Annotated in this window: 57 protein-coding genes and 1 other RNA gene (2 of these 58 running past the window's edge); 9 read left to right on the top strand and 49 right to left on the bottom strand. The window is 39.4% G+C overall.

Annotated features, from left to right (window positions below; all coding sequences use genetic code 11):
* Both MLE13_RS02525 and MLE13_RS02520 read right to left on the bottom strand, forming a co-directional pair.
* Window positions 1-1,874: the 5' portion of a glycoside hydrolase domain-containing protein gene (locus MLE13_RS02525; RefSeq protein ID WP_240747862.1), read on the bottom strand. It extends 466 nt beyond the left edge of the window; 1,874 of the gene's 2,340 nt are visible here — the first part of the coding sequence; it begins with the start codon at window positions 1,872-1,874; its stop codon lies off the left edge, out of view.
* Between the two features lie 124 nt (window positions 1,875-1,998).
* Window positions 1,999-2,874, bottom strand: coding sequence for an N-acetylmuramoyl-L-alanine amidase (locus tag MLE13_RS02520; RefSeq protein WP_240747861.1), 876 nt, complete (start codon window positions 2,872-2,874; stop codon window positions 1,999-2,001).
* Between the two features lie 962 nt (window positions 2,875-3,836).
* Here MLE13_RS02520 and MLE13_RS02515 point away from each other — a divergent pair.
* The 3 genes from MLE13_RS02515 to MLE13_RS02505 all read left to right on the top strand — a co-directional run bounded on the left by MLE13_RS02515 (window position 3,837) and on the right by MLE13_RS02505 (window position 5,863).
* Complete coding sequence (locus MLE13_RS02515; RefSeq protein ID WP_240747860.1) at window positions 3,837-4,388, top strand: hypothetical protein; 552 nt, start codon at window positions 3,837-3,839, stop codon at window positions 4,386-4,388.
* A 362-nt stretch (window positions 4,389-4,750) separates the two neighbouring features.
* A complete protein-coding gene (locus MLE13_RS02510; RefSeq protein ID WP_240747859.1) occupies window positions 4,751-5,347 on the top strand; it encodes a sigma-70 family RNA polymerase sigma factor in 597 nt (198 codons plus the stop codon).
* A gap of 174 nt (window positions 5,348-5,521) precedes the next feature.
* Window positions 5,522-5,863 carry a hypothetical protein gene (locus tag MLE13_RS02505; RefSeq protein ID WP_240747858.1) on the top strand — a complete coding sequence of 114 codons (342 nt, stop codon included), beginning with the start codon at window positions 5,522-5,524 and terminating at the stop codon, window positions 5,861-5,863.
* Window positions 5,864-5,935: 72 nt separating this feature from the next.
* On the opposite strand, the gene MLE13_RS02500 is transcribed toward MLE13_RS02505, so the two are convergent.
* A complete protein-coding gene (locus MLE13_RS02500) occupies window positions 5,936-6,160 on the bottom strand; it encodes a phage holin family protein (RefSeq protein ID WP_240747857.1) in 225 nt (74 codons plus the stop codon).
* 443 nt (window positions 6,161-6,603) lie between these two features.
* Here MLE13_RS02500 and MLE13_RS02495 point away from each other — a divergent pair, with 443 nt between their 5' ends.
* Together MLE13_RS02495 and MLE13_RS18045 are read left to right on the top strand one after the other, a co-directional pair.
* The gene (locus MLE13_RS02495) at window positions 6,604-6,759 is read left to right on the top strand and encodes a hypothetical protein (protein WP_240747856.1); all 156 of its coding nucleotides are present in this window, start codon (window positions 6,604-6,606) and stop codon (window positions 6,757-6,759) included.
* 33 nt (window positions 6,760-6,792) lie between these two features.
* Entirely contained in the window at window positions 6,793-6,882 is a 90-nt protein-coding gene (locus MLE13_RS18045; protein WP_430905197.1) for a transposase, read from the top strand.
* Between the two features lie 433 nt (window positions 6,883-7,315).
* Here MLE13_RS18045 and MLE13_RS02490 read toward each other — a convergent pair whose 3' ends face one another.
* From MLE13_RS02490 to MLE13_RS02460, 7 genes are all read right to left on the bottom strand, one after another.
* The gene (locus tag MLE13_RS02490) at window positions 7,316-7,819 is read right to left on the bottom strand and encodes a hypothetical protein (protein ID WP_240747855.1); all 504 of its coding nucleotides are present in this window, start codon (window positions 7,817-7,819) and stop codon (window positions 7,316-7,318) included.
* Between the two features lie 13 nt (window positions 7,820-7,832).
* Complete coding sequence (locus MLE13_RS02485; protein ID WP_240747854.1) at window positions 7,833-8,636, bottom strand: hypothetical protein; 804 nt, start codon at window positions 8,634-8,636, stop codon at window positions 7,833-7,835.
* Entirely contained in the window at window positions 8,626-9,177 is a 552-nt protein-coding gene (locus tag MLE13_RS02480; RefSeq protein WP_240747853.1) for a sigma-70 family RNA polymerase sigma factor, read from the bottom strand. The genes MLE13_RS02485 and MLE13_RS02480 overlap by 11 nt, the downstream gene beginning before the upstream one ends.
* A gap of 281 nt (window positions 9,178-9,458) precedes the next feature.
* Window positions 9,459-9,905 carry a GNAT family N-acetyltransferase gene (locus MLE13_RS02475; protein ID WP_240747852.1) on the bottom strand — a complete coding sequence of 149 codons (447 nt, stop codon included), beginning with the start codon at window positions 9,903-9,905 and terminating at the stop codon, window positions 9,459-9,461.
* Window positions 9,906-10,141: 236 nt separating this feature from the next.
* Window positions 10,142-10,360 (bottom strand): hypothetical protein, encoded by a 219-nt coding sequence (locus MLE13_RS02470; RefSeq protein WP_240747851.1) that lies wholly within the window; start codon window positions 10,358-10,360, stop codon window positions 10,142-10,144.
* Window positions 10,357-11,094, bottom strand: coding sequence for an SDR family NAD(P)-dependent oxidoreductase (locus MLE13_RS02465; RefSeq protein WP_240747850.1), 738 nt, complete (start codon window positions 11,092-11,094; stop codon window positions 10,357-10,359). The genes MLE13_RS02470 and MLE13_RS02465 overlap by 4 nt, the downstream gene beginning before the upstream one ends.
* A gap of 2 nt (window positions 11,095-11,096) precedes the next feature.
* Complete coding sequence (locus tag MLE13_RS02460) at window positions 11,097-12,671, bottom strand: amidohydrolase (protein ID WP_240747849.1); 1,575 nt, start codon at window positions 12,669-12,671, stop codon at window positions 11,097-11,099.
* Window positions 12,672-12,840: 169 nt separating this feature from the next.
* Between MLE13_RS02460 and MLE13_RS02455 the strand changes: the two genes are divergently transcribed.
* Entirely contained in the window at window positions 12,841-14,151 is a 1,311-nt protein-coding gene (locus tag MLE13_RS02455; RefSeq protein WP_240747848.1) for a hemolysin family protein, read from the top strand.
* A gap of 37 nt (window positions 14,152-14,188) precedes the next feature.
* Here MLE13_RS02455 and MLE13_RS02450 read toward each other — a convergent pair whose 3' ends face one another.
* The 11 genes from MLE13_RS02450 to MLE13_RS02400 form a co-directional block, all read right to left on the bottom strand.
* Complete coding sequence (locus MLE13_RS02450; protein ID WP_240747847.1) at window positions 14,189-15,118, bottom strand: sulfurtransferase; 930 nt, start codon at window positions 15,116-15,118, stop codon at window positions 14,189-14,191.
* A gap of 3 nt (window positions 15,119-15,121) precedes the next feature.
* Entirely contained in the window at window positions 15,122-18,703 is a 3,582-nt protein-coding gene (locus MLE13_RS02445) for a dynamin family protein (protein WP_240747846.1), read from the bottom strand.
* A gap of 97 nt (window positions 18,704-18,800) precedes the next feature.
* Window positions 18,801-19,559, bottom strand: a complete 759-nt coding sequence (locus tag MLE13_RS02440; protein WP_240747845.1) for an SDR family NAD(P)-dependent oxidoreductase — start codon at window positions 19,557-19,559, stop codon at window positions 18,801-18,803.
* A gap of 547 nt (window positions 19,560-20,106) precedes the next feature.
* Window positions 20,107-21,612, bottom strand: coding sequence for a carboxypeptidase M32 (locus MLE13_RS02435; RefSeq protein ID WP_240747844.1), 1,506 nt, complete (start codon window positions 21,610-21,612; stop codon window positions 20,107-20,109).
* A 53-nt stretch (window positions 21,613-21,665) separates the two neighbouring features.
* A complete protein-coding gene (locus tag MLE13_RS02430) occupies window positions 21,666-23,573 on the bottom strand; it encodes an ATP-dependent DNA helicase (RefSeq protein ID WP_240747843.1) in 1,908 nt (635 codons plus the stop codon).
* Between the two features lie 54 nt (window positions 23,574-23,627).
* Entirely contained in the window at window positions 23,628-24,761 is a 1,134-nt protein-coding gene (locus tag MLE13_RS02425) for a THUMP domain-containing class I SAM-dependent RNA methyltransferase (protein ID WP_240747842.1), read from the bottom strand.
* A 378-nt stretch (window positions 24,762-25,139) separates the two neighbouring features.
* An RNA gene (gene rnpB, locus MLE13_RS02420) (RNase P RNA component class B) lies at window positions 25,140-25,519 on the bottom strand.
* A 48-nt stretch (window positions 25,520-25,567) separates the two neighbouring features.
* Window positions 25,568-25,861, bottom strand: a complete 294-nt coding sequence (gpsB, locus tag MLE13_RS02415; RefSeq protein ID WP_008431066.1) for a cell division regulator GpsB — start codon at window positions 25,859-25,861, stop codon at window positions 25,568-25,570.
* A gap of 64 nt (window positions 25,862-25,925) precedes the next feature.
* Complete coding sequence (locus MLE13_RS02410; RefSeq protein ID WP_240747841.1) at window positions 25,926-27,173, bottom strand: ribonuclease H-like domain-containing protein; 1,248 nt, start codon at window positions 27,171-27,173, stop codon at window positions 25,926-25,928.
* Between the two features lie 6 nt (window positions 27,174-27,179).
* On the bottom strand, window positions 27,180-29,450 hold the full coding sequence (locus tag MLE13_RS02405; RefSeq protein WP_276323774.1) for a DEAD/DEAH box helicase: 2,271 nt from the start codon (window positions 29,448-29,450) through the stop codon (window positions 27,180-27,182).
* Complete coding sequence (locus MLE13_RS02400; RefSeq protein ID WP_008497759.1) at window positions 29,443-29,811, bottom strand: YppE family protein; 369 nt, start codon at window positions 29,809-29,811, stop codon at window positions 29,443-29,445. Before MLE13_RS02400 ends, MLE13_RS02405 begins: the two co-directional genes overlap by 8 nt.
* 235 nt (window positions 29,812-30,046) lie before the next feature.
* Between MLE13_RS02400 and recU the strand changes: the two genes are divergently transcribed.
* Both recU and MLE13_RS02390 read left to right on the top strand, forming a co-directional pair.
* Window positions 30,047-30,658 (top strand): Holliday junction resolvase RecU, encoded by a 612-nt coding sequence (recU, locus tag MLE13_RS02395; RefSeq protein ID WP_240747840.1) that lies wholly within the window; start codon window positions 30,047-30,049, stop codon window positions 30,656-30,658.
* A 34-nt stretch (window positions 30,659-30,692) separates the two neighbouring features.
* Window positions 30,693-33,395: a PBP1A family penicillin-binding protein gene (locus MLE13_RS02390; RefSeq protein ID WP_240747839.1), complete on the top strand. Its 2,703-nt coding sequence runs from the start codon at window positions 30,693-30,695 to the stop codon at window positions 33,393-33,395.
* Between the two features lie 38 nt (window positions 33,396-33,433).
* On the opposite strand, the gene MLE13_RS02385 is transcribed toward MLE13_RS02390, so the two are convergent.
* The 16 genes from MLE13_RS02385 to MLE13_RS02310 form a co-directional block, all read right to left on the bottom strand.
* Entirely contained in the window at window positions 33,434-33,775 is a 342-nt protein-coding gene (locus MLE13_RS02385) for a YpoC family protein (protein ID WP_240747838.1), read from the bottom strand.
* Complete coding sequence (nth, locus tag MLE13_RS02380; protein WP_240747837.1) at window positions 33,750-34,430, bottom strand: endonuclease III; 681 nt, start codon at window positions 34,428-34,430, stop codon at window positions 33,750-33,752. The genes MLE13_RS02385 and nth overlap by 26 nt, the downstream gene beginning before the upstream one ends.
* A 12-nt stretch (window positions 34,431-34,442) precedes the next feature.
* Entirely contained in the window at window positions 34,443-35,144 is a 702-nt protein-coding gene (locus MLE13_RS02375; RefSeq protein ID WP_240747836.1) for a DnaD domain-containing protein, read from the bottom strand.
* 29 nt (window positions 35,145-35,173) lie between these two features.
* Window positions 35,174-36,469, bottom strand: a complete 1,296-nt coding sequence (asnS, locus tag MLE13_RS02370) for an asparagine--tRNA ligase (protein ID WP_240747956.1) — start codon at window positions 36,467-36,469, stop codon at window positions 35,174-35,176.
* Window positions 36,470-36,500: 31 nt separating this feature from the next.
* Window positions 36,501-37,691 carry a pyridoxal phosphate-dependent aminotransferase gene (locus tag MLE13_RS02365; protein WP_276323773.1) on the bottom strand — a complete coding sequence of 397 codons (1,191 nt, stop codon included), beginning with the start codon at window positions 37,689-37,691 and terminating at the stop codon, window positions 36,501-36,503.
* A gap of 15 nt (window positions 37,692-37,706) precedes the next feature.
* Window positions 37,707-38,183: a DUF5590 domain-containing protein gene (locus MLE13_RS02360; protein WP_240747835.1), complete on the bottom strand. Its 477-nt coding sequence runs from the start codon at window positions 38,181-38,183 to the stop codon at window positions 37,707-37,709.
* A gap of 8 nt (window positions 38,184-38,191) precedes the next feature.
* Window positions 38,192-38,362: a YpmA family protein gene (locus MLE13_RS02355; RefSeq protein ID WP_008431046.1), complete on the bottom strand. Its 171-nt coding sequence runs from the start codon at window positions 38,360-38,362 to the stop codon at window positions 38,192-38,194.
* A 23-nt stretch (window positions 38,363-38,385) separates the two neighbouring features.
* Window positions 38,386-41,148, bottom strand: a complete 2,763-nt coding sequence (gene dinG, locus MLE13_RS02350) for an ATP-dependent DNA helicase DinG (RefSeq protein WP_240747834.1) — start codon at window positions 41,146-41,148, stop codon at window positions 38,386-38,388.
* Between the two features lie 139 nt (window positions 41,149-41,287).
* Entirely contained in the window at window positions 41,288-41,671 is a 384-nt protein-coding gene (gene panD, locus MLE13_RS02345) for an aspartate 1-decarboxylase (RefSeq protein WP_008431043.1), read from the bottom strand.
* Between the two features lie 3 nt (window positions 41,672-41,674).
* The gene (gene panC, locus MLE13_RS02340) at window positions 41,675-42,511 is read right to left on the bottom strand and encodes a pantoate--beta-alanine ligase (protein WP_240747833.1); all 837 of its coding nucleotides are present in this window, start codon (window positions 42,509-42,511) and stop codon (window positions 41,675-41,677) included.
* 269 nt (window positions 42,512-42,780) lie between these two features.
* Window positions 42,781-43,767 (bottom strand): biotin--[acetyl-CoA-carboxylase] ligase, encoded by a 987-nt coding sequence (locus tag MLE13_RS02335; protein WP_240747832.1) that lies wholly within the window; start codon window positions 43,765-43,767, stop codon window positions 42,781-42,783.
* The gene (locus MLE13_RS02330) at window positions 43,745-44,878 is read right to left on the bottom strand and encodes a CCA tRNA nucleotidyltransferase (protein ID WP_240747831.1); all 1,134 of its coding nucleotides are present in this window, start codon (window positions 44,876-44,878) and stop codon (window positions 43,745-43,747) included. Before MLE13_RS02330 ends, MLE13_RS02335 begins: the two co-directional genes overlap by 23 nt.
* Window positions 44,875-46,017: an N-acetyl-alpha-D-glucosaminyl L-malate synthase BshA gene (gene bshA / locus MLE13_RS02325; RefSeq protein ID WP_240747830.1), complete on the bottom strand. Its 1,143-nt coding sequence runs from the start codon at window positions 46,015-46,017 to the stop codon at window positions 44,875-44,877. The genes MLE13_RS02330 and bshA overlap by 4 nt, the downstream gene beginning before the upstream one ends.
* Before the next feature lie 11 nt (window positions 46,018-46,028).
* On the bottom strand, window positions 46,029-46,433 hold the full coding sequence (gene mgsA / locus MLE13_RS02320) for a methylglyoxal synthase (protein ID WP_240747829.1): 405 nt from the start codon (window positions 46,431-46,433) through the stop codon (window positions 46,029-46,031).
* A 13-nt stretch (window positions 46,434-46,446) separates the two neighbouring features.
* On the bottom strand, window positions 46,447-47,247 hold the full coding sequence (dapB, locus tag MLE13_RS02315; RefSeq protein ID WP_240747828.1) for a 4-hydroxy-tetrahydrodipicolinate reductase: 801 nt from the start codon (window positions 47,245-47,247) through the stop codon (window positions 46,447-46,449).
* Window positions 47,244-47,582 carry a nucleotide pyrophosphohydrolase gene (locus MLE13_RS02310; protein ID WP_065528057.1) on the bottom strand — a complete coding sequence of 113 codons (339 nt, stop codon included), beginning with the start codon at window positions 47,580-47,582 and terminating at the stop codon, window positions 47,244-47,246. Before MLE13_RS02310 ends, dapB begins: the two co-directional genes overlap by 4 nt.
* Window positions 47,583-47,689: 107 nt before the next feature.
* Here MLE13_RS02310 and MLE13_RS02305 point away from each other — a divergent pair, with 107 nt between their 5' ends.
* Window positions 47,690-48,556 (top strand): YitT family protein, encoded by an 867-nt coding sequence (locus tag MLE13_RS02305; protein ID WP_240747827.1) that lies wholly within the window; start codon window positions 47,690-47,692, stop codon window positions 48,554-48,556.
* Window positions 48,557-48,604: 48 nt separating this feature from the next.
* Here MLE13_RS02305 and MLE13_RS02300 read toward each other — a convergent pair whose 3' ends face one another.
* From MLE13_RS02300 to aroB, 12 genes are all read right to left on the bottom strand, one after another.
* Complete coding sequence (locus MLE13_RS02300) at window positions 48,605-49,288, bottom strand: zinc metallopeptidase (RefSeq protein ID WP_240747826.1); 684 nt, start codon at window positions 49,286-49,288, stop codon at window positions 48,605-48,607.
* 51 nt (window positions 49,289-49,339) lie between these two features.
* Window positions 49,340-49,951, bottom strand: a complete 612-nt coding sequence (locus MLE13_RS02295) for a DUF1405 domain-containing protein (protein WP_430905191.1) — start codon at window positions 49,949-49,951, stop codon at window positions 49,340-49,342.
* A gap of 62 nt (window positions 49,952-50,013) precedes the next feature.
* Window positions 50,014-50,796, bottom strand: a complete 783-nt coding sequence (locus tag MLE13_RS02290; RefSeq protein WP_240747824.1) for a menaquinol-cytochrome c reductase cytochrome b/c subunit — start codon at window positions 50,794-50,796, stop codon at window positions 50,014-50,016.
* A gap of 39 nt (window positions 50,797-50,835) precedes the next feature.
* Window positions 50,836-51,510 (bottom strand): menaquinol-cytochrome c reductase cytochrome b subunit, encoded by a 675-nt coding sequence (gene qcrB, locus MLE13_RS02285; protein WP_240747823.1) that lies wholly within the window; start codon window positions 51,508-51,510, stop codon window positions 50,836-50,838.
* Window positions 51,511-51,532: 22 nt separating this feature from the next.
* On the bottom strand, window positions 51,533-52,036 hold the full coding sequence (locus tag MLE13_RS02280; RefSeq protein ID WP_240747822.1) for a ubiquinol-cytochrome c reductase iron-sulfur subunit: 504 nt from the start codon (window positions 52,034-52,036) through the stop codon (window positions 51,533-51,535).
* A 140-nt stretch (window positions 52,037-52,176) separates the two neighbouring features.
* Entirely contained in the window at window positions 52,177-52,629 is a 453-nt protein-coding gene (locus MLE13_RS02275) for a DUF2487 family protein (protein WP_240747821.1), read from the bottom strand.
* 9 nt (window positions 52,630-52,638) lie between these two features.
* Complete coding sequence (locus MLE13_RS02270; RefSeq protein WP_240747820.1) at window positions 52,639-53,199, bottom strand: ReoY family proteolytic degradation factor; 561 nt, start codon at window positions 53,197-53,199, stop codon at window positions 52,639-52,641.
* A 14-nt stretch (window positions 53,200-53,213) separates the two neighbouring features.
* The gene (locus MLE13_RS02265) at window positions 53,214-54,467 is read right to left on the bottom strand and encodes a tetratricopeptide repeat protein (RefSeq protein ID WP_240747819.1); all 1,254 of its coding nucleotides are present in this window, start codon (window positions 54,465-54,467) and stop codon (window positions 53,214-53,216) included.
* A gap of 86 nt (window positions 54,468-54,553) precedes the next feature.
* Window positions 54,554-55,837 (bottom strand): 3-phosphoshikimate 1-carboxyvinyltransferase, encoded by a 1,284-nt coding sequence (gene aroA / locus MLE13_RS02260; RefSeq protein ID WP_240747818.1) that lies wholly within the window; start codon window positions 55,835-55,837, stop codon window positions 54,554-54,556.
* A gap of 16 nt (window positions 55,838-55,853) precedes the next feature.
* Window positions 55,854-56,942, bottom strand: a complete 1,089-nt coding sequence (locus MLE13_RS02255) for a prephenate dehydrogenase (RefSeq protein WP_240747817.1) — start codon at window positions 56,940-56,942, stop codon at window positions 55,854-55,856.
* Complete coding sequence (gene aroH / locus MLE13_RS02250) at window positions 56,939-57,322, bottom strand: chorismate mutase (protein WP_240747816.1); 384 nt, start codon at window positions 57,320-57,322, stop codon at window positions 56,939-56,941. Before aroH ends, MLE13_RS02255 begins: the two co-directional genes overlap by 4 nt.
* On the bottom strand, window positions 57,322-57,671 hold the 3' end of the coding sequence (gene aroB, locus MLE13_RS02245) for a 3-dehydroquinate synthase (RefSeq protein ID WP_240747815.1). It continues 724 nt past the right edge of the window; only the last 350 of its 1,074 coding nucleotides appear in the window; its start codon lies off the right edge, out of view; the stop codon is at window positions 57,322-57,324. The genes aroH and aroB overlap by 1 nt, the downstream gene beginning before the upstream one ends.

The raw sequence follows: 57,671 nt of genomic DNA, 5'->3' as shown, positions 1-57,671 counted from the left end.
AGTGTAACCAAATCGCCAGCCCAGCCCGCAAAGTCTTCGAAAGTTGCATTAACAATGAGCCTCCCATACTGGAGAGCAGATAGCGTGGCCATTAAATGTTGCACATCGATTTCTTCTTGAGTGACAGGGTCTACTGGCCACAAAAAGCTTGTTGGTCCATAAGTGCTATGAACAAATTCTTCGAATGTTTGATCAAATTCCCCGGAAATAATATCCCATCCAAGATTATCATAATTAACTCTCCGGTAATAGTTTGTCACGAGTTCATTAGCAGTCTTATCTGTGTCGTAGAGTTCTTTGTATCTAACTGCCACTTCATAAATACTGTTTAGTTGACTCATAAAGCTCTCGTTCAAACTTCCATCTGGCAAGCTCTCTACAGAAGATTCCCCGTTATATTTACCAGACTTAATATTATTATCAATATTGATTAGTCCAGCTCCATAGCCTAGAATTATTGTTGAGATTTGATCAAATGCCCAGTTCTCTGGCAGAGGATAGCCCAAGTTTCCACTAAATCCAGTGGACATGCCACTTACAAAGCTTGTATCAGCATATCCCGCGTTTGAGACTCGTATACAAACATTTCGAGATCCATAAACACCAATTTTATAAAAATTTTTAACATACCCCATTTGTTCATTTATCCCTTTGAAGTATGGGAGCATAAAGGCATCGATTTCCCCATCCTGAGCATCATAGTCTACAGCAAAATAGATAGTCGTTCCTTCTTTAAAACCATACTTTCGTGCTGCTGTATATGCATCTGCCGCCGCACGTCTTCCTTTTTCAATAGAAAAGTCATCAGTAGATCTTCCATCCATTTGAAAAATAGGGAAAACTGTTAATCCAGCGTTAAAAATATTTTTCAGTTCTCCAGGTTGAATCTTTTTGTTTAGGCTGTTGGGTAACTTGGAATTTGCAATGTATCTTCCAACAGTTTCATATCCAGCATCTACTAGTGTTTGTGCTCTTTCAGGAGTTATCTCTGTAATGCAATCTAAAGCAGTTCCTTTTCGAGAAGAATCTCCAGTACTGACTAGAGCTGATAACCATGTTTGCTTTCCTACATATCCATCCGGAGTCAACTTAACAAAGGCTTGAAACTCTTTTACTACACTTTCAGTTCCTCTTCCAAAAATTCCATCGAACGATCCAGTATCATAATTATTTACATATAAAGCATACTGAAAGAGTTTTACGAACACCCCAGACCTGCCATATTGCAAAAGTGGTAGTCGATCACGAGTCGTAGGGCCAGGTGATCCAGTTTGTTGTGATGCAGGTATTCCTTGCTCGGTCTGAATTCCATAAATAAGAGCTCTATTAGTTCCTCTTTGATAGTGACCATCGGTAGGTTGTACACCAGCAGTGCTAAAGTAATGGTAGTTCAAATCTCTTTGCATTTCTCTAATTTTTGGATCTCCATCGGTAGTTTGCACATAAGCATCCATAGACAGTAAAGCTTTGAAAATATAGCCATAAACTTTTCCATCCTTAATCGGTAAATTTACATCCGTCTGCAAATCAATAATAGCTGATTTAGTGCCTGCTCCAAAAGTTCCTGAAAAACCGCCTGGATTATAACCTTTGCACCAGCAAGCTCCTTGAATAATCATAACAATTCTTAGACCTTTTAGTGTATTTGGAACATACCCCATGGAAACTTCCCCCCAAGCTTCATAAGCTGCTTGAGTAGAGGGCCCGAAACTTTCAATCACAGGAGATATACCAAGCTCATGCTGCAAGGCCATCGTAAGTGAGTACATTGTCGACCATCCAGTCTTTCCATTTTCAGGAGCTGGAATATAACCGGGAACTTCCAAGTAATTAAGGTTTACCCATTGCTGAACTTCAAATACCATTGAATCCATATAAATTCCTCCTCTTTATTGACAACTCTTAATTGTCATTATGTTGCATAGTATTTATATCTTGAAATTCAGGAATGTAAATCATGGACACAAAATATTTAATTAAGCAGAAACATTTTAAGAACTATGAATTAATTACATTGGTAAGAGCTTCTCTTGTTTTAGGTCCAAATATACCATCCACTTCTTGGGGAGTATGGATACTTTGAAAGCGTATAAGAGCTTGCAAAGTATCTGGACCAAAAATTCCGTCTGCCTGTTCGCGAAGTTTGAAATTTGCAATATTTAAATCGGTTTGAAGCTCTTTAACTTCTATCCCAGTATCTCCAAAGCGCAGAATTTTTAATGAAGATATATATTCTTTACGATTATTTTCTTCAATAGAGCCAATATTGCTATCTATGCCATCATTTTTATTCAAGGCTGGTTCTTTCTGTTTTTTGAGCTTCTCTAATCTAACGATTACTTGAGCGACAGCAATACCAACTTTACTTAACACCGCATCATCTCGTAGTTTTTTAATGTCAATTAAGGAGTCCATAAACCCGCCTTCAATAAGAATTGCTGGCATATTTGTCTCTCTGAGAACTTGAAAGTTCGCACTCTTCACCCCTCTGGCTTTTAGGTTATATGCAGTAACGAGAGCACGTTGAATGTCGTGAGCTATAGAGTGAGTTCTTGCACTTGAATTGGGGTGCACAAAAATTTCTGTACCTGTCCATGTCCCCCAAACACCCGTATTGGCATTATGATGAAAAGAGAGATAAATATCTGCTCCCCAATGGTTGGCATCCGCTGCTCTTTTTTTTAGTGGTACATCTGTTTTTCCAGAAGCATCATCCACACGAAGTATTTCTACGTTTACATATTTTTTAATTTCTTTAGTGAAAGAGAGAAGAACATTATTATTGAAATTCCACTCATATTCCCCATCAGGAGATCTTTTTCCAGGTGTAGAGTTTTTGCCTCCATGACCAGCATCAAGTGCGATTTTTAGCATAATTTCTCCTCCTCCATAGTTTTTCTATAAATCAGTAGGAGTTTTATATCTCGCATTTTAAATATGTAAATGTATCACGGTTCTTTTAACAGGCTGAATTAATTAAAAAACGAATAACAAAAAAACCATTGATTTTTTTATGGAAAGAAATCAATAGCTGCTAATTCTGAAATTATTTGTTTATATGATCATTATCTTTGATGTAAAAGCTTAATAATGTAGCTTTTGAATAATGAAGAGAGCCTGGCGTCTAATGCGTGCTTCTGTTTATCCCAATTGCTCGAAAGGAATCTTCAATCCGCATCTTCGCCATCTTTCCAGCCTCCAAGTATCAAGCGTACTGTGTACATCTGTCTCATACTATTTCCCATAAAGTCTACCTCAACAAAAGAGAAGAAGTTTTCAATGACTTCAAACAGGAGGACACCGAGCGTAAAACCGAGAAATGGGAAAAGAGGCCCTGAAAGACTTTATTAATAAATGAAAAACCGCTTACTCGAAAGTGGCGAAATAATTAGAATCTCTTCCCTTTATTTTACCCTCTATGACCTCCAGGAGTTCCTCAGGCAAAGTATTTATTCAATCAATCTAATGAAGTCATCTAACAGGAAAGTGAAAAAATAAAGCAAGCGTAAGGAACAATTTCCGAACGAAGATTCCTTGGAACGTCTTCTAATATTTTCATTCGAAATCTAACATCAGAACTTCTCTATCCGCGGCCATATGGATGTGGGTTTGTTTAAGCTCATTTAGTGCTAGCCAAAATGTTTAATGGCCTTTTAAAGTATACCTACAAGAAGAGGCTTTATTTATTTACACTTAATTATTGACGATCTCTTTTTGAGAGCTAATTTACATTTTCAATTTTGGAGATATAACGATATTGGAGGTGAACAAGTGTTCTAAAAAATATTTAAGATTTAAGTAACAACTTATTCAAAAATTGGATGGAGGAATGCAATATGGCAAACATATGGATTTATCATGGTAGTACCACGACAGTAAAATCAACTTCCGGGGCAGACATTACATTACGAGACGGACAGTATGTAATGGAAACATATTCAGCCTTCGGTCAAAATTACAGTACTTTCAGAGGTGAAATATACTTTAACGGATGGAAGAAAATTGATTGGACCATGGCTTATTCTTTAAATTCTTCTACAACATCTTTTACTATTCCGAACGGTGCTGGTCGTTTTACTAGAATGTGGACGGCTAACAGTCGAAAATGGGGCTCTCATAATTATCATGCAGCTTCTGGCGGTAACTATTATACAGTTAGATACAGTAGTTGGTTGAGAAATTCTGCAGGAACTATCATTTGGCAAATTCCTGCTGGTTGGAAAGTAATTATTGGTAGAGGCCAAGGATTCTTCAATCCTAATCGTAGCGGAATCCGGTGCTGGGGATTCAGACGGTCTGATGGGACTATTGTTGAAACAGACCTTCTTTTTATTGATGAAACGCCAACATATAATACACCATCTAGCTACGTTTGTAATACGATTTAAGTATTAGTATTCCTTCGTAATAATTCCTAAATCAGAATCTTTCAGACTGTAGACATAATCGATAAATTCGAGATGTCTACAGTCTTCTTTTATTAGTGGAGAAAATTATCCATTCGCTGCTGTTATTGCAAGAAATTAGAGTTTCAGAAAGATATAAAAGATGCTTCGAAACTTTAATCGAATACTCTTCTGCACATTATTTTTAACTGAATCAAAACTAAATAGAACATTAGTTCTTATTTTTTTGATTATTATTAGAACATATGTTCTAATTAATTGTATATAAATAAAAATAAACTTTAAATTTTGGATATGCTCTCTCCTGATGCAACAAATCTATAAAAGAAAGCAGGAAATTTTATATGTATACAAAAAAGTTATCTTTCTCGGATGGTACGAGCAGAGAAATGAGCTTTGAAGATGTTTTATTTCAATTTAAGCCATTGCTAAAGAGCGTTTTGAGAAAAACAAACAATAAGTTTATTTTTAATAAAGTTGAAGAAGAAGATTTTTTTCAAGAACTGAGTGTGGAATTATGGAAGGCGTACGAGAAATATGATTCAAGCTATGAGACTTTTTTTAGTACGTACCTGTATTATCGACTTCAAAAAGGGGTGAGAGACGCCACTTACTCCAAATTTTCAAAGAAAAATCAAGGAATTGAAATTTCTATGGATACACCGTTAGGGAATGAGGACATTAAATTCGAGGATATATTTTCAACGCCTGATGTCTCAATAGATAACTTACTAGGCAATGATTTAATCAAGATTATTCAGTCAAATATCGAACCACATGAAGAAGAAATGTTGAGAACGCTAATTAACCGTAAACACTTTAGCATAAAACAATACGCTGAAAAGTATGGAATTACACGACAAGCTGCCAACCAACGAATCGTCAAACTAAGAAATAAATTAAAGAAGTTAGTAAAAGAACAATACTTTGAACAGAATTAGATCGTCAATAGCTTCATATATAAGCAAAGACATCTTAAGGAAGAGATGGTTCTTTGCTTTGTTGTCTTCACTTTTTATTTGACTATTGTCGTGAATACATATAAATTATTGAGATAAAGACATAAGGCATTTCAGTTTAAAAAGATTTCATTGCCACTCTACGAGGAGTACATTATGAAAATAAAAATTAAAAAAGATGCTTTAACCCTATATATACGAGATAACACCGATTGGCAGGGCCATTATTATGGTCAAGATCAATGGGAAGTATTTCTGGCCAATGTGGCGGGTCTTGAACTCGAAGTTGATGAGGAAAATTTATTTAAATACGAATATGATGTTCTTCCCGTACATGGAATCACAAAATCTAAAATTCGTGTACTGGATGACTATGTAGAAAAGGTTATAGATGATGAACGAATTGGAAAAGCCAAGTGCGATTTTTGTAACAATGTATCTTTGTCAACCGATGTATGCACATCATGCGGTAGATCAGATTATCTTGAAAATTTTTGATTGTTGTTTCTTAATACTTTATAATACATTGAAATTGCCTTCTCTTTTTCTAAGAGAAGGCAATTCTTTATTTTAGGTTCTTGAGTTGTCTTCTTTTCCGTTTGTCATGTGACTTTCAGGATTAGCAAATATTCCTACTGAAATGCCAATGCTCAGAATTGCATTGACTAAATCAGTTATTTGATTAGATAAATCGATACTAATAACATCGAAGTTAACCAAAATTAAGAGAATTCCTGAAACTGTACCAATAAACACTTTCGGATTTTGTATACGGATAATAATTTTTTTAAACATATTATACCCCCTTTATAAGACGAAGCATTATCATTGTTTTTTAACCATAAAAATAATATAAATACCCCACGATTTTTCAATGAATACTTTGTATAGTCACGCCCCCTCTTTTATTAAGAAATGTATGTTGGTAATCTTTTATATCGACTATTATTCTTATGTAAATAAAAGCACATGTAATTATCAAAAATTGTTTCTATTCGTAAAAAAGCCATGAAATTAATAGCTCTTTTACAGACTCTCGAGAAACCTTGGCAGTTTTCTTGCTTCTGCAGTACGCATTCCGCGGACATAGGCTCATTTGCTTCGTCGTCTTCGCTCCTGCAGGGTCTTCGGCTCGCGATATATCCGAGAGAGTCGCCTGCTTCCACTTCATTGCCGATTTTTTGACTACTCAATTCAAGGAGACCGGCGTATACTGGCCAAAAAGGACTAAGCTAGCCATGTTAAGTTCTGTTCAAAATCATCTTCATGACCAAACCAAAGTATCCATTGATGAGCTAGTGCCACATGATCACTTCCTTCGAACCATTGACGTGTTGATTGATTTCTCCTTCATTGAACGCATGACGACTTCTTATTACTATATCGATAATTGACGTCTGTCCATTCCATCGGTAAAGTTGTTTTAAATTTTATTTCTTGGTTACTTATATAGTATTCATTCAGTAAGCCAATTGGAAAAGGAAATTCAAACAAATCTAGCGTATCGGTTTTTTTAGGTTTTTCCTTGATCAATCAGAGGTGTTGTACTATTCCGCAATAAGTTTTAATCACAAAGACCGGTTTGAAGATGCGATGGCCTTGAAGAATTTTTGATGAAACCGTCCGTCAAGCCCAAGCAGAACGTTTAGTGAGTGACTATATGCTTTAATCCGACTCGACGCATGTGAAAACTTACGCGTAGTCAATATAGAAAAAGCCGTTGCTCTCGACGCTGAGTATTTTACGGGTGACATTTGCATGAAACTTCAGGAGGAACCTTGGTGGTATTCTAGCTCATTTTTTCCGGATCGAATGATTCTGGTACTTAGTGCAGCAAACTGAAGGAAACAATAAAAGACATGAATCCAGTAAAAACCTGATTCATGTCTTTTATGTAGCGTTAATTCTTTAAAAAATATTTTGAATTAGCTTAAAATAGTAACTCTTTCATTATTCCCAGTTCCTGAAATCAATATAAATATCGTTCAATTGGCTTTCATACCAAGAAATCAGCGTGGCTCTCTCTTCCTTTGTTAGTTCAATATCGGGGCTTGTCAGCTTATAGGCTGTTTCTTTTAAACGCTTGAATTGACTATTCATTTGGTAGGTTTCAATGTTCATCTTCCAGTGGTTGCTTTCCGGAATCACCGAAGAAATAACTTGTGCATGATCTCTGCTAGATGATATGGCGTATCGATCTTCAACTTCCAGACTGTTCCATGTGCTATAAAGGCCATTCACAAAGCTTTCAAAATCTGAATAGGACGTGTAGCTGATTTGATATGCTTCCTCTTCTTCGAAGTTGGCGAATTTATATTTTTCAAGTGCATCCTTTTCTTCTATCGCGACCTCTTCGGCTACAGGAGAATCAGAATCTCCTATATTGACTGAAATAGCCAGTAAGACTAACCACGTCAAAGCCAACAAAGGTACGCCTATGACGATTTTTTTCAACAAAACACATCACCTACTGCCCTTCTATTATGGAATACATTTTCTGCAGCATTTCGTAAGCTTCTTCGTAATATTGTTTCTGTTCTTCTTCATTTTCACTGGATTGAACATGCTTGAGCAGGTCCTCTACGTCAATTATCCATTCTTCCAGCGGTTCAAAGTCATTCAGTTCTTTCGCTTGGCTCAGGCTTGTAAGCGGTGGATCCAGTATTCCCAGCGTCGTATAGGCCGTTTGATTTTCAGGATGCTGGATGGCAGCTGCGCCAGCAATCCACCCCATAATCACGCCCACTTTCTGTCCTTCCGTAGGCTCTTTTGGACCAGTACCTTCATCATGAATTCTGCCAATCATATACTTCTTATCTTTATTGAAGGTATAGCCGTTCTCATACGATACTCCATTTACTGCTTCACTTGAATCAAGACGGCCCTCTTCCGGCAATTCGTAGCGGGCAAAGTAATCGCTGATTTCCAGATAGGGCGATTCCAAAACTGGATCCTCATCTTTTTGCTCTGCCTCTTCTTCTAGTGGCAGGCCAGTGTCGCCACTCTGAGGAAGTCCTTGTTCACTTGTGGGATCTGCTATATTTACAGTAGATTTCCCTAGTTGCTCATTCATAAAATAACCGCCTGCCAAAAGAAGGAATGCGATAAAGGCAACGCTCATGGCGCGGGGCATCCAGTCCGTTCTCTTTTTTGGCTGTGGGTGTTGGTTAAGTTTTGCTAGGACTTGTTGCTTGTGCTCGGCTGTGAATTGGTTATCTTTAAACACTGTGCTATTTAAGGCATTCCGATACTCGTTCAATCTATCCTTCATTCCATTCACCTCTTTCCACCGTTTCTCCCAGAAGGCCGCGCCCTCTTTTCAAACGGGTTTTCACTGTATTTTCGTTGGTTTTAAGCAACCGTGAAATTTCTCGGACAGACAACTCTTCATAATAATGTAAATGGATGATTTCCCCGTACTTGACCGGCAGTCCCATGACCTTTTCAGCCAGCAGAATGTCCGCGTCCTTTTTCAGTGAAGCTGTTTCGGGTGACGGCTCTTTCGACTGAAGGAACTGAAACAAACTGTTGTTGACCACGACCCATCTTGCCCAGGAGCTTTTCAACACATCTTTGCAGCGGTTGATGGTGATTCGGTATATCCACGCTTTATAGGATTGAATTTCTTCGTGTGTATTGTACTGTTGATAACAAGTCAAAAAGACGTCTTGGACAATCTCCTGTGCTTTTCCCCAGTCGTGGAGGTAACTATAGGCCAGCTTTGTCAAACGATCTCCGTACTCATCCATCAGATCGGACAGCCACTGCTCCTGACTGCTTCTTGAATAATCAATCTGTGCAGGTTCAGTCACTAAATGCCCTCCTTTCTTTTGGTTGTTTATCCACTCTACTTTTGAGTACCCCTAAGACGAGTGGAAATGGATTCCGGTTTCATATTTTAAAAATATCTTGAAAGACATTTAATTTTCGAGGGGTTTTTCTAAAAAAAGGTTCCAAGAGCACGCTCTATGCCATTGATTTAACTTTACAGAAAAAAGAAAGGGTAATTTTATCAACCTCTTTTCTTCCAATGTATCTATGTAGCTTCTGATAAAATGTTGATATGTAAACCTATATATTTTTAAGGCTTATTTTAGTAAAGTAGTTTTTTCTCAAGCACAATTTTATGCAATCCTTTTTCATCCGTGTAAGTATGGATAACATCAAACCCATACTTAATGTTCAACAAGAGCATGTTTCGCCATTTATTCATTGTTTTTGTTTGAACAACACTGTATCCAGCCTTAATTAAATATTGATGTTGTTTTTCCATTAGTTTAGAAGCGATACCGTACTTTCTAAAATTAATATCCACGCCACCTAACCAACTATAAAATGTATCATCGTTAAGCTGGTATCCAATCTTATATCCGATAACTTTCATATTATTTATAGCGACAACAATTAGTACCTTATCCTCATTATTTATTTTTTCATTCAGTCCGTCAGCCGTTTCAAAAATGGTTTTATGCAGATCTATAATTCCATTCAAAACATCATAATCAAGCGTCGAATCTAAAGTGTAATATTGAATGTCCACAAGTACCCTCCCTTATAATTTAAAAGACTTCCTCAATAAACAAATTCTAACATTAAATATACTTGACGCTAAAAAAGCTAGATAATTTTGGAAATAAAACCGTTCGTAAAAGTACACAATTACGAACGCTCTAAAATCAAGCCAAAACCATAAAAAAGAACGTTCGTAAAGGTGGCTGCACACTTTACGAACGTTCAAGGGATACCAAGGATATTTACGAACGCATTTCGGTTTGGTTAATTTTTGCGCTCTTTCATTTCCGCTACTGCTTTGTCGTATTTATCAAAATCGAATTCAACACTATTTGGTTTGTAGAAAAAGAGGATTGACTCTTTTTCGCCTTGGCTTAGTAAATAAGTTACGACGGCTTTCGGGCTCGTCATGTTAATGCCCGCTTGGTTTGCGTCTGCAAGTTTTGTCAGGATGTTTTCTGGTGTCTTGCCCAATGCAATCACTCCTTTTCTGTAGGTAAGTTACGAACATCTAAAATGGTTGGCAATTCGTTAAAGTCTGTTCTTTCGTTCATCTCGATTAACAATCGTGCCGTTTCTTCTGGACTGCTAAGTAATCCGCTTTCTTTGTAGTCTAAGAACTTTTCAATGAGCGGGAAGTCTGTGGCATCGCTTTGGCGAATTTTTTCTTGCATGCCCGTATCGATGATTCCTGGTGCGACAGAGACAACTTTAACGTCTTCGTTTTCTGCATCGATGCACGAGCTGAAATGATCGAGTCCTGCTTTTCCTGCACAGTAGGCACTCCATCCCTTGTAAGCTTTGCGCCCCGCTCCTGACGATATATTGATAATTCTTTTTTCAGCTGGGCTATTTTTTAATTGATTGATAAATGCACCGCAAAGTAACATGGGTGCCGTCAAATTCAGTACGATGCTTTGACTAACTCCTGCTGAATCGTTTGTATGAGCCAGTCCAATTGGATCAATGGTACCTGCATTATTGATCAGCACAATTTGTTCTATATCTTTTGGTAGTTGACCTAACGCTTGCTCTATTGTTTTTTCAATAGCCTCGAGCTGCGTCAAATCAACTGATAGAAAATGTTCACCTGGCCAATGTTCTGGTTGAGTGCGCGCAATTCCAATCACCAGATGACCTTTTCCGATAAGTTGTTTGCTCCATTCGTAACCGATCCCTTTAGATGCACCTGTTATAATGTAAGCTTCTTTTGTCATTTTTATTGCCCACCTTTTTGATACATAATTTCGCCTGCGACGACCGTCATTACGGGCTCTGCTTCTAGAATTTGTTCTTCACGCCCTGCAAATAAATCGCGATCAAAGATGGTAAAGTCCGCATCAAAACCTTCACGGATGACGCCGCGCTCGTTTTCTTTACCAATTGCTGCGGCACTTCCACTTGTATACAATTGAATCGCTTCAAAGCGCGTTAGTTTTTCTTCTGGCAAATAGCCTTCATGTGTTTCATAAGGTTTTCTGCGCGTAACAGCTGCATAAATTCCTAAACGCGGGTCTGCTTCTTCTATCGGCGCATCTGACCCACCTGCACAAATCAGCCCGTGATTTAAAAGTTTCTTCCATACATAAGACCATTCCAAACGATTTTCGCCGAGACGTTCCACGACCCATGGAAAGTCAGATGTGACAAAGCTTGGCTGAAGATCTAATGCGACATCTATTTGTTGCATACGTGCGACTAAATCTTCTCGTACGACCATAGTGTGAATAAGACGGTCGCGCTTTCCTTGAGGCACCGGATGCGCTTCAATGGCATCTAGCGCCATTTCTAAACCAAGATCCCCAATCACATGAATCGCTACTGCTTCGCCGTGTTTACGAGCAATTGATACAAGACGTTTTAGTTCTTCATCTGATTGAATAGCAACTCCAATAGTAGATGGGTCATCGTTATACGGTTTGCTTAAAAGCGCAGTACGTCCGCCGATTGATCCATCTGCGAAAATTTTCATCGGACCCGGATCGATAAATGGTTCTGCGTAAGAAGCATTTTCCATCATTTCTTCAAAAGCAATATGGGCTCTAAGTAAATGTGCACGGAACTTTACTTTGTCTCCGATGACATTTTTAAACGCATCGAGTGGTCGTGAGTAGTGACCATAATAGCCCATATCCTCTGTGTGAGCACCCGTTAATCCAAGTGACAGTAAATGATCCACTGATTTTTGCAGAGCGCGTGTTAAATAATCTACGCTTACTTCGGGAACTTGACTGGCTACCAAATCTTGTGCAGCGTCTAATAAATAACCGGTCGGTTCCCCGTCCGCATCACGTACGATTAAACCACCTTCAGGATCTGGGCTGTCTTTTGTAATACCTGCTAATGCTAATGCGCTAGAGTTCGCTAAAATTGCATGGCGGCAAACTCGTTTTAACAACATTGGGGATGTACTTATTTCATCAAGTTCGTTGCGGTGGAAGATTTTACGGTCTGCAAAATTATTTTCATTCCAGCCTTCACCGATAAACCAATCGTCTTTTTTCAGATCTTTTGTGGATTCAATTAATTGTTCGCGCATTTCTTCTGAGCTTTCAATGATGGATAAGTCAACACGCATTAACTTTTCGCCGTGGCCAATCATGTGCATATGGCTATCGACCAATCCAGGATACATCGTCGCTCCTTGCAAATCGATTTCTTTATCAGCAAATTGTTTCAAATCTTTGTATGTCCCAATTTTTTCTATATGATCATCCGACACTAAAACCGCTTCTGCAGTCGCGCCTTCTGCTTCCATTGTATAAATTGTTCCCCCATGCCATAACACTTTCATCTAACCACTCCTTTTCTCTCTTCTCATCATAAGTTTAATCGCTCTTGCATTCAATACGTTTGAATTGAATTTTCAATGATTCATACGTAAAGCAAAAGCACTTTCATTTATGTTATACTGTTTTTACTTATAGAAAGCAGAGGTGAACCCTCCTAGTCGGAGGGACGAATTGGACAGTATACTCATTCTCAATTTGTTTATGGTCGCGCTTTTAATCGGGCTGACCGCTTTATTTGTTGGATCGGAGTTTTCAATTATTCGTGTCAGAATGTCCCGTATCGATCAACTCGTTTCAGAAGGGCATAAAAATGCCAACTTGACGAAGAAAATCATTAGCAATTTGGATTATTATTTATCTGCTTGCCAATTAGGGATTACCGTAACAGCGCTTGGCCTTGGTTGGCTAGGTGAGTCAACTGTAGAACGGCTCTTGTATCCGGTTTTTGATAACTTTGGAATCGAAGGACCGACTGCATCGATTTTTTCTTTTTTCATCGCATTTAGTATGATTACCTTTTTACATGTAGTGATTGGCGAATTGGCACCTAAAACGCTAGCTATTCAATATGCAGAGAAAATGGCCTTTATCTTTGCTGGCCCTCTTTATTTTTTCGGAGTGATTCTCGCTCCGTTTATCTATTTGATGAATGGCTCAGCAAGATTGCTGTTACGCGCTTTTGGTATCGAACCTGCAGCTTATGAGCAAGCTCACTCAGAAGAAGAATTGAAAATCATCATGACAAAAAGCTACCATAGCGGCGAAATCAATCAAACGGAATTATCGTATATGCAGAACATTTTTTCTTTCGATGAACGATTGGCAAAAGATATTATGTTGCCACGAACACAAATGGAGACCATTTCACTTGAGATGAGCCATGATGATTTAATGGAGATTGTTCGTGACCATCAATACACACGTTACCCTGTTACTGAAAAAGGGGACAAAGATGATATTCTCGGGTTTATCAATGTTAAAGAAATGCTGACCAATTACACGTACCAACAAGATTTAAATGACAGCATCGTCGTTCACGATATTCCATTTGTTCATGACATGGCACCCATACAAGATGTGTTGTTGAAAATGCAAAAAGAACATGTTCATATGGCCATTGTTGTTGATGAATACGGCGGAACGGCTGGTGTCATTACAATGGAAGATATTCTAGAAGAAATTGTTGGAGAAATTCGTGACGAGTTTGATGAAGACGAACGCGATGAGATTAAAGCCGTTGATATCAATAATTATTTATTGAATGGACGGGTACTTTTATCTGATTTAGAAGATCGTTTTGCCATCGAGTTTGATGATAGCGAAGACGTTGATACGATCGGTGGATGGATTCAATTAAAAAATACGGATATCGGTGAAGGTGAATCGGTCGAATTGCCGCACCATACGATTACAGTTCGTGAGATGGAAAACCATCAAATTATCCGTGTGTTGTTGTCACGTCATACTGACCTTAAAACCTAAAAAAAATTCCAACAGCAGAAATTGCTGTTGGAATTTTTTATTTTTCTTCTAATAATGATTTTTCATATTGGAATTTTTTCATCAACATTTCACCTGAATAGCCTTCTTCGATCAATTTTGCAAGAATCGCTTTTGTTTGATCGTCTGCTGCTTCAGGATGTTCTCCTCGGTCAAACTCTACAACATTTTCAGCGTCTGTAATCCAGTCAGAAAAACTTCCCATATAAAGTTTTAACTGGTCATAGCCTTTTTCAGCCATGATGGCATAAAGTGCTGCTGCCGTAACCCCACTGCCACAATAAACAACAGTTGGTTCGTGTTTTTGAACGACTGTACTGATATCTCCAGTAAACTGGAATTCCCCTTTTGAAACAAATTGTGCCCAGTCTAAATTACGTGCTCCTGGAATGCGGCCGGCAACTGGATCAATCGGTTCTTCAAGCCCAGCAAAACGTGCAGCTGAACGGGCATCGACTAGTACACCTAGTTCGTCACCGCTAATTACATTTTTAACATATGCTTGGTCTGCAAAGATATCACGATCAAAGTTTGGTGTAACTGTAGACGCTTCTATTATTGGCATTTCATTAGAAACTGCAACACCGCGCTGCTTTAACGCATCGAAACCTTGTTGACTGATGTGAACATGCTGGAATCCTGCGTATTTCAATAACCACCAAGCTCGCGCTGCATAAGGCGAACCGCCTTGGTCATAAAGGACAATAGAATCCTCCAAGCTCAAGCCGCTTGACCGAACTAATTGCGTTAGTTGTTCGTTAGAAGGCATCGGATGCCGCCCTGCGCTGGCAGTCATATCTGACATATCCTTTTCTAAGTCCCAAAAAACAGCTCCAGCCACATGCTCTTCTTCGTACATTTTCTTACCAGCAGTAGAATCTTTCAAATCGAATCGTGCATCAATCCATTTATGATTTTCTGTATCCGTTGTTTCGATAAATACTGACATCGTCTACACCCTTCCGTTCATCAAATTTGAATACAGCTCTTTCCATTGTGCTAATTTCTCAGATTGTTGCAGCAAGGTACGTTCCGAATCAATCTGATCAACAGCTTGACGTAGAATATGTTGACGTAACCCTTCTGCTTCTTGTTCAATCCAAAATGTTGCCCAGTTGCTCAATTCTTTTTTCTCTTGATCCAAATAACGGAGCGCATCCGGTTCCATTAATTCTTGCAACGCATCACGCATTTTTTCTTTTTCATTTTTCTCGAAAAAGCTTTTGTTATTTTTATAATACGATTTAACTGATGAATAATCAGCATTTACAAACGGTTTTGAAATTTCGACAGAACCTGTTTCTTGCACTTCATAAGGTGTAAACGAGAAGTCTGAATTCTGCTCTTTCAATTTGCTTGTGTCTTCTTTAAAGCGAGAGTCTAATTTCTTCTCGATAAACTGAGCGAGTCGGAAATTCGTCACGCGCAATTCTTGTTGAAAATCAAATCCTGTCATTTCATTTAAATCTTGCAACGCCGTATCCAAAGCTTGTTGGGCTGATTTGTTAGAAAATACTGAAGGATTAAATGCCTCTTTGAAAAAATCATTAAAACGATAAAAAACGCGTTGGTTAACGTAATACAGCAACTCATCCAATTCTTGAAGAGCTTCACGTTCTAATAACTTGGCAATTGATGCTCCGAAAAGTTTACGTAGCTGCTGCTCAAGAAGTTTGAGTTCTTCTAATCGTTCGTCTTTACGCAATAAGTTTTTTTCTGTGTGTTCAATTAAGCTACGGAAGCGGTCGACTGCTTTTTGCTCTTCTTCTGCGAGCGATTGCACAGCCATTCCTTTTAGCTCTTCTTTTAAGAAATGCTGGAAGGCTTCTTCAAATTCTGGCATACCTGAATGCTCTCGGTCACGTAATGCTAGTAAGCTTGATACACCAAATAAGCGTGGGAAACGAATGCCAAAACGTTGCAATTCATCTTTTACATACGTAACGACTGAATTTTTTTCTTCTTCGTCATTCGCAAGATCAATCGCATTCACGACAAAGAACATCTTATCCATTTCAAATGCGTCTTTTACTCGACCAAGCTGAATCAGGAACTCTCGGTCAGCACGTGCGAAAGCATGGTTATAATAAGTAATGAACAAAATCGCATCCGCGTTACGAATATACTCAAAAGCAACATTCGTATGTCTAGCATTAATCGAATCTGCTCCTGGAGTATCTACAAGCGTGACGCCGTTACGTGTTAACTCGCAATCGTAATAAAAATCGATTTCATCAACAAAACAGCTTTTTTCTTCTTTCGCCACATACAAACCAAATTCTTCACGATTTGTCCGAAGAGTTTCACCTAAACGATCTTTGAAATCTGGAAATCCTTTGTTAAAGGCGGTGATAAATGATTTATGAACTTGCTGTTCTGTTGGTGTATTTTCTGGTAGTTTTGATGACTTGTCAAAAGCATCTTCCAATGAAGTGACTTGCATGCCTAAAGCTTGGAAAGAATTTTGAACGTCTTCTGTCATTTGCGTACGCGTTTTTAGTCGAACATCTGCTGTTTCGTGTGGGTGTTGCTCGCTTACTGGACGAATTCGGTTAATCGTCGCCGTAGTCGGGTTTGGCGATACAGGTAATACCGTTTCCCCCATTAATGCATTCGAAAATGATGATTTCCCCGCACTAAATGCTCCAAACAATGCAATGGTGAATTCTTGTCCTTCTAAACGACCCGCTTTTCGTTTTAAATAAGCGGCAGTTTCCGCAAATCCTTTTATCGGATCAATAACTTCTGCTGTACGGTTGGCACGCTCGAGTACAGCTACTTCATCAAATGACGCCACTTCCATTGAGTGAGCTTGTTGTTCTTGCTCTTCTTGTTGTTGGTTATCTTTTTCAAGCATTGCAGGATCAAATTCAGTCATTTCTTCTATAGAAACTTCAAATTCACTTAGCCATTGATCCACTTTTTCTTCCGCTGCTGTTTTTTGTTTTGGTAGCATTGCCGAATAAGACTTTTTCACTTTGTCGATTTTACTTTCCATTTCTTCAAGTGTTTGGATCGCGAGCATTTTTTGAGACAAGGTTTGTGCTTTCATATCAATTTCTGTATTGGCGTCATCCGTCAATCCTTCAAACTTTTCTTCTTGTGCTTTTTTCCAGCCATCTGTCTCACGGATAAACCAGCGCTGGACACCTGTTGAAATGCTATTAGCAAAATTCAATACCGCGTCTCCAGTCACAGAAGCGCCTGTTGGAACTTGTTCTTCTACAACTGAAAATGGCACCTGGTAAGTCATGTCGTCGATGGATAACGATTCACTGTCCGTTAATATTCCAGCATCTTTTAACGAAGACTTCATCAATTTTTTTAAGTGATTGGTAATTTGAGAAGATACTGTCGTCTGCAGTCGTTCGTCCACTTCTAGTTGTCGTTTTTGTCGTTCTTCTTCTGTCTTTTTGCCACTAAATAGCAAACCGACTTTAAAATTCGGTTGCACCGATTCTAAATAGCTTGTTAAAGCATTACGAAGTTCGTAAGGCATTATATTCGAGTTTTCGAGTAATTCTTTGCGGCTCTTTTCAAATTTCGCCTGCCAGTTTTCAAAATCTTGGACGGACATTCTACGAGAAACTAACGCATTCTCTTTTTTCAAATCCTCACGCATTTCCCATTCTTTCGGGTCCAGCACCGTTGAAAATGCTAGTAAACATTCTTGTTTTTCATCTTCTAAATAGTTGATGTGTTCGTCTTTTAACTGGCTCAAGGCGGATTCAGAAGCTGAGCCCATATGACCTTTCCAGTTTTTCATCGTTGACGAAACAAGTTCTTTAACTTGGTCAAAATCGTTTCCAGGAAAATCAAAATCCTTTAACGATGTAAAGAAAATGCCTTTTGGAACGACTCCCCATACCGCGAACGAATCATGAACCGATTGTTGGAAATCTTCAAAACTCATTTCACTGCTTTGATGCTTATCAATTTGGTTAACGATTAAATAGAGCTCGGTGTACTTTTGTAATTCTTTTGTGAAATTAAAATTCAATTCAGACTGAACATGGTTATAATCCATCACATAAAACACCATGTCCGCTACGTGTAGAGCTGACTCGGTTGACATGCGGTGCGCATCATCTGTGGAATCGACTCCCGGTGTATCCATGACCGTTATGCCTTTAGGCAAAACCGATGCTTGGTGTCCGATATCGATTTGTGTGACATCACCGTTTTTGCAAAATTCCTTAACCGCGTTAAAATCGTAATTCTCAGGAAAGTAAACCGGTTTTTCATCGCGCATATTAACGATAGCAAAATCCGTATCTGCTTTTTGGACATTCACGATATTCGCACTCGTTGGGATCGGGCTAGACGGCAATAACGTCTCGCCAGTCAATGCGTTGATCATAGATGACTTACCGGATGAAAAATGTCCGGCAAACCCAATAATAAAATTATTTTTTAAGATTTTTTTTGCAAATAAATGCGCTTTGGCTTCACGCTCAGTGTCTTCATTGTCTTTGAAGATCTTATAGAGATGTGCCGTTTCAAGTAATTCTTGTTTATGATCAACAACTGTCATTTCGAAATCTCCTTCTCCGCTTACTGCTCTCTATCATATCATTTTTATGGGTCAACGAAAAACATCCTTCCCAAATTTGAGAAGGATGTTGGGTTTCTTATGAAAATCCGTGAATCGACATACCACCATCGACAAAAAGTGTCTGTCCGGTAATATAACTTGCCGCATCTGATGCTAAAAACACAACAGGTGACGCTACTTCCGGTAATTCTCCAACACGCTTCATCGGTGTCACTGCGAGAATCGAATCTAAATATTCAGGGTTACTTAAAATCTTTTCTGTTAACGGTGTTTTAAAGTACCATGGTCCAATTGCATTGACGCGAATGTTTTTCGGTCCCCATTCCATTGCCATGACTTTTGTCATTTGAATAATAGCCGCTTTAGATGCCGCATAAATAACACCTGTTTTTAATGCGCGATCGCCTCCGACCGAGCTAATGTTAACAATCGAACTGCCACTAACCATTTTTTTCACAGCTTCTTGCGAAAACATAAAGACGCTTTGTGCATTCGTATCCATAATTTGATGCCATTCTGCGTCATTGGCATCTGCTAACGAAGACCGGATATTCATCCCTGCATTGTTTACTAAAATATCAAGCGCACCAAAATGCTCGACTGTTTTGTCGATTGCTGCTTGAATGTCACTGCGTTTTGTAATGTCTGCTGTTATGTAAGATGTTCGGTCATTGTTTATGTCTTGTTGTGTTTGCTGCAAGTCTGATTCGGTTCTTGCTACTAACATGACATTGGCTCCCGCTTCTGCAAGAGCCATTGCGATTGCTTTGCCAATTCCTTTACCGGCACCTGTTACGATAGCCGTCTTGTTTTCTAAACTAAATGATTTCAACATGTATAATCGCCTCCACTTTTATTATAGTCACAACATTCACTATTTGTCCTGTTCTATAAACTACAAAAAAACCGCCGTGGATTACCACGGCGCTTTCAGACTGTAGACAAAGTCTATTGAAAATGTATAGTTGTGTATAACCACAACCGTTCTGGCCACTGCGCTTTCCATGGGCTCAGCTTCAGCCTCCTCGTCACTTGCGTTCCTGCGGGGTCTTCAGCTTTCGCTGTCCCATAGGAGTCTTCGTGACCAGAACGGTTGTTAGCATATAGCTCAAATTAGAGAGTAACCAGTGATTCCACTTTTTAAGAGGATTAATGAGTAATCACACAAGGATCCGAAGCGCAATGCGGCGACTCCTGCGGAAAAACGGAGTGATGAGACCCCGCAGGAGCTTGCGACGAGGAGGCTCAGCGCTTCGTCCGCGGAAAGCGTCCGCATGGAGCGAAGGATCCAGTATATAGGATAAGATATTCATTCGTTAACTAACATAATAATTCTTTTGTCTAAAAACAGAAACCGTCGTGACTATCACGACGGTTTCTGCTTACTCGTTTAGTTGATAAATCTTCGTATATTTTTCTTCTAGATAGTCTGCTAAATAATCTGGATTCAAACCTTCGCCAGTGACATCTTTTAAAATATCCATAGGCTTTTTAAAAGCGCCATACTGATGAATGTTTTTCGTTAGCCATTCGCGAATTGGTGTGATGTTGCGCTCTGCTAACAATTCGTCGTAATTCGGCAACTCTTTTAGCATAGCGTTTTTGAATTGGGCTGCATACATATAACCGAGTGCATAAGACGGGAAATACCCAAAACTTGCGCCTGACCAGTGAACGTCTTGTAAGACACCTTCTGCATCGTTTGACGGACGTACGCCTAAATACTCTTCGTATTTATCGTTCCACAACTGCGGCAAATCGCTAACTTTCAAGTCTCCGTTAAACAAACCTTTTTCAAGCTCGTAACGTACCATAATATGCAATGCATACGACAATTCGTCTGCTTCAATGCGAATTAATGATGGTTTAGATTCATTAATTGCGCGTACGTAATCCACTAATTCAACAGATGAAAACTGATCAGGAGCGTAGTCTTTCAACAAGTCAAAGTTTTTCTGCCAAAAATGTTCATTGCGACCGATAAAGTTTTCACAAAACAACGACTGCGATTCATGAATGCCCATCGAAGCACCTGTTTCAATCGGCAATCCTGCTAAGTCGTCTCCGAGGTTTTGCTCATACATCGCATGTCCGCCTTCGTGAATTGTGCCAAATACAGCTGTTCGGAAGTCACTTTCATCGTACTTAGTCGTTACGCGAATGTCTTGTCTGTTGATTGAAATCATAAATGGATGAACGGTTTCATCAAGTCTACCCGCTTCAAAATTATAGCCAAGTTGATCTAACATTTCACGGCTAAAATCTTGCTGTGCTTGCTTTGGAAAATGCTCGTATAAAAATGCTGTTTCTGGTTTGTTAGGAGAAGCTGCGATTTTTTGTACCAATGGCACAATACGCTCGCGAAGCTTGCCAAACACTTCATCTAAGATTTCTGTAGTCATGCCAGGTTCATATTGATCGAGCAGCGTATTGTACGTACTGCCGTTTTTCTCTCCCCAATAACCAACCATTTTTTTCGTTGTGCTGACCAAGTTTTCTAGGTAAGGAAGAAACAGTGAGAAATCTGAATCTCGTTTAGCTGTTTCCCAGACCGACTCGGCTTTGGATTTCAAAATAACAAACTCTTTGTACTCTTCAGGCGGAATTTTTTTGCTTAAATTATACTCTTTTCGCGCTTCTTCTACAGAGCGACGAATATACGGATCTATTGTTTCCTGTTGTGCTTCTATAGAAGATAGCAATTCGCCAAATTCATCTGAAGTCGATAACTTAAATAGCTCACTAGATAAGGTTCCAATGGTTGCAGAGCGAAGTTCCACTCCTTTTTTCGGAGCACCTGTACGCAAATCCCAATACAATAAGGCAATGGCTTCTTTATAACCTCTGATTTTACTGAAGTGTTCTGTAAAACGTTTTTCAAGTGACAACTAAATCCCCCCTATGCTTAATGAGACCATTGTATCATAGCCATACGACTCGCTTAAAAATTTTCAGCAGGTACTGGCAAGATGGTTTCCCATATATGCTCAACGCGCAGTTCTTCTTCGTTCACCAATAAATGAATTTCTCCATAATCTTTTGAAGAACGAATCAAACGGCCAATTCCTTGCTGAATACGAAGTTGCATGAAAGGCAAGTCAATTTCTTCTAATGGGTTGTTACTAAATTTCCGTTTCGCATCAAAAACCGGATCTTTTGGTGGGAATGGCAAATCAACGATAATTACTTTTGTTAATGCTTCACCAGGTAAATCTAACCCTTCCCATAAGTGATACGAACATAAAATCTGGAATTTTCCTTGCTGGAATTCTTTGACGACCGTTGATAATTCGCGGTCTCCTTCAAATTCAATAGCATATTGATGGTCCAAAGGAAGTGATTTTTTGAAATTATCCATATCTACTTTTGAAGTGAATAATACAAGCGTTTGATCTCCTGTGCTAAACAAGTCATAGACGCGTTCAAATTTCTGTTGTTGTTCTAAAGGATGCTTAAAGATTTTCATCACATCTTCATACTCAAATGGAGATGGCACAGAGAACGATTGGAATTTATCGATTCCTAGGCTATCTGACAAGTACGTGAAATCTTTTTGAATCGATAAAGTAGCTGAAGAGAAAATGATTGGTATTTTTCCGTCAAATAATTTTTCGTCTAATATATCCGTAACAAGTCGTGGCATAATAACAAGAGTCTCAATTTCGTCTTTTATCTCTAACCACGTTACCGCGTCACCTTCTTCTACAAACAAACGCATCGAGAACGTGTATTGTTCGAAATACTCTTCGGCCAATCGCAATTCGTATTCAGGAATCGTGAAAAGTTCGCCTTCGAAAACAAATTCCTCTAACATCAAATCAATGTGACGCACCAGCATATTGCCGACTTTGATCAATTCCGGATCTTTTGTAATGGCTTTGCGGTCTTCGTCACTTTTAACTGTATGGATGCGTAACAAACGGAAAAAGTCATTGTGAAGATCGATTGTTTGCTCAATCATATTTAACGTTTTTTCACGCATACCATCTGAAAGAATGCTTTCTGTCACATCTTGCAATGTGCTTTCTTGCACTTCATACGTCAATGCACGTTGTGCTGCAAATTCTAATAGATGTCCTTCATCTAACACAATTTGAGAGAATTCAGGAAGCAAAGGCGTTTGCCCCTCACGTTTACGTGTTTCTTTTGTCCAAATATGCTCCATAAGGAAATCATGTGAACAAATAACCAAATCAGTTGCCTGACGGTAATGATTGCGGTGAATAGTTTGACCGCATTTGTTTCGCAATTCACAAGCATTACAGTTTTGAATCGGATGATAATTGACTTGTTGCCATTCTTCATCTGTCACTTCTGGATAGCTCGAGCGCTCTCCGTAAGGATACGTATTTTGCATGGAAAATGTCTTATTGACAAATTCCGGCAAGCTATCTTCAATATCAAACACAAAATCTTCATCGATGCGTTTTTTGGCGCCTTCTAAACGCTGAAGACATAAATATTGATCTCGTGACTTTGCCAAACGTACATCTAAATTCAAATCAAACAACTCGTTTAAACGGTCAACGTCTCCGCCTTTTTTAACCAATTGTTCGATCAAAGTTTCATCCGCACATGAAATAAGTGCTGGTTTACCGGTATAGCGAGCATACGCGATAGCCGGTAACAGATACGCCATTGTTTTCCCAGTTCCAACTCCAGCTTCAGCAAATAAAACCGATTTTTCTTTTAACGCCTGTTCGATTTGAAAAGACATGAAAATTTGTTCATCGCGAAGATCATAGCCTTTTTCAGGAAGTTCATCGTAAAATACATCACCAATCCAGTCATTGAGTGATTCAAAGAAAGTTTTATCTTTTGATAACGCAAATGGTAGTGGTTGTCTCATAATACTCTCCTCACAGAGAAACGGAAGAGCCTGTGCCCTTCCGTTTCGTCTCATTTATTTTTTAGAACGTTCTCCCCAGAATTGGAAAAGATCCGTACGGATAAATCCGTTAAATAGTTTGCGTTTTTTTGTAGCTGGTTGACCGTAAAGTGTTTCAAAACGACCCATGGATGACAGCATATATATTGACCATGTTGGGTGTTTAGCAAATACACGACCCATATCAGCAATCATTTCTTCGATGACTTCAATTTCACCAATACGTTCTCCATACGGTGGGTTACCTACAACCACGCCGTTTTCTTCAGTTGCTACAAAATCCTTTACTTGACGCTGTTCAAAATGAATCAAGTCCGCAAAGCCAGCTTCACGCGCATTTTCTTCTGCGACTTTCAGCATGCGATGGTCAATGTCTGTGCCTACTATATTTAGTGGCTGGTCATAGTTCGCTAATTCTTCTGCTTCTTCACGAACTTCATCCCACAGTTTTTGTCCCATCCATGGCCATTCTTCGCTATCGAAATCACGGTTATAGCCGGGTGCTAAATTTTGACCGATCATCGCAGCTTCAATTGCGATGGTCCCTGATCCACAGAAAGGATCTACAAACGGACGGTCTGGTGTCCATCTAGATAATTTCACAAGTGCCGCAGCAAGAGTTTCTTTTAAAGGCGCTTCCCCTTGGTCCAAACGATAGCCGCGTTTATGCAACCCTGCTCCACTTGTGTCGATAGATAGTTGAACTTTGTCTTTTAAAATCGATACTTCAATTTTAAAGCGCGGTCCTGTTTCATCTAAAAACGAATTGCGGTGATATGCTTTTTTCAAACGTTCAACAATCGCTTTTTTAACGATAGACTGACAGTTTGGCACACTGTGTAACGTCGATTTAACTGATTTCCCTTGTACCGGAAATTCAGCATCTACTGGAAGGTATTTTTCCCATTCGATTTCTTTTGTGCGTTCAAACAATTCGTCAAATGTATAGGCATTAAATTCACCAGCGATGATTTTTACACGGTCAGCAGTGCGTAGCCATAAGTTGGCTTTGGCAATGTCTCGCTCGTTTCCTTCAAAAAATACTTTGCCGTTTTCTGTTTCTGTTTCATATCCTAGTTCTTTTACTTCGTTAGCGACAATTGACTCAAGTCCCATTGCAGCTGTTGCGAGCAATTTAAATGTTGTCATAATGACTCCCTCTCCAGTTATTCACTATTTCAGCTTTCAGTGTTCGTTTAATCGTTAGATTTTTAAAATTAAATACGTATTACAGAAATCGCTGTAGGCGGACGCTTTCCTGCGGGCGAGCGCCAAGCCTCCTCAGTCGCTCTGCTTCTTGCGGGGTCTCGGCTGTCTCGCTGGAGTCGCCGCCTTTCGCTTTTTCTTCTAATTTTCATACTGATACTATTAAAATAAATTAAAAAATTGCTTAGCACTAGATATAAACGCCTAAAGCTTACTCAAAAGATTAAATTATATCAGTCTAACTTGTTTATTTATATCATAATATGAAGAAAAGCTCCCCGACAGGAGAGCCTTTAATAAGCATTTTAAGACCATGTGAAATTCTATAAGCCATGTTTTGTTTCCACGTACTCAAACGGCTTGCGCCTTGTACTGGTGGACAGCAATCATCTATCTGCAAGTTTGCACCTGCCTCTTCATCAGTTCATTTCCTTCAGAAAAGTGCCCCTACCATAATTTGGGTTTCTCGCTCACGGGGTTTACCTCGTTCCACCTGTATAATTTCTTATACAGCTCCGTCACTGTGGCACCTTCAGGGTATTTCGGCCATATCCGAAGACTTAGGCGTTCTACCCGCCGTCAGCTATTGCTAGCTGCCTCAGCTTATTGTTTCACTGAGCGCGATCACTACGGTCATCTCAGAACCGTGCGAGCATGGACTTTCCTCTCCGGCGAAGACGCCAGAGCGATTGCCAGAATTTCAAATGGCTTATTAAGTATACGCTATTTGAGCATAGAAAACAATTGTTTTAGTTATTGTCTAATTTGTTGCCAAATACATGGTTTTCTAAATGGGACAAACGGCGCAAAATATCAAAGTTCGTTGTGCCAGGTGCCGGTGTTGTTTGTTTTTTCGGTGAGTTTTCTAACTCTGTACGTAAACGTTGGTTTTCATTTTGAAGTTGTTCGATTCGTTTTGTGAAAGCTTCATAATCCTGGATAACTTCGTCTAGGAAATGATCTACTTCATCTTGGTTGTAACCGCGCATCGCTGTTTTGAAATCTTTTTCTAGTATATCCTTAGATGTAAATTTATTGTCCATTTTAATCGTCCTTCCATAAAAAACTACCTTTTATTAAGTATAGCATACGGCACATTTTTCGTGTTCAGTCTTCTTGAACTTGAAGGTTTTTTTTTCGCTTTTTCTCTTCTAAACGGGCTCGTCTTTTGTTAATATCTTCCACAAGTGACTGGCGTACGTTTGTATGTTCACTAGCTTCTTTTGCAAATCCGGCCATAATAGCTGCTTGGTCTAAGTCTCGCAATTGATGCTCGTAAAGTTTTGCTGCATGAATCCATGCTTCTACTTCAATGCTTCCACGCAAATGCGGGGCTGCTTCTTTAAATAGTTGAACAGCCACTTCATGTTGACCAGCACGTTTTTTCTGAATGGCTAGTAAATAACGAGCCAATGCGGATGAAGCTCCCCGGTCGGTCGTTACATGTTCTAAATAAGCTGCACTTTGATCATATTGCTTTAAATCCGCATACCATTTCCCGATATTTGTATAAGCTCCACTCGTTTCAGATTCCATATCTTCCATCAACAAATTAGATGACAGCACATATAACGACACCAGTGATAAGATGTCTAGTTCATTATGATAAAGAACTTTTGCCAGCCCATCTGGAAAGCCGCTTTTAACGGCGTCTAAGTAAATAGCAGGGATTAAATATCCGGGCACATCGCCTTGACGCACAAATCCGAGCTTTTCTTCTTCGATAGTGCTTAGCTTCATCCGTGCCAACTCATTTTTCCATATACGCTTCGTACCATGAAACAAATCGATTTGACGTGGTACGGGTAATTTCGGCAAATCTTGTCGGTGCATCGTCCACCGCGAAGTTAGTTGAGGCCAATCAAAGCTTTTCCCGTTATAAGAGAAAATGATCGGGTCATCCGCTTTCCATAAACCTGTTTCGTAAAGAAATGCCGCCTCATGAGAAGGATCTGGCATGATGTACTGCATCATTTCAAAATGATCGCTCTTTTTCACTAAAATCCCAATTAAAAAAATGTACGCTCCGGTTCCACTAAGGCCTGTTGTTTCCGTATCGAAAAATACAAGTGGATCTTGTGCATTTAGTTTGAATGGATGATCAAACTCTGTTTTTTCCCATGCTTCTAACACAGGATCTAGTTCACTGAGCATGACCGATCCATGACGAGTTGTAAACGGATAAGTGATTTTCTTTTGAAAAACAAAGCCAAACTTATTTTCAACAAGTTCAAGTCCTATATCTCTCCACTTTTCTTCGTGGAGTGGACGCTCAGCTCGTTTCGGTTGTTGTTTTTTTGTGGGTTTGTTTTTTAACATGCCTTTCATTTGAAGAAGTTTGCTTTCAAACGACATCGTTCTTCACCCCTCTTTGCGAAGATCATCTAGAAGTCGGATAACATGACTCTTCATACTGATAGCGGCATCTTGTGCTCCGATACACGATGGACATCCGTCAAGACATGGACATTCTGAAACATGCTGCTGGGCTTTATCTAACAGCGGTTTCCATAAGTCGTAAATTCGTTCGCTAATCCCAATGCCTCCAGGATATGAATCGTGAATGAAAAATGTTGGCATATCGTTATGCGGCGATTTCACTTGAGGTACAACATGAACATCACGACGGTCGCACTGAACGAATATCGGGATAAAGGACTCGATTGCGTAAGCTGCTCCGGTCATAGTGTCCGATAGCTCCGATTCCGAAAAATCTTCAGGTTTTGAGAAGCTCAACCACGTAGAAGACGTATGAAGTTCTTCTGCAGGTAAAGAAATCGGTCCTGAACCAATATTGTCATGCGAATCAAACCGAATTTTTTTGAAAATGGTTGGCATGGCAAGCACGGCAATGTCTCCATAGAAAACTTCTGATTTGTTCATCTTTTTATCTTTGTCTTCGCTCATTACTTTTAATTCAACTGCTAAATTGGCATCGGTGAAATAATCCACGTCTACTTCTCTGACGTAAGCTTTCTTTTCTTCCCAGTCCAAAATTTCCACTTGAAATTGCGTGCCTTGATGCAAATAAATCGCTTCTTCGTGCAATAAGGTCATGGCGCTAAAGCGATCCATTTCACCGATTACACGTGTATCCGCTGGGACTGATTGATCGATGATGACAACATTTTCTTGAGACGCTGAACGTAGAGAAATATCGTGCGCTGGGAAGCGGTCGCTCATCCAATGCCAGCGATCTGAAGTTCGTACAAGCACGCCTTCTTCTTGTAAATATTCGAGAAGCTCTTGCACTTCGAATTCTCCGTACTGATCATCAACTCTAAAAGGCAATTCAAAAGAAGCACATTTTAAATGGTCCATTAAAATAATTATGTTTTCCGGATGAATGCGTGCTTCTTCTGGAGACTGGTCCAATAAATATTCAGGATGGTTAATAATGTATTGATCGAGAGCTGTAGATTGCGCAACATAAATAACGAGTGATTCGTCTTGACGACGACCTGCGCGTCCTGCTTGTTGCCAAGCACTTGCAATGTTCCCTGGATATCCCGTCATAATACACGCTTGCAGTTGACCAATATCAACACCAAGTTCTAATGCATTAGTAGATACGACACATTGAATCGAGCCATCACGAAGACCTTTTTCAATAGCGCGACGTTCTGTCGGCAAATAGCCTCCTCGGTACCCTTTAATCGAGTCGTCTTGTAGCTTCATTTTAGTAACAGCTTGCAAATACGTGACCAACATCTCTACACGCACTCGACTTTTCGCAAAGACGATGGTTTGGATGCCGTTTTTAATTAAATGAGTAGCTAAATCACGAACTTCCAGAATCGCACTTCTCCGAACACCAAACGTCGGGTGAATAATTGGTGGGTTGTAAAACACAATATGTTTTTTTCCAGACGGCGCACCGTTTTGGTCAATTAACTTATGTGTACTATTCGTTAAGTTTTCTGCTAGTTCTTTTGGGTTGGCAATTGTCGCGGATGTACAAATAAAGACAGGGTTGCTGCCATAAAACTCACAAATCCGTTTTAGTCTACGAATTACGTGAGCTACGTGCGTTCCGAAAATTCCTTTGTACGTATGCAACTCATCAATGACTATATAATGAAGGTTCTCAAAAAGAGAAACCCATTTTGTGTGATGTGGCAATATTGCAGAATGCAACATATCTGGATTAGTCATGACGATTTGACCCGCTTTCCGCACCTTTGTACGAATAGCCGGTGATGTATCGCCATCATATGTGTAAGACAAAATTTCTTCTTCTGTTTTTTCGATCAAATCGTGTAAATCACTTTTTTGATCTTGTGCTAATGCTTTTGTCGGAAACAGGTAAAGCGCACGGGCACCCGGGTCATTTAAAATTTTGTGCAAGACAGGTAAGTGATAACAATATGATTTTCCTGATGCAGTAGGTGTTACCGCCGTGAATGAATTCCCTGCTGTCGCTAAGTCAAACGCTTCACGTTGATGCGTATAAAGTTGCTCAATTCCTTTTTTACGGAGAGCCGCTTTTAAACTAGTGTGCATTTCCGGTGGGAAATCAGCGTATTGTGCCGGTTTTTCTTGTCTCGTATGCCAATGGACAATGCGTTCCATCATGTCCGGTTCTGTTTTCCATTCTTCCATCAAAACAGGCAAAGTTTTTCTTCTAATCATGCGATTTGCTCTTTTCGTCTATAGCCATAATAAATGTTTGTAACGTATATTGTGCTGCTTGAATCGTTTGGATAAAGCGTTTTTTGCTCGTTTCTTTATAAAAACTTTGCACAAAAAACTGTGTCATGCCTTCTGCCGCCGTATCAATTTGCGGCTTATGCACATATTTTGGTCGTTCTTGTTGAATATAGATTAGTGACTCTTTTTGCCACTCATTTATTTTAGCGTGCCAAATATCGGCGTATGGTTTAACGTCTTCATAAAAATCTGGGACCGCGTCCATTTCACGCATTTCGTAAAACCGGTCCAAGCATTTTCCACATTCATCAAATAATGTAGAAGAGAGTTCTCTAACTGTCATTTTGCAATCCCTCCATTGCCTTTAGTTTATCATATCCACTAAATCGACACGACTTTTATCGAACAGACATTCCTTACACTTTGATTAGCTAAAAAAATCAGCTATTATAAGAATATCTAAAGCTGATTTCTTCTAAAGTGTAAAGCGAATAGACAGGTTTCAAATTGTTGAAACCTTTCATCTTATCAGTCGTCTAAAAGCTTGTGATATGATAGAGTAAGCGAGGTGTATCACAATGGCAATCAATTACCCGAACGGAAAAAAGTTTATTCCGCCGAAAGATCAACCTGCCAAACAAACAGTTGCCCCTAAAAAGAAAAAGGATTTATCCTTCAGCAATCGGGGTAAGACATTAGAGGACGAATTAAACGAAACCAATGATTATTACCTTCAATTGGGATTAGCTGTCATTCACAAAAAGCCAGTACCTCTTCAAATCGTTAAAGTGGAGTATCCTTCAAGAAGTGCTGCAGTTATTCGTGAAGCCTATTTTCAAGCTCCATCCACTACCGATTATAATGGTGTTTGGAATGGTCGTTATATTGACTTTGAAGCAAAAGAAACACAAAACAAAACGTCATTCCCATTGAAAAATATTCATGATCACCAAATTCATCACATGTCTAAAGTGGTCAAGCAAAATGGAACAGCGTTTATGATTATCCGCTTTTCTTCTTGGCAGCGGTATTTTATCATGCCATTTAAAGAACTTGAGGTTTTTTGGAACCGAATGATAACAGGTGGAAGAAAATCGGTTACTTTACAAGAAATCGAAGAAACTTCATTTGAAATTACGCCTGGCGCATTTCCACGAATTGATTATTTGCCTCTTTTAAACAAGCTTTAAGCAACAGTATGTATACGAAAGTGAGGAACTGAACTTGAGCGACAAACAAATTTCGCGTGAAGAACGCCGTAAAGCAATCGAACGCCAAAAGAAAAACAACAACAAAAAGAAAAAGAAATCCCCTGTATTCCTATGGATTAAACGCATCGTGTTGGCGATGGTCATTATAGGGTTGGCTGGCGTTGTGTTCGGTGCCTCTATGTTTGCCTATTACGCAAGCAGTGCACCAGAAATTGACGAAGAGTTGCTACGCGATCCAATTAGTCCGACTTTCTATGCGGCAGATGGCGAAACAGAAATCCCTTATATTACTGCCGAGAATCGAGAGTATGTCAATTACGAAGATATTCCGAAAGCGATGGAAGCTGCTATTTTAGCAACTGAAGATAACCGGTTTTATAAACATTCCGGGATCGACGTTATTCGTTTAGGTGGAGCTGTTATCGCTAATATTACCGGCGGCTTTGGTTCTCAAGGTGCTAGTACAATTACTCAACAAGTAATAAAAAATTCGTTTTTAACAAATGACAAAACATTAAAACGAAAAGCACAAGAAGCGTATTTAGCTTATAAACTAGAACAACAATACGAAAAAGAAGAAATCTTCGAGATGTATTTCAATAAGATTTTGATGTCTGGAAATATTTATGGTTTTGGAACAGCTTCAGAATATTTTTATGGTAAACCTCTAGAAGAATTAACTTTAGCTGAAACTGCATTGTTGGCCGGAATGCCACAAAGCCCGAACGGATATAATCCCTTTAAAAATCCAGATCGTGCTATAGAACGCCGTAATGTCGTGTTAGGTTTAATGGAGCAACACGGTAAAATTACTACGGAAGAAAAAGAACAAGCACGTGCAGCTTCTCTTGATGACTCGTTGGTAGCTGAAGAAAACCGCCAGCAACAAGTTCCAAATGCTGAATATACGGCGTTTATGGAACTGGTGGAAGATGAACTTGAAGTTCTAGATGGCGATTACTCGCTAGATGAAGGCTTAAAAATTTACACAACGCTTGAGCCTTACGTTCAGGAAAAAGTAAATGACGCAATGGCTTCTGATTTGTTTTTTGATGAAGAAGTTCAATCAGCTATGACAGTGATTGATACGGAAACAGGCGGAATTAGCGCAATTGGTGCCGCACGTGATTATACTGGTGACGTCCGTCATAATTACGCTACATCAAAAGATCGCCCGATAGGGTCAACGATTAAACCATTAGTAGATTATGGCCCTGCTATCGAATACTTGGATTGGTCTACGGGTCAAACTGTAGTGGATGAACCTTATTCTTATAATGATAATGATCAAGAAATCCGCAATGTCGACGGAGAGTTTTTAGGAACAATGACAATTCGCGAAGCACTTTACCGCTCACGTAATATTCCTGCAGTTAAAACCTTGCAGGAAGTGGGGATGGAAAATGCTGAAGAATTCACCCAAAAATTAGGTCTAGATTTCGGAAATGTTTATGAATCCGCAGCACTTGGCTCACCGGAAAAAAACATTTCAACTGTTGAAATGGCAGGTGCCTTTGCTGCTTTTGGTAACGAAGGATCTTTCACTAAGCCTCACACTATTAAAAAGATTGTTTTCCGTGACGGTTCTACTGAACAAATTGTTGCGCCTGAACCTGTACAAGCAATGAAAGACAGCACCGCTTATATGGTAACCGATATGCTTAGAGACGTTGTAGATTTGAATACACCAGGTTCTACAGGAAAAGAAGTAGCAATCGATGGTTTGGACATGGCTGGTAAAACCGGTACTACCAACTATTCTGTTGAAAATCTTGAAGAATACGGATTAGATGATAGTTCTACGCCAGATGTTTGGTTTGCGGGATATACAACAGACTATTCAATCTCTGTTTGGAGCGGCTACGCTAATCGTAAAACACCAATTGACACAGCATCTGACGAACGTTTACTTGCTCAGCGTTTGTTCAAAAATGTTATGTCACAAATCTCTTCACCTGAAACAGCTAGCTTTGAACAACCAGATTCTGTAACAGAACAAGTAGTTGAAGTTGGTTCTGATCCATTAAAACTGGCTAGTGCTTTTACGCCTTACAATATGAGAAGTTCAGAACTATTTGCACGTGGCACTGAACCGAATTCAGTATCGCAACGTTATGTAGTCGAAGACTTAAAGACACCATCTGGCTTACGAGCTAAAGTTGATGGAAATTCTGCGAAGCTTTCATGGGATTCTAGTGATAAAAATGTATCATTTGAAGTTTCTGTAGAAGTTGATGGATCTCGTTCAGTTCTTACAACTTCATCAAGTAAATCGTATACGTACAATGGTTTAGAAGAAGGAAAAACATATACCTTCAGAGTCGTTGCAGTTAATGATACTCAGCGTAGTGACCCAGCGTCGACTGTAGTCGAAGTTGCTGCCGCTCCTGAAGAACCTGAAGAAGAACCTGAAGTAGAACCAGAGGAACCGGTTGAAGAAGAGCCTGTCGAAGAAGAACCGGTTGAAGAAGAACCGGTTGAAGAAGAGCCGGCTGTTGAAGAGCCGGCTGAAGAAGAACCGGTAGTCGAAGAAGAACCGGCGGTTGAAGAAGACCCAATCGATGTACCAGAAGACCCAACTGAAGAAGAAGAAAGTGAAACACCTTCGGCAAACAGTAGCGGTAATTCTGATAACGATCAGGGTAAAGACAAGGATAAAGATAAAGACAAAGATAATAAAAATGATCAAGACAACAAAGACGAAAACCAAAATTAAACATCAAAAGCCCCGAATGCTTGCCATTCGGGGCTTTTCTATGATTCATTTAAATACTTAAATTCAATTCGTTTTCTCGCAATGATTTTCTTAAGTTCCACAAATAATTCCACTAACTGACGGTATGCCGCATAAGTACTTGGGGATGATTCGATAAACGACAAACGCTCTGTGCCATTTAACGGTTCAAATCCTTCATCTTGCAAAGCTGTCCGGCAATGCGTTAAAAGTTTTTTGTAGATTGTTAGACCGTCTTGGATAATTTCAGCAGCAGCTTTATTGCGCTGCTTGTGTAAGTCAGCTAATTGCACCGATATGCATTCCCATTCCAAAAAATAAGGATCAAGTTGCTCTTTAGTTAACTTCAGTGACAGTTTCACGTTTAACCAGTCCTTTTTTCTCGCGTTTTTGCCCTTCTCGGCATCGATCAAAAAGTGGACATATATGACAGCCTGGATTTTGTGATTTGCAATGGTAGCGCCCGAAAAAGATAATTTGGTGATGTGTTTTAGACCAATCGTCTGCAGGAGTTTTTTTCATTATCGTTTCTTCTACTTGAAGCGGATTATCTTTCCATCGACTCAACCCTAATCGCTTGGCAACTCGTTCAACATGCGTGTCTACAGCTAAAGCTGGAATCCCAAAAGCCACGGACACGACAACATTAGCCGTCTTCCGACCGACTCCCGGGAGCGTCATTAGCAAGTCTCTGTCAGCTGGTACTACACTATTGTGCTCGTCGATTAAGATACGACTAAGCGCTTGAATATTTTTAGCCTTATTGCGGAACAAACCGATCGAACGGATATCTTGCTGCAATTCTTCTAATGACACAGCGACGTAATCTTTTGGTTCATGATATTTTTGGAACAAGTCAGCCGTCACGCGATTGACGAGTTTATCTGTACATTGTGCAGATAAAAGCGTCGCGATTAATAAATCAAATGGATTACGGTGTACCAATTCACAATGAGCATCCGGAAACATAAGATCCATTTCTTCTAGACAAGCCAACCATTCTTTTTTAGACATCATCTATTTCACCTTCTAATTACGGTCTTCCAACCAATTGTAAAATTGAACTTTTTTCACTGCATTTTCAGTCGGCTGAATCCGGATATTTTTTTCTCTAAACGAACTTGCATGCTTAGTAACTTGCGTAGAGGTTTTAATGTTTTTCTTTTTCCACTCAAATAAAATTCTGTCTACATAACGCAAACTCAATTTTTGAGAAATCACCGCTTCTTTGAGTGCCATCCGAATCACATCTGGTGTATGACCATCTTGATCCATCCACATCGAAATGGTCTCAATTTCCATCGGAGACAAGAAACGCCCAAATTCTTGTTCAAACAACTGGAAGATTTCCCCTTCCAACTCCTTTTGGGTATTTTCTTTTATTTCATGCTGTTCTTTATATACGCAGTCCAATAACCGATCCCATAAAGGTTGTAAAGAAATCACTTCTGTCAAAACATCTTGTTCTGTTGTTTGTTCGATAGACAAATAGCCTTGTTGCATCAATTTTTGTAACATGGTTGTTACGCTTTTTTGAGAAGTCATCATGCGTGCGCCTACTTCATCAGGTGTCGGAAACTGGTTTCCCATTTGTTGAAATGCTTGAATGTGCATGAGCAACATTGCTTCCTCGTCTGTTATCTTCAGTTCTTTGTAAAACTGAAAAAAAAGCTGGGAAATGGTAACATTCCCCTGCTCAATCCACGTTTGTAATCGATTAGGTTGTTTCATATCCCAACCACCTTTCCTATTATTCATTTTTATGGGTATAAGCGGTTTAATAGACGTGGAAATGGAATCGATTCTCTAATATGTTCCACACCACTAATCCAAGCTACTGTCCGTTCTAAACCTAGACCAAATCCAGAGTGAGGAACTGATCCGTATTTGCTTAAGTCTAAATACCAAGCATATGCATCTTCATCTAAATTATGTTCTTGAATGCGTTGTTTCATCAACTCATAATCATGAATCCGTTCAGAACCACCGATAATTTCTCCGTAGCCTTCTGGCGCGATCATGTCTGCACATAGTACGACATCGTCACGTTCTGGGTGAGGTTGCATGTAAAACGGCTTGATACCAATAGGATAATGTGTAATGAATATTGGCATGTCATAGCTTTCTGCTAAAGCTGTTTCATGTGGAGCACCAAAATCTTCGCCCCATTTAATGTCATCAAAACCATTATCGTTTAACCATTTAATCGCATCGTCATAAGAAACACGTGGGAACGGTGCTTTTATCTTTTCAAGTTTCGATACGTCTCTATCAAGACGTTCCAATTCCAATTTGCAGTTTTTCAAAACCGATTGCACAATATACGAAACATATTGCTCTTGAACTTCTAAACTTTCCGCATGCTCGATAAATGCCATTTCCGGTTCAATCATCCAAAACTCGATTAAGTGACGGCGTGTTTTAGATTTTTCTGCACGGAATGTCGGACCAAACGAAAATACTTTTCCAAGCGCCATTGCTGCAGCTTCCATATACAATTGACCAGATTGAGATAAATAAGCATCTTCATCAAAGTATTTTGTTGCAAACAATTCAGAAGTTCCTTCAGGAGAAGATCCAGTCAAAATTGGCGGATCTACTTTCACAAAACCGTTGTCATTGAAGAATTCATAAGTTGAACGAATAATTTCATTACGGATTTTCATGATTGCATGTTGTTTACGTGAACGTAGCCATAAATGACGGTTGTCCATAAGGAATTCTGTACCGTGTTCTTTCGGCGTAATTGGGAAATCTTTCGCTTCATGGATAACTTCGATGCCGGTAACAGCTAATTCATAACCAAAAGCCGAGCGTTCGTCTTCTTTTACTTCACCTGTTATATAAACCGACGTTTCTTGTGTCAATCCTTTAGCTGTAGCGAATAAGTCATCGCCTACTTCAGCTTTTACTACAACACCTTGTACAAATCCTGAGCCGTCGCGCAGTTGCAAGAACGCAATTTTTCCACTTGACCGTTTGTTCGCGATCCAAGCGCCTAGTTTAATTGTTTCTCCGTTATATTTAGCCATTTCGGCAATGGTAATTTTTTTCATCAAACAATAGCCTCCAAAGAATAATGTTGTCTTAGTCTTTCCATTTCGATGTTACGAATTGATGAATACGTTCCACAGCTTCTGTCAACGTTTCTAATGATGTCGCATATGATAAACGAATCGTAGAATTTGCGCCAAATCCTGAACCTGGAATTACGGCAACATTTGCTTCTGTTAACAAAGCCGTTACAAAATCATCAACTGATGCGTAACCTGTTTTAGTTGCTGCTTCTGAAACATCTGGTAGCAAATAAAATGCGCCTTGTGGGCGAATTACTGTAAATCCAGGAATCGCTTGAAGTTTCGGGAAAATAACATTCAAACGCTCTTCAAATGCTTGACGCATTTCTTCTACAGCATCTTGTGGCCCATTATAGGCTTCAATTGCTGCATATTGCGAAGTTGTCACAGGGTTTGATGTAGAATGACTTGCTAAATCTGTCATTGCTTTGATCAAGCTAGCATCAGCTGCCGCGTAACCAATGCGCCATCCAGTCATTGAATGCGATTTTGATACACCATTAATTAAAATCGTGCGTTTTTTTGCATCTTCTGAAAGAGTTGCAATCGATGTATGTTTGACATCTCCATAAATTAGTTTCTCATAGATTTCATCAGACACAATCAAGATATCAAATTCGCGGCAAACTTCTGCCAGGGCTTCTAATTCTTCTTTTGAGTAAATCATGCCTGTTGGATTACTTGGTGTGTTAAGAATCACTGCTTTTGTCCGGTCTGTAATAGCTTCTCTTAATTGTAGAGGAGATATTTTGTACTCCTGACTGGCTGTTGCTTCTATGTATACAGGTACACCTTGCGCTAATTTCACTTGTTCAGGATAACTCACCCAATACGGAATTGGGATAATTACTTCGTCACCTTCGTTTAACAACACTTGGAATAATGTATAAAGCACATGTTTAGCGCCAATCCCGACCATCACTTCTATTGGGGAATAACTCAGCCCTTGGTCTCTTTGCAGTTTATTGATAATGGCTTCTTTTAATGCCGGAAGTCCTCCAGCTGGTGTGTATTTTGTTTTACCATCTTTCATAGACTGGTAAGCAGCTTCAAGAATGTTTTCTGGTGTATTGTAATCAGGCTCACCTGCTCCAAGACCGATTACATCGACTCCTTGAGCTTTTAATTCGTTTGCTTTGGCAGTGATTGCTAATGTTGTAGAAGGTGTTAACGTTTGTACACGATTCGCTAAGTTGATCAATTTTTTTCCGCCCTTTCACAAATTCAATATGCGCTTTCGCCATTGTCCATCGTCTGCTGATAAATAAACATAGTTTAAAGTGTCTTTTTCATCCACAAAAGCAACTTCCCATACTGGCTCTTCACTTTCCATACCAAGTTTTGTATGCAGTATTTTTTTGACGTCCATTTCATTAAGAACCAGTTCACGTGCTTGTTTAGCCGTAATTTTATCTGCTAAGGCAAGTGTTTGCAACTTGCCATCACCTTCTGGAACAAAAACAGCCATTAACTCACCTTTACCATTAGTCCCAAGAACTGTCACAGATGCTTTAACATTTGTATATACATATGCTCGCTCTACATCTTCAATTAACTTTTCACTCTTTGCACGCTCAATTGCGAGCTCTTCTGTATCTGAATAAGGTTTATTGCCCAAAAACAAAACTAAGATGATGATAGTCACTGCCAAAAAAGACAGAAATCCAAGTATAAATGTAATCCATTGTCTCATGTAATCACCTATGTTTTATAAATTGTGAAAATCGCTTTTTCAGCATTTTCTTTATCAAGAGCTAGCCCGAACATTAAATTTCTATCTTTCAATGTACGATTTAAGGCGTCTACCACTTTATATAGATCTGTTTGATACTTAAGTTCAACTGTTGAGATTACTTCAATTTTCGATTCCATGCTTACGCCTTCCTTTCGTTATATCATTGCTTATTATACCAAGCTTCAATATCGGTTACCATCTTTTCTAAGGACACTTTGGATACTTTAACTTCAGGCAATGCACTTATAAATTCTTGACCATAAGATTTTGTCTCGATTCTTCGGTCTAAGACGATAAATAATCCTTTATCGTTTTTTGATCGGATTAACCGGCCAAATCCTTGGCGCAAACGAAGTACTGCTTCTGGTAAAGCATATTGAAGAAACGGGTTGACACCTTCACGCATAATAACTTCAGAACGAGCTTTGAAGATTGGTTCTTCTGGTGATGTAAACGGCAACCGCACCACGACTACTGCACGAAGTGCATCTCCTGGAACGTCTACCCCTTCCCAGAAACTATTCGTTCCAAAAAGTACTGACTTTTGGAAACGCTGGAAAGACTTCAATAACTTCATACGACTACCTGATGAAATACCTTGTGCGAATAACATATAATCTTCGAGCAAACCGGTGTCTTGTATTAAGTCTACGGTTTTCCGTAGCATGTCTTGTGATGTAAATAACACAAAACAGCGGCCTTCTGTCACAAGAACTGTTTGGATAACGGCATCTGCTACCGATTCAATGTATTCATGTTGAGAAACATGTTGAATATCTGGCATGTCTTCTACAATATAAACATGAGCTCCCCGGTAAAAATCTTTTGGCGGTTCAAATTTTTTAATAGGTACATGTTCTGGTATACCGATTTGATTGACGATAAATCGCTCATTCGCTGGAACTGTCATCGTACCAGACAACCAAATAATTGCTTTATCTTGTCGAGCTGGAGCCATTACTTTGTCTATTAAAGACGAAACAGCAAATGGACGTTTATATAAAGAAAGACTTGTTGGCAAACTTCTCAAGTCACCATCAATCCAACTAACTTCACCTGCTAATGGAAAGACGAATATTTCACTGAACTCTACCGCTTTGACCATCATTTCCTCTGTCCAATAGCGCCAATCAGCTATCGTCAATTGATCTTTGATGGTTTTTTCAGTCAATCGTTCAGCTTTTTGCAAAATAAGCTGAGACAGATCGATCCATTCGTTTAAGTAATACAGCATCTGAGTAAAACGGCTATCTTCGATTGATAGTTCACTCAAGAGTGCCGAATTTTTTTTATGACGGCTCGCTGCAAATTTTACTGCAAATTCGTTTGCAACAAAGTTTGAAATTTCATCAAAAAGAGCTGTAAATCTTAAAAATAACGATTCTAATTTCATCATTTCGGGAACGGTTGAAAAACCAGTACGTTGCGCAGTCTCAAATAGTGAAGCGGCTAATTGCTTCTCGTCTAAACTGCCAATTTGACCGAAAATATATTTCCATTGTGTATAAACAAATGTTTTTTCATGTTGAGAAACTGCCGCTTGAACGACTTGGTGCGCTTCGTCCCAAATATACGCATCAACATTAGCTAAGATCGACTTTTTGCTTAAATGTTGATTAAGTAAAAAGGCGTGATTCGTCACAATGACATGTGCATGTTGTGCTTGCTTTAATGCAAATTCATAAAAGTCCGCTTGTCTTTCTTGTTTGCTCAATTTTCTTATATGGGAACGTCGTATTTTTTCAAGAACAAATTGACCACCACTCGAGGCATTGATTTCATTTAAATCTCCAGTTTCAGTAGCGGTCAGCCAAACTAAGACTTGCATAATCGTAAACGTTTCATCGTAGGATTCATCATCCCCTTGCAACAATTCAACAAATCTAGCCAAATCGATATAATGAGATACCCCTTTGATCAATGAGATTCGTACGGGCGCACCAATAAATTCCTCAACCATTTTACCTTCTTTTAGCACAAGCTGGTCTTGCAGATGGGTCGTATACGTACTGATTAACACTTGTTTTCCAGTATCCAGTGCAAAGTTTACTGCTGGCAATAAATAGCCAATCGTTTTTCCCATACCGGTAGATGCTTCGATTACCAATTCTTTTTTCTGAGTCAACGCTTCTTCAATTGACGTCATCATATCGTATTGACTAGGCCTTTTTTCGAAATTCGGAAAAACTTTTTCTAGTCCATCACGCCAGTCCCGCGAATAGGATTGCTGGTTATTTAGTCTTTCTTCAAATAACCGTCTTGGCTTTAATGGAATTCCTTGAAACCTATCAAAATCATCAGCCTGTGCGTTTCTTTTTTCCTGAGTTAATTCAAAGAAGAGTCGGGACAAATCTGATTTTAACTGAAACGACCGCTTATGCAGAAATGCCAATGTCGCATAGGGCAATGATACTAAATCCTGTTTAGCTCGCAAAAACAATAACGCTGTTGCCATCGCATCATCATCTGCACGGTGCGCACTTTCTAAGGGGATGCCAAGTTCAGAAGTAATATCCTGTAATTTAAAGCTGAATGCTGTAGGATACATTAGCCTTACTAGTTCGACCGTGTCCATCGTCAGTCCTTGCCATTTCGGCAAACCGCTACGCTTTAATTCAGCTTGCAAAAAAGGCAAATCAAAATTAGTATTGTGCGCTACAAAAATAGCATCTTGCATTTTTTCATAAACCGTTTCTGCATAATGCTCAAACGGCTTAGCCTCTGCAACATCTGCATCTGTAATATTCGTCAAATCTTGTATAAACAACGGAATTGTGCGGCCCGGGTTTATAAATTCTGTATATGTATCGGTGATTTCACCGTTTTCGATCGTTACCATCGCAAGTTGAATAATCCGGTCACCTTTTGCAGGGGAATGGCCCGTTGTTTCAATATCGACAACGACATACTTTTGCGTATTCATCTTAGCCCCTCTTTCTTAGGTGATTGCCTAAAAAAATTGTAACATATCCTGTCGCTTTCCGCCTTCAAGATGAAAATTCAATCTTCTTTTTGCTCCACTACACAAAAGAAAACAGCCCCCTCTTTTGGGAGCTGCTTGCTTACATAACAGTTGCTTCAGGTTCGTAATGAAGAATTTCTTTAATTTGGTTTTCGGCATCCATAATAGCGACAGTTGGTTTATGGTCACGTGCGTTTTCATTCATTACATAAGCATAAGATAAAATAATCACGATATCTCCACGCTGTACTAGACGGGCTGCTGCACCGTTAACACAAATAACGCCGCTCCCGCGTTCTCCTGCAATGATATACGTTTCAAAACGGGCACCGTTGTTGTTATTAACGATATGAACTTTTTCATTGGGCAACATGCCCACTGCATCAAGTAAATCTTGGTCAATGGTAATACTTCCTACATAATTTAAATCGGCTTCAGTTACAGTTGCGCGATGGATTTTTGAATTTAACATCATTCTAAGCATAAATCAGTTCCCCTTTTGGTTGAAAATAATATTGTCGATTAAACGTGCTTTTTCAAACTTTACGGCTAATGCCAAAATGGCATCTTGTTGAATAGTAGTTGTTAACGTTGGATAATCAAGTAATTCAATATAATCGATGATTCCAGATGTATGTTCAGTTAAATAGGCAGTCATTGGCTCGATCGGATTTTGACCTTGTAAAAACAACTCTTTCCCCATTTCTAATGCTTTTCTCAAATGAGGTGCTTCGTTCCGCTCCGTATCACTCAAGTAAACATTTCGAGAGCTTTTCGCAAGCCCGTCATTTTCACGGACCGTTTCGCCTCTTCTTATGGCCATTGGGAAATTATAATCTGCCACTAACGATTCAATAATCGCTAATTGTTGCGCATCTTTCTGGCCAAAATAAGCCAAATCCGCCTCAACCAAATGAAACAGCTTGGTGACTACTTTTAATACTCCATCAAAATGACCTGGCCTTTTCGCGCCGCAAAGCACATCAGCTTGAGCGCCTGCAGATAGTTGAATTTGGCTTTCGCGCGGATACATTTCTTCAACGCTTGGCGCAAAAATAACGTCAGTACCGGCTCCTTCAGCAAGCTCTTGGTCTCGCTTTAAGTCTCTTGGATACCGATCAAAATCTTCGTTCGGTCCAAATTGAGCGGGATTCACAAAAATACTCATGACCACTTTGTCGTTTTCCGCTTTTGCTTTTTCGACTAGCGAAAGATGGCCTTCATGCAGAAAACCCATTGTTGGCACAAGACCAATTGTTTTGCCAGCTTTTTTGGTATCACGAACCCATTCTTTTAGTTCGATTACCGTCTGTAAAATCAACATTTTTTCTCTCCTCTCGGGAAGAAAACCATATAAAAAGCCCTTCTGCTAAAAAAAGACAGAAGGACAGTAAATGTGCGTTAGGTTTCCTCCGTCCCTGTCGTGAATCTGATCAAGGCAGAACTTATTCGTATTCATTTGGGTGTCTTACGGTTGGTCGGTGCAGTTCGTAGACGATACTGCCCATTAAAAATACTATAACAGAATTTCAGAAAAAAACACATTCCATGCTCTTTGCTCATTAAACTAGAAAAAGAGAGCCCAATCAACTTTTATGAATCAGCCATTTCAATATCAGCTGAGTATATGCCGTGAAGTTCCCCATCGGACGTTCGTAATTGAAGAACTCCTTCCTCGGTAATTCCTTCGGCAATGCCTTCAAGTGTTTGATTGGTCATACGAGCTCTGACAGGTTGTCCTATTGTTGTCGAATAACTTTCCCACAAAATCTTTAACATGCCAAACCCTTCATCAATATACATTTGTGTATACAGCTCCATGTAAAACAACACAGACTGCACTAATTTTTGACGATTAACGGTTTCTCCACTCGCCATTTTCAATGACGTCGCGATATCTTGAACTTCAAGGTCAAAATCTTCTTTTTCCTGATTGACGTTTAGTCCGATACCAATAATCAATGCTTGTATACCATCTGCGTCGGATTGAAGCTCAGTTAAAATGCCTGTACATTTTTTGCCATTAAGCAAAATATCATTCGGCCATTTGATTTTTGGTTGCAATTTGGTGACTTCTTCGATTGCGCGAACAATCGCTACAGCCGTTACTAATGTAAATTGAGGTGCTTTTTGTGGTGCCACATCTGGCCGTAGGATAATACTCATCCATACGCCTTTTTTAGCAGCAGAATCCCATTTCCGAGCCATTCTGCCACGCCCAGCCGTCTGAGTTTCTGTAAGTACGACCGTCCCATCTTGAGCTCCTTCTTGAGCTAATTGATGAGCAATAATTTGAGTGGATGCACAACTTTCGACATATTCAATTTCTTGGCCGATTCGTTTTGTTTTCAATCCTGTTTGAATACCTAAAGGCTCTAATGTGTCTGGTGCAGTGACAATGCGATAGCCTTTTCTTTTGACTGATTCAATATCATAGCCTTTTTCTTCAAGCTCTTTTATGTGCTTCCAGATAGCGGTTCTAGAAATGCCGAATTCATCTGCTAACTGCTGGCCTGATACAGCTTCACCATTCGACTCAATTAATCGTTTAGCTATCTTAAGTGTGACTGTGATATTCATCTTCAAACCAGTCCTTTATCAATTCTTTGTCGTTTTTTAATATCCCATATACAATAAGTCTTTCAATTTTTTCAATCCATACTTTTAACCATGGTCCGGATTTCGCCCCACTCCACTCGATTAAATCCCAGCCATCGACCGCAAGTTCAGATCTTGATTGAATCGGTAATTGTTGCTTTATAGCAGCTAAATCTTTCTTTTTTCCTGTTACGTGTGAAGCCATTTCCAATTGTTTAAGAGTGTACTTATAAAATGTCCATTGATCCCACGTGTTTAATGCGGTTAGTTCTAAACTTTTTTCTATAAGTCGTTTTTCTTCATTAGAAAAACGATAATCTTTTATATCCGTAAACTGACGTTTTTGCTGCTGCAATAAATATAACCAACCATAAGTGGGGTTTCCGTCTGTATGATACGGTATCCAATCCACTTCGAATAAACCGCCAACTGGCAGAAATCGCGTTAAAACGGAATCTTTCAAGTAAGCCATGCTTTTTTGCATGCTGGGATTGACAAAAATTTTGTCAATCTCTGACTTTAGCCGTTCCACAGCAATAAATCTAATTAACCGTGCATGTCGTCGTATAGAAAGCAGTGTTTTCATATCGATAATAAAATCTAGCTGTCCTGAAAACCGAATTGCGCGCAACATTCGTAACGCATCTTCTTCAAAACGTTCATCCGGATCCCCAACTGCACGGATTACTTTATTTTTCAAATCTTCTTTTCCACCAAATGGATCAATAATTTTGAGATCTTCAGTCATCGCCATTGCATTGATCGTAAAGTCACGACGCCGCAAATCTTCTTCAAGCGAAAGAACAAACTCGACTGAATCCGGTCTACGATTATCGGAATAGCTACTCTCTGTACGAAACGTCGTCACTTCAATGCCTACACCGTCTAGTAATACTAAAACTGTTCCGTGGTCAATGCCCGTGTCGACAGTACGATCAAATAGTGCTTTTACTTGCTGTGGCAAAGCCGATGAAGCCACGTCCACATCATGCGGCGTTTTTCCTAACAATAAATCACGTACCGCTCCACCAACTATATATGCCTCGAAACCCGCTGCTTTTAATGTGTGGATGACTTTAATGGCCGTATTCATTGTTCTTCATCCTTTGGCATCAACTGTTCGTATAAACCTTCATATTGTTGCAGGATTTTTGAAGAATGAAAATGCTCGGACACGGTGTCCAGTGCGCCTTGACGTAATTTTTGCAATAGTACCTCATCACTCAACATGTCAATTGCATATCGAGCCGCCTGCTCCGTGTCTCCGAGTTCGACAAGAAATCCGTTGACACCCGGATTAATAATTTCAGGCATACCACCGATGTTTGTCCCAATGACCGGAACTCCACACGCCATCGCTTCTAGTAGCACCAAACCAAATGCTTCTTTTTCAGAAAGCAAAAGTTTAATGTCACTAATGCTATAAAATTCTGCGAGATCGTCTCGTTTTCCTAGAAACAATACATGTTCTTCTATTTCTAAATCCCGTACTTGTTGAATAATTCGTCCCATTTCAGGTCCATCACCGACTAGTAATAATTTGCAGTTAATTTGCTGATGAGCCAATGAAAAAGTTTTGATAACATCTTGAACACGTTTAACGTTACGGAAGTTTGAAACGTGAATCATCACTTTCTCAGCAGCATCGATGCCGAGTTGTTCCTTTATTTTCGTTTCACTTTTGGGGTGATACTCTCTTTCATCGACAAAATTATAAACCGTCTCAATCGTTTTGTCCGGTTGGATCAGCTCATAAGTTTGGTCTCTAAGTGAATTAGAAACAGCCGTAACGATATCAGATTTTTCAATACCATAGCGAATCGCTTCTTTTAAAGAAGAATCTGATCCTAATACTGTAATATCTGTGCCGTGTAGTGTTGTCACGATGCCAATGTTTGAGCCGGCCATATCGCGCCCAAGAATAGCGCATACTGCATGAGGAATCGCGTAATGGACATGGAGAAGATCCAGCCCTTCATTTTTGATCACTTCAGAAATTTTTGTGGCTAACGCAATATCGTAAGGGGCATATTGAAAGACGGAATACGTATTGATGTCAACTTGATGATTAAAGATATTTGGATACGTTTTATTTAAACGGAACGGAGTGCTAGACGTAATAAAATGAACTTCGTGTCCTTTTTCCGCCAACATTTTTCCTAGTTCAGTGGCAATAACTCCAGATCCTCCAACAGTTGGATAGCAAGTGATGCCGATTTTCATTTTTCGCACGCTTTTCTCTCCTATCCTCTTCTTTCTCCAAGCAGACGCCAGTCTATAAAGCCTTCTTTTAACCCTTTAAGAAGAACTTCAGCTGTTCCCATGTTCGTGGCTAAAGGTATCCCATAGACGTCACACAGGCGGATTAACGCTGTGACATCAGGTTCATGCGGTTGTGCAGTCAATGGATCACGGAAAAAAATAATCATATCCATTTCATCTTGTGCGATCATTGCACCGATTTGCTGATCTCCACCAAGTGGGCCAGAGCGAAAGCGGGTTACTGATAAATTAGTTTCGTCAATGATTCGTTGACCAGTCGTTCCTGTTGCATAAAGTCCATGTTCAGATAAAATTGGCTCGTAAGCTAATGCAAATTGAATCAGATCATCTTTTTTACGGTCATGGGCAATCAAAGCTATATTCATATTATCGTCCCCTTTAGTCGATTATGTGTTCTAAACCATAAATCAATTCTTCTTTTTCCATCACGGTTTGAATAGATAAAATCACACCAGACATAAATGAGCCTCGATTAAATGAATCGTGTCGAAGCGTTAGCATTTGACCTTCTCCGCCAAGTAATACTTGTTGGTGAGCTACCAATCCAGGCAAACGAACACTATGGATGCGCATACCATCGTAATTTGCACCACGTGCACCTTCGAGAATTTCTTTTTCGTGGACATGTCCTTGTTCATGAATAGGACGTTGCTGTGAAATCAAATGCGCAGTTTTCATCGCTGTTCCAGAAGGAGCATCAAGTTTTTGATCATGATGCATTTCAATAATCTCAATATCCGGTAAATATTTAGCTGCTTGTTCTGCAAACTTCATCATTAATACCGCTCCAATTGCAAAGTTCGGTGCAATAATGCATCCAATTTTTGATTCTTTTGAAAGTGCCTTTAATTCCTCTAGTTGCTCATCCGAAAATCCTGTCGTGCCAACAACAGGTCGTACATTCAATTCCAATGCCTGTTTTGTATGTTCGTAAACAAATTCTGGCGTAGTCAAATCGATAAGTACGTCCGGCTTGGTTTCAGCGTTGAGCTGTTCAAGATCGATGTAAATAGGAGCAGTGAAATCAGAAGGAAATAATTTTGTATCAGCTAATGTGTCGCCGACTTTTTTATAATCCAAAACAGAAACAAGTTCCATTTCGGCATGATTCATAACTGTATGTACTGCTTCTTTACCCATTTTTCCTCTTGCCCCTGCAATTGCTACGCGAATTGTCATTTTTGTTCATCCTTTCGTGTCCAACGATTTTGATCTCTATTGTTAAATTTATCAATTACTCGGTCATGAGCATCCGCAAGATCGATGTCCATAGAGTTTGCCATACAGATCAAAACAAATAGAACGTCGCCCATTTCTTCTTCGATACTGTTTTCAGCCTCTGAACTTTTCTTTTTTTTTGGACCGTATTCATGCATGACTTCTCTAGAAAGTTCACCAAGTTCTTCTGTTAAACGAGCCATCATTTCCATCGGTTGAAAATAGCCTTCTTTGAATTGCCCAATGTATGTGTCAACCTCTTGCTGAAGCTGTTTCATGGTTTTTTCCCCGCTCATTTCATCACACTCCTCAGTCAATCGTAAAGAAAACTTGAGATGTTGTCAAAACACATTATTTCAACGATAATACAGAAGTCTACATTTACGAAAGGGGCTTGGCATAATTGAAAGAGTTGAAAATTAAAAACATCTTATTTATCCTTCTTGGTGCTGCCATTTACAGTTTTGGATTTGTTCATTTTAATATCCAAAACGAACTGGGAGAAGGTGGGTTCGCTGGTATTACATTGATTTTGTACTTTATCTTTAATTGGGACCCAGCATTGATGAACTTGTTATTAAATATCCCATTATTTTTTATAGGATGGAAACTTCTCGGTAGAAAAGTTTTTCTTTACACTATCATCGGTACTGTAGCAGTTTCGATATTCTTAAAAATTTTCCTCGTTTACGAAATTCAAATCAATTTACAAGATGACTTATTTTTAGCCGCTTTGTTTGCCGGTGTATTTATTGGGATCGGACTCGGAATCATTTTCCGCTTTGGCGGGACTACAGGAGGCGTCGATATAATTGCGCGCTTGGCACAGAAATACATTGGTTGGAGCATGGGAAAAACAATGTTTCTTTTTGATGCTGGTGTCATCATGTTATCTTGGTTAACATTCCTTGACCACCGCTCAATGATGTATACACTCGTGGCTGTGTTTGTTGGAGCACGTGTTATTGATTTTGTGCAAGAAGGTGCTTATTCTGGCCGTGGTGCATTGATCATTTCAAATTCTCAAGAAGAAATCGCCAGCCGTATTGCCATCGAAATGGATCGTGGCATCACAATTCTTCGTGGCTACGGTCATTTCACAAAAGAAGAACGGGAAGTTTTGTATTGCGTTATTGCACGAAATGAAATTGTTCGACTGAAAAGCATAATTAATTCTGTTGATCCTCATGCCTTTGTTTCCTTAATGGACGTTCATGATGTGATGGGCGAAGGGTTTACGCTAGATGAAGAAAAACGGCCAATCGGTTAATCTAGAACTTTTATATAGAAAAAAACGGCCCTTTTACGGGCCGTTTTTTTATGAGCGTTGCATACCTGTATAGATTAAAATTAATCGTGCAAGTTCAAGAACCGCAACTGCTGTCGCAGCTACATAAGTCATTGCTGCTGCGCTTAATACTTTTTTCGCATCCCGTTCTTCTTCATTACGGATAATATTATGAGACAAAAGCTGATCCATTGCACGACTTGAGGCATTAAATTCGACTGGCAAAGTTATCAGTTGGAATACTACACCAGCAGCCAATAAAATGATACCAATCAATAATGCACCACTCCACGCTGAAAAGAAGCCGATCATAATAAAAATCCACGACATATTCGAAGATACGTTAACGATTGGTACAAGGCGATGACGCAAGCGTAAGAAGGAATAATCTTCTGCATCTTGTATCGCATGCCCAACTTCGTGAGCCGCAACCGCTGTACCCGCGACTGAAGCCTCGTGATAATTATGGCTGCTTAATGCAACGATTTTTGTTAACGGATTATAATGATCGCTTAACATACCGCGACTTTCTGTTACTTTAATATCATGCAAGCCATTCGCATCTAAAATAATACGTGCTACTTGAGCACCCGTGTGACCAGATGTGGAACGAATTTTAGAGTATTTAGCATACGTTCTCTTTAATTTAAATTGAGCCCATAGTGGGATGATTAGCAAAAGGATAAAATAGAAGATATAACCGCCTATACCCATGTCTAAATCAACACCTCTTTCTATTTGATACTCTTATTTTACTTAAATTAGTCAATATTGGTCAACTGAAATGGATTGCGTTTTATTCAAATAAGCTACATAAAAGGCAAATCCGACACAAACAATGGAAAGCCAAAATGTAAAGTAACCGATTTGACTACTATACTCACTCAACCTACTATAAATAGGCATTTGACCAAAGACATAATCAATTACATCATTATGCAAAGTCCAAACAGCTGTTAAAGCGACAGATAGCCAACCAAAACGATAATGTTCGATATAAAGAACTGCTTGCAATGCCATAGCGAAGTGAGAGCCAATTAACATCCAGCCAATCCAACCAATTGCCCCTACCTCCCACAAGGTAAGTAAATTCATGATAACTGCCCATAATCCATATTTAATCAATGTAACAAAAGCTAAAGCCTCAATTAATCGATTTCGCTTACCAAAAATCCACAAACCAAGCACGATGGTGAAAAACAAGCTGGCTGTAGGGCTATCTGGAACAAATATCAAAAAAATCGGTTCAGTGATTTTTAGTTGCCATCCATACCATATGTATCCATAAATCGAACCCGCCAAGTTTACTACAAATAATAAGATTAAAAATGGACGGTACATTAACCAAGCTGAAATTTTAATCGCAAAGGAAAGCATCATTTTTCTTCCTTTCAAGATAGAAAAAAAGAGCCGGTTTCCCGACTCTTTTTCTATTATTATTATTCTGCTTCAAGGCCTGAAATAAATTCAGTTAACAGTTTCAGATCTTCATCTGTGCCATCCCATGCAGCAGGCATTACAAGCGCACCGTCTTTTTCGATACCGTTGACAGCAATTTCAGCGATTTCTTCAGGAGACAAGCCAGTTCCAACAAGTGATGGTCCAACTGCTCCTTCTAAATTATCGCCATGGCAACTAATACAAGCTGCTGCAGAATACACTTCATATCCTGGATCAGTTGTATCAATTTCTACTTCTTGAGTGATTTTCCCTTGCGCTTCAGCAGCTTCCCAGTCATGGTTTGCTACTGATTCCCATGTTAGGAAGATGATTGATACGATACCAAGAATCATAAATCCTGTAGGTAATGGGCGTTTCGAAGGGCGTCTTTCCGGTCCGCGGTCTAAGAATGGTGCCAACATAAGTGCTCCAAAAGCAAGTCCTGGAACGATGATAGCTCCAACCACGTTAAATGGTCCGGATGCAAATTCGTATTTCAGTAATTGATATAAGAACAAGAAATACCAGTCTGGTAAAGGAATATATGCTGTATCAGTTGGATCAGCCTGACCTTCAAGAGGCGAAGGATGAGCAACAGTCAAAAGCAAATAACCGATTAAGAAGACCGAACCAATCATCCATTCTTTCAAAAGGAAGTTTGGCCAGAAAGCTTCTGTTTTACCAGGGTATTCGGAGTAATCTTTAGGAATATTCGGCTTACGGAATTCCATACCCGGAACACGCGAATCCCCTACAAATTTCATCCCTTTTCCGCGATGCATAAGTGTTCCCTCCTTAAAAAATCCTTGTTGCGGAATGAATTATAGCGGTCCTGAAATACCTTGTTTTCTAATCATGATAAAGTGAGCAGCTAGCAACCCAAGCAAAGCTGCAGGTAAAAAGAAGACATGGATAGCGAAGAATCGTGTCAAAGTCTGTGCACCAAGGATTGTTGAATCCCCAGCCAATAGAAGTTTGATCGATCCACCGATGACCGGTACAGATGCCGCAATTTCAATCCCAACTTTTGTTGCAAATAGAGCTTTCATATCCCATGGAAGCAAGTAACCCGTGAAGCTCAATCCAAGGATAACACCGAATAGTAAAACGCCTACTACCCAGTTTAGCTCACGCGGTTTCTTATAAGACCCTGTAAAGAATACCCGCAGTGTATGAAGGAAAATCATAACAACTACAAGAGAAGCTCCCCAGTGATGCATCCCACGCACAATTTCTCCAAAAGCAACTTCGTTTTGAAGATAATAAACCGACTGCCAAGCATTCTCAATATCTGGCACATAATACATTGTTAAGAACATACCGGATAAGATCTGAATTACTGTAATGAAAAATGTAAGTCCCCCAAAACAATAAACAAATGCTGAAAAGTGGTGTGCGGGGTTTACGTGCTCAGGTACTTCATGGTCAGCAATATCACGCCAGATAGGCGTAATGTCTAATCGCTCATCAACCCAATCATATAACTTGTTTAGCACTGGTGTCGTACCCCCTTAACTATTAAACTAGTGTGTTTTCTCTTACTGCGCCGATTGCAACAAAGCCATCTTGTTCTTTTACTTGGTACTCATCGAGTGGTCCAAGCGGCGGTGTACCCGGGATGTTTTGTCCGTTTTTCTCATAACGGCCTGCGTGACATGGACAGAAGAATTGTGTCGGGTAATCTGGACTCCCTGCCCAGTTCACTGTACATCCTAAATGTTTACAAACTGGTGATAGTGCGATTAGTTTATCGCCGTCTTTATACACCCAAGCTGAATTTGTTACTTCAGATTTATACCATGCGTCTGTTTGTTCGTAAGTGAAATCGACACGTACTGGTTCTTCCGTAATATCAGCTACAGCTTGATCAGTTAAAACGTAGTCGCTGCCTTCTTTTTGTTGAAGAACAGGATCTACTGCGAAACGAACCATTGGCATCAACATACCTGCTGCCATGAAACCACCTACACCTGTTAAAGTGTAGCCTAAAAATTGACGTCGTGATACACGATTATTACTCATCCTTTTCCCCCCTCTAACATTCAAGGTCAGTCCAATGGACATACTCATTCAAATATAATTACTAGGACAACCTAATGATATATCAATCAAATCTTAAGGTCAATATCGCATATAGCCTATTCAAGTAGTTTGTGAACATTTCATGAATGATGTGACCATTCTTTTGTAAATAGCGGCAATACTTGTCTCAACTGGTCTTCCATTACTGAATTTTTAAAGGATTGGTCCATATCCTCCATCGGAATTGCTGGTAGCCATAAAACATTTTTTAAGCTGTCAATCGTTCGCCATTCAGAATCTGTCGTTAAATAAAAGATATGTTTAAACTTTGTATGCTGTAATTCTTCCAACAATTCAGCTGCAATTCGCTGCCGATTTGCTATTTTGCCATAAGAAATAGGCGGAAGTAAAAGTATCCGCCCTTTAAATTGTTTTTCTAGCATAGCAGTTAGGCTTTGCAAATATTCGGAAGCACCTGCACTGGATTTCATCCCATTTTCACTTAAATCTAACTGTAAAAGAGGTACAACAGCTGTATCTATATAATCTTGTTGACTCAAATATTGATCAATTTCTTTACCGATAAAATGCATAGCGTATTTTCACTCTCCGTCTTTTTTAATGGCTTTGAACGCCTGCAACATTGCTGACAGTTCAAAAAAGCGATCGCGATCGTTGGCATCTAATGCTTCATCAATTTGTTTGTAAATCGTTTCTTCATGGAAAACAGACATGCTTTCTTTTAATATTTTCTCAGCAATTTGACGATCTTGTTCATCAATAGATGCATCTTCAGGTATATATGGATTTTCTTCCAACACTGACAAATACAAAGTCGGTGGAGGAATATTAGGGAAATTCAATTGGATATACAAATGTTCATCGGGATTTAAACGCAAGTCATGAAATGATTTTTCCGCGTCTGCCGTCATTAAGTTCCCTTTATAAAAACGGAAAGGGATTTCTTTTGAGTCTGTTGAGGACATGACCATTGCGCGCGGACAATAATGCGCTTCTTCAACAAAATGGGTTTTTTCAAGCAGGTCTTCGTTGCTCAACATATAATTCAGAATCCAAATGCACTCACGTCTTTTCATCTTGTAAGATTGTAGGAACCAACGGACAAATTGCTTTTTTTCACCTACTGATATTGAAGCGGTCATGGAATTTCCTCCTTTCATTCAAAAGACTGCTGCCAATCAAACCATTCTGGGTTTTCTGGTTCTAGCACTTGCAGTTCTTTTATTATTTCGAGAGCGCGCTCTCTTTTTCCTTCTTCTATTAAAAATAAGGCATATTTTTTCAAAAAAACCACATCGTCTTTAAACGATGAATAAGCTTTTTCATAGTAAACCGTCGCCTGCTTATAATTTTCTGTGCGTTCGTAAGCTTCCGCTACCATTGGGTAAAGGCCTGCCCAGTCATCACCACTTTCGACCACCATTTCTGCCAACTCAAGAACTTCATCATCTTGTTCTTGCGCATGGAAGTAAGATACTAAAGTATAAATAGCTTCCATGTATTCTGGGTCTAATGCTATTGCTTGGCGAAGGTGTTCAACACCCTCGTCCACTTTACCCAGTTTTAAAGCGAGCTTACCTGCGAATAAATACAATTCCTTATCAAATTCATCTCTAGCGAGTCCTTCGCTTATTGCCTGATAAGCAGGTTGGTAATCTTCAGCCATATTGTAGCTTTGTGCTTTTAACAAATAAGCAGAAAAATAATCTGGATCAATGCCGATCAATTCATCTAGACGACGCACGGCCATCTCGTATTGACGGGTTTGGAATGCCGCAAATGCCGCGCCAAACAATACGTCTGGTGTTGCTAAGTCTTCAAGCGCTTTTTCATAATAAGGAAGTGCTTCTTCGTAAGCCGCTCCTGCACTATAAACTTCAGCTAGCCTTTCAGAAATATTGACTCCTTCTATCTCAACCTGCTGTACTTCGAGCTCTTGATAAATTTTGGCCGATTCCAAGTAACGTCCAGAATCTAGTAACAACTCCGCTTTGGCTTGTTGCAAAAGAGGTTCTTCTGGCATTAAGTCTATCGCTTCATTTAAACGATTCTCAGCTGCTTCAAGCAAACCTTGTAACTGGAACAAGTCCGCTAAGGTTACAAGCGCTTGAGCATACAATTCATCGTCTTTCGGGATTTCCATCAAGGCATTTAATGCATCATCTTCCCGATCAGCATCTATTAACAAATTGGCTCGGTCGATTGTCAATTGAGCTTCTTCTGGGAAGATATATTGTAAATGTTCGAGTACTTTGATTGCTTCTTCAACAAAGCCTATTTCTGCTAGCCATTCAGATAAACCATACTGCTCATCTGGATCACCTTTTAGCAAATAGTCATCTAATAATGTGTTTAGAAGATTAGGGTCTCCTTGTTCCACCGCTTTTTGTATTTGTTCAATATTCGCCATACTATCACCTATTCCTTCACATTCTTACATTCATCCTACACGAAATGCAGCTATTATCATAATAAAAAAACTCTCCATTTGGAGAGTTAATTTGTCAGTAAATTCAGTTGTTCAAAAAAGTTCGGATACGAAATTGAAATGCATTCCGGGTCGTCAATCGCAACTTCATCTGATGCTACTAAAGCAGCAATCGCTGCCATCATACCAAGACGGTGATCTCCGTAAGAAGTCATTTCAGCACCCGATAAAACGGTTGGGCCGTGAATAATCATGCCATCTTCGGTTGCTTCAATATTTGCTCCCATTTTTGACAATTCGGTCACAACTGCGGCAATACGATCTGTTTCTTTTACTCGCAACTCTTCAGCATCCTTAATCACAGTCGTTCCTTCGGCTTGCGTTGCAATCAAAGCAATTAAAGGAATTTCATCGATTAAACGCGGAATTAAATCACCACTAATTTCGGTTCCTTTCAATGCGCTCGAATAAATGGTTAAGTCAGCTGAACGCTCACCTTCTGTATCATTTTCTTCTATTTCAATAACAGCACCCATTTTTTCGACTACATCTAAAATGCCTGTACGTGTGGGGTTAATACCAACATTTGTTAGCGTTACTTTACTATCTTCTGTAATCAAAGCCGCTCCAATCATAAACGCTGCAGACGAAATGTCTCCAGGAACTTGAACGTGAGCTGCCGTCAACTTTTGTCCGCCTTCAAGCTTAATGACGTGATCTTCACGGTTAACCGTAGCACCAAAGTGTTCCAACATAATTTCGGTATGATCACGAGATGCGATAGGTTCATGAATGATCGTTTGACCATCCGCTTTTAGAGCCGCTAGAAGAATAGCTGACTTTACTTGCGCACTAGCAACCGGCAATGTATAGTCAATTGCTGTTAATTGAGTTCCTTGAACGGCTAATGGTGTATATTGTCCATCATGACGTCCTCGAATATCCGCACCCATTTCACGAAGTGGATTGATAATGCGTTTCATAGGACGTTTAGCAATTGACTCATCTCCAGCCATTACAGAATGAAAAGATGTACTTGCTAATAGTCCAAGCATTAAGCGGGTAGTCGTTCCAGAATTCCCTGTATCCAACACTTCAGAAGGCTCTTTCCAAAACGCTTCACCTTCGCTTTGAATGGTGACTAAATCGTCTGCTACATCGATTTGCACACCCAGTTTTCTAAAACAAGAAATTGTACTTAAACAATCGTCTCCCATAAGAAAGCCTTCTACTGTTGTTTTACCTGTTGCGATTGATCCGAACATGATAGCCCGATGAGAAATAGATTTATCTCCCGGAACTTGTATGCTACCTTTTAAGCTTGGTTTTTTAAATGCTAACGATAATGCCATGGAGTCATCCATCCTCTCAGGAAATATATGTATCGTAAACTGTTCGTGTTGAAATACATTTTTGTGCACGTGTACGGTCTTCGTTTGTTTGAAAACTAATGACCAGAATACCAAATACGTCTTCGCGTGTTTCTAAAATTCGAATGTTGACAATGCTGATTTGTTCTTCAGCTAAATAACCCGTCAGCTCCGAAATAATTCCCGGTACATCTGGTATGTCTATGTATAAATCAAATACAGAGAACATTGCCCCGTGACCAGCAATCGGGAGCTCATCTCTCACAATTTTTGCGTGATTGAAAAATTGTTCAATGGGTTCTGGATCATTTGTTTGAAGCATTTCTTTTAACTGTTCCATTTGTTGCATCCAGTTGTCTAATTGATGAACAATCATGGCGTTATTTTGAGTTGTGATATCTCGCCACATTTCTGGATTTGCCGATGCAATACGCGTAGTGTCTCGAAAACCACCAGCAGCCAATTGCCGCGCAAAAGGGAATTTATCTTCTTGATCTAATTGATGAACAAGTGAAGCTGCGATTAAGTGCGGGAAGTGACTTACTACAGCTGTCATATGGTCGTGCTCTTCAGCTGCTAGCACTTTGATTTTAGCTTTTGTTACAGACAATAAATCTTTAAGTAATTGAAGACTTTTTTCATCTGTCTTTTCGTCAGGCGTTAAAATATAAAATGCATTTTCAAATAAAACTTCTTTTGCAGCTTCTACGCCACTTTTATGTGAACCCGCCATCGGATGACCGCCAATAAAAAGGTGCTTCAGCTTTTTAGAAGCTTCCATGATTTGCAATTTTGTACTACCAGTGTCAGTCAAAATAACATCGTCTTTTAAATTCCAGTACTTACTTTGCTCCATCAACTTGATCGTTGCACCAACTGGTGTGGCAAAAACAATGACATCTGCTTCTGCAGCAGCTTGCTCAAGTGATGGCGGTGAACTATGTATGATGCCCATCTTAAAAGCTTTTCGCGCTGTTAACGCACTTGCATCATAGCCTGCCACGTGGATATCTTTGTTACGCTGAAGCGCTTTTGCCAATGATCCACCGATCAATCCTAATCCAATGATTAGTATGTGTTTGGTCACTTTGAAATCACCTGGCTTTTTGCTGATAGGTCCGGACGCAGTTTCGTCGCTTCATTTAAATAGACATGATGAATTTTCTTCTGTTCTAGCTCTGTATTAACGTGCATCATGACTCGAATGCATAAGGGCATACTGCCAGGAACATCCATTTCATGCGTGCACATAACCGGCACATAATTCCAATTGTCTATTGTTCGCACAGCTTTTGCAGGAAAAGCGGACGAAATATCAGTTGTCGTTGAAATGATGACTGATGCGACATCGTCTGGTTCAATTTTGTTTTCTTTGGCCATTTCCAAAACTAGACGTTTTGTTTCTTTTAGCACTTCTTCAGCCTGATCTGCAGAAACCGTAATTGCACCTCTTACTCCACGTATCATCAAATCACTTCTCCTATCTGTAAAACTAATTTTTCGTATGCTGCAAATGCACGCTGTTCATCTACTTTGTCCACATATGGATGACCTGTTTCTTCAAGAAGAACAAAATTCAGGTCCCCTCTTGATGACTTTTTGTCTTTTTTCATATAAGGCAATAATGCTTCAAACTTAATTTCGTTCAACAAGTAAAGCGGATAGTCATTTACCTTAGCCCACTGGATAAATTGTTCCGATTTCTTATGGTCTGATAATAATAATGCATAGGACATGCCAAGAACGACCGCTTCGCCATGTGTAATTTTACCGTAGCCTAAATGACCTTCTAGAGCATGTGCTAATGTATGGCCAA

Origin of the sequence: Planococcus halocryophilus, assembly GCF_022489025.1 — a bacterium.
GTDB classification, from domain to species: Bacteria; Bacillota; Bacilli; order Bacillales_A; family Planococcaceae; genus Planococcus; species Planococcus halocryophilus_A.
The sequence above is the reverse complement of the archived record's forward strand: the minus strand, read 5'-3'. Positions and strand labels throughout refer to the sequence as shown.

Coding starts and splice junctions, on each gene's coding strand:
- MLE13_RS02520 (WP_240747861.1), bottom strand. CDS start 2,874: ATGCTAAAAATCGCACTTGATGCTGGTCATGGAGGCAAAAACTCTACA.
- MLE13_RS02515 (WP_240747860.1), top strand. CDS start 3,837: ATGGCAAACATATGGATTTATCATGGTAGTACCACGACAGTAAAATCA.
- MLE13_RS02510 (WP_240747859.1), top strand. CDS start 4,751: ATGTATACAAAAAAGTTATCTTTCTCGGATGGTACGAGCAGAGAAATG.
- MLE13_RS02505 (WP_240747858.1), top strand. CDS start 5,522: ATGAAAATAAAAATTAAAAAAGATGCTTTAACCCTATATATACGAGAT.
- MLE13_RS02500 (WP_240747857.1), bottom strand. CDS start 6,160: ATGTTTAAAAAAATTATTATCCGTATACAAAATCCGAAAGTGTTTATT.
- MLE13_RS02495 (WP_240747856.1), top strand. CDS start 6,604: ATGTTAAGTTCTGTTCAAAATCATCTTCATGACCAAACCAAAGTATCC.
- MLE13_RS02485 (WP_240747854.1), bottom strand. CDS start 8,636: ATGAAGGATAGATTGAACGAGTATCGGAATGCCTTAAATAGCACAGTG.
- MLE13_RS02465 (WP_240747850.1), bottom strand. CDS start 11,094: ATGACAAAAGAAGCTTACATTATAACAGGTGCATCTAAAGGGATCGGT.
- MLE13_RS02460 (WP_240747849.1), bottom strand. CDS start 12,671: ATGAAAGTGTTATGGCATGGGGGAACAATTTATACAATGGAAGCAGAA.
- MLE13_RS02450 (WP_240747847.1), bottom strand. CDS start 15,118: ATGTCAGTATTTATCGAAACAACGGATACAGAAAATCATAAATGGATT.
- MLE13_RS02445 (WP_240747846.1), bottom strand. CDS start 18,703: ATGACAGTTGTTGATCATAAACAAGAATTACTTGAAACGGCACATCTC.
- MLE13_RS02440 (WP_240747845.1), bottom strand. CDS start 19,559: ATGTTGAAATCATTTAGTTTAGAAAACAAGACGGCTATCGTAACAGGT.
- MLE13_RS02430 (WP_240747843.1), bottom strand. CDS start 23,573: ATGAGACAACCACTACCATTTGCGTTATCAAAAGATAAAACTTTCTTT.
- MLE13_RS02425 (WP_240747842.1), bottom strand. CDS start 24,761: ATGACAACATTTAAATTGCTCGCAACAGCTGCAATGGGACTTGAGTCA.
- gpsB (WP_008431066.1), bottom strand. CDS start 25,861: ATGGACAATAAATTTACATCTAAGGATATACTAGAAAAAGATTTCAAA.
- MLE13_RS02410 (WP_240747841.1), bottom strand. CDS start 27,173: ATGTCGTTTGAAAGCAAACTTCTTCAAATGAAAGGCATGTTAAAAAAC.
- MLE13_RS02405 (WP_276323774.1), bottom strand. CDS start 29,450: ATGATTAGAAGAAAAACTTTGCCTGTTTTGATGGAAGAATGGAAAACA.
- MLE13_RS02400 (WP_008497759.1), bottom strand. CDS start 29,811: ATGACAGTTAGAGAACTCTCTTCTACATTATTTGATGAATGTGGAAAA.
- recU (WP_240747840.1), top strand. CDS start 30,047: ATGGCAATCAATTACCCGAACGGAAAAAAGTTTATTCCGCCGAAAGAT.
- nth (WP_240747837.1), bottom strand. CDS start 34,430: ATGATGTCTAAAAAAGAATGGTTGGCTTGTCTAGAAGAAATGGATCTT.
- MLE13_RS02375 (WP_240747836.1), bottom strand. CDS start 35,144: ATGAAACAACCTAATCGATTACAAACGTGGATTGAGCAGGGGAATGTT.
- asnS (WP_240747956.1), bottom strand. CDS start 36,469: ATGAAAAAAATTACCATTGCCGAAATGGCTAAATATAACGGAGAAACA.
- MLE13_RS02360 (WP_240747835.1), bottom strand. CDS start 38,183: ATGAGACAATGGATTACATTTATACTTGGATTTCTGTCTTTTTTGGCA.
- MLE13_RS02355 (WP_008431046.1), bottom strand. CDS start 38,362: ATGGAATCGAAAATTGAAGTAATCTCAACAGTTGAACTTAAGTATCAA.
- dinG (WP_240747834.1), bottom strand. CDS start 41,148: ATGAATACGCAAAAGTATGTCGTTGTCGATATTGAAACAACGGGCCAT.
- panD (WP_008431043.1), bottom strand. CDS start 41,671: ATGCTTAGAATGATGTTAAATTCAAAAATCCATCGCGCAACTGTAACT.
- panC (WP_240747833.1), bottom strand. CDS start 42,511: ATGTTGATTTTACAGACGGTAATCGAACTAAAAGAATGGGTTCGTGAT.
- MLE13_RS02335 (WP_240747832.1), bottom strand. CDS start 43,767: ATGAATATCACAGTCACACTTAAGATAGCTAAACGATTAATTGAGTCG.
- MLE13_RS02330 (WP_240747831.1), bottom strand. CDS start 44,878: ATGAATACGGCCATTAAAGTCATCCACACATTAAAAGCAGCGGGTTTC.
- mgsA (WP_240747829.1), bottom strand. CDS start 46,433: ATGAATATAGCTTTGATTGCCCATGACCGTAAAAAAGATGATCTGATT.
- dapB (WP_240747828.1), bottom strand. CDS start 47,247: ATGACAATTCGCGTAGCAATTGCAGGGGCAAGAGGAAAAATGGGTAAA.
- MLE13_RS02310 (WP_065528057.1), bottom strand. CDS start 47,582: ATGAGCGGGGAAAAAACCATGAAACAGCTTCAGCAAGAGGTTGACACA.
- MLE13_RS02300 (WP_240747826.1), bottom strand. CDS start 49,288: ATGGGTATAGGCGGTTATATCTTCTATTTTATCCTTTTGCTAATCATC.
- MLE13_RS02295 (WP_430905191.1), bottom strand. CDS start 49,951: ATGCTTTCCTTTGCGATTAAAATTTCAGCTTGGTTAATGTACCGTCCA.
- MLE13_RS02290 (WP_240747824.1), bottom strand. CDS start 50,796: ATGCATCGCGGAAAAGGGATGAAATTTGTAGGGGATTCGCGTGTTCCG.
- MLE13_RS02280 (WP_240747822.1), bottom strand. CDS start 52,036: ATGAGTAATAATCGTGTATCACGACGTCAATTTTTAGGCTACACTTTA.
- MLE13_RS02275 (WP_240747821.1), bottom strand. CDS start 52,629: ATGCATTTTATCGGTAAAGAAATTGATCAATATTTGAGTCAACAAGAT.
- MLE13_RS02270 (WP_240747820.1), bottom strand. CDS start 53,199: ATGACCGCTTCAATATCAGTAGGTGAAAAAAAGCAATTTGTCCGTTGG.
- MLE13_RS02265 (WP_240747819.1), bottom strand. CDS start 54,467: ATGGCGAATATTGAACAAATACAAAAAGCGGTGGAACAAGGAGACCCT.
- aroA (WP_240747818.1), bottom strand. CDS start 55,837: ATGGCATTATCGTTAGCATTTAAAAAACCAAGCTTAAAAGGTAGCATA.
- aroH (WP_240747816.1), bottom strand. CDS start 57,322: ATGATACGTGGAGTAAGAGGTGCAATTACGGTTTCTGCAGATCAGGCT.